The following is a 55,954-nucleotide window of genomic DNA, read 5'->3' as shown; positions in this document are numbered from 1 at the left end:
GGTGGCGCAGCGCACCAGGGCGTGCGCGTAGGCGACATCCGTGCCCGCGGTGATGTGCAGGGACTCGATGTCGAAGCGGGCTCCCTGAGCCTGCCACGCGAACAGGGGCGGCCAGGCCGCGCGGTAGGCGGCGAGGCCACGGATGCCGTGGTGCGGTGACGCCGCGTCGAACATCACGATGTCCTGGGCGTGGTCAGCGCTCACGCCGGCGAGATCGCCGCGGTGGACGGCCGCGGCCCACCGGGTGATGAGGGCGCGGATCCGCGCCTCGTCGGACATGTCCGAGTCGTGGAGCACGGCGTGCCCTCCTTTCTCCCCCTTCCCCATCCAGGGTGCCTGGCCGACCTGAAGTCCTCGAATGACAGACTCGGCGTGTGCCACTGACCTTCGACGACCTTGTGACCCGCGCCCGCTCCCTCGCCGTGCCCGGCAGACGGACCGTGCTCGGTGTCGCCGGCGCCCCTGGCGCGGGCAAGACGACCCTCGCCGAGCGGCTGGTGGGGACGCTGAACGGCTCGGGCGAACCCTGGGTGGCGCACGTCCCGATGGACGGCTTCCACCTGGCCGACGTGGAGCTGGACCGGCTCGGGCTGCGCGACCGCAAGGGGGCGCCGGAGACCTTCGATGCGGCCGGGTACGCGGCGCTGCTGCGGAGGCTGCGCGAGGAGACGGACGACGTCGTGTACGCGCCGGGCTTCGAGCGGGTCCTGGAGCAGCCGATCGCCGGAGCGATCCCGGTCCTGCCGTCCGCCCGTCTGGTCGTGACGGAGGGCAACTATCTGCTGGTGTGGCCCAGGGTCCGGCCGCAGTTGGACGAGGTGTGGTTCTGCGAGCTGGACGAGGACGAGCGGGTGCGCCGACTGGTCGCCCGGCACGAGGAGTTCGGCAAGTCCCACGACGAGGCGGTGGCCTGGGTGACGCGCTCGGACCAGCGCAACGCGGAGTTGGTGGCGGCGACCCGGGAGCGGGCCGACCTTCTGGTACCGGTGTCGGCGCTGCCGCGCGTGGACGCGTGACGCTCTTTGTCGTGCCTCAGCAGGCGGAGAGCGTCAGTTCCGGCTCTCCTTGTGCGTCACCCGCCGGGTCGCCGATCCGTGCCGTGAACGCCTCGGTGCGTACCGTCAGTCCGGCGCCGTCGCGGGCGAAGGCCGCCGTGAGCGGGGCGCTGCCGGGGCCGTAGCGCACGGCGAAGGCGTGCAGGTCGTCCGGGGCGTCCGGGGCGGGGTCCGCCTCCAGGGCCGTGGAGCTGACCAGGTGGCGCCAGCCCTCGTCGGGGTTGCCGTAGCCGCGGGGGTCGGCGGCGAGCGCGAAGGCGGCCTGTTCCTGGGTCATGGGCGAGCGGGCGTCGAAGTGGTCGGCACCCTCCGCCTCGGGGTGGGTCAGCCGCAGGGTGCCCACGGAGGTCACCTCGCCCTCGGCCGTCCGGCGCACCCGGTCGCCGTCGTCCTCGGCGTACGGCAGCCCGGCCAGGAGGTAGGGCGTGCCGGGCAGGCGTTCCACGCAGACCGTGGTCCACAGGCTCGTGCCGTCGGTGACGTACAGGGACTGGATGTGGCGCAGGACGTGGTCGCGGCCCACGACCGGTTTGGTGACCAGCTTGGCCGCGAGGCCGTCGGCGCGTGTGTCCCGCACCCGGACCTCGCCCATGGGGCGGCACAGCACGAAGCCGTCGACGACCGGTCCGAAGCCGTGCTGGCGGTTGACGGCCGCGGGCAGGTAGTAGGTGCCCGCCGCCTCGACGACCGCCGGGGTCATCCTGCTGTCGAAGGCCACGGAGACGGTGCCCGCCCGCAGTTGGTGGCGGGCGGTCGTCGTGGACGGTTCCCGGTGCCAGGGTGTGGTGTCCTGGATCTGCCAGACGAGCATCCAGGCGAAGTGGCCGTCCACTCCCCCGTCCTCCTTGACCGCGTGCCGGCCCCAGCGGGTGTCGCCCCGGTAGCGGCCGAGGTCCGCGCCGATGCGGGCACCGAAGTAGCGCAGGCCCAGGACCGACTCGAAGGCGGAGTGCTGCTCGCTGTAGCGCGGGCCGCCGTTGTCGAAGCCGCCGCCCGTCAGGCGGGCGTCGATGTAGCGGGCCAGGGTGTCGCCGTCCTCGGCGAAGATCTCCTCGCCGCTGATCCGGTGGGCCTGGGCGAGGAAGGACAGGGAGATCGGGCCGTAGTTGTTGTCGTAGGCGCCGCCGTGCTCGGGGGGCAGGGCCGCGCCGCGGTCCTCGACGCGGTGGGCGCGGATCTCGTCCCGGTACAGCTCAAGGGCCCGCCCGCGCACCGAATCGGCTTCCGGGTCCGGCAGATGGGCCGCCAGCATCAGGCCGCCGACGACGCAGCCGATCGCCTGGTTGCCGGCCTCCTGGGGGTTGAAGAAGGTCGCCTCGGTCAGCCAGCGCCAGTATCCGCGGGCCAGGTCGAGGAGTTCGGCGCGCTGTCCGTCCTCGACCAGGCCCTCCGCCGCGTCGAGGACGTTGACCGCCTGGAGCAGCGCCCACACCGTGCTCGGCCAGTCCCCGATGGGGTGAGCGCCCGCCGCGAGGGTGTAACGGGCGTACGGCAGACCGGAGTTGCGCAGCTTCAGGTTCGGGTAGCCCGGGTTGTCGTCGGTGTAGACCCGCTCGCGCAGATGGAAGGCGAGGCTGCGGCCGACGGCCTCCGGCAGCCTCGGGTCCTTGCTCCGCTGCCAGGCGAACGCGAGCAGGGAGGTGATGCCGAGGGAGGTGTCGCCGATGTCGTCGACGCAGTCGGGGTGTTCGAGGTTGCCCTCGGGCGTCAGCCGGGCGAGGGCCTGCTCGGTGACGTCGGCGAGGACGGCGTCGTAGGCCTGCGGGGTGTCCGGCAGGTCGTGCAGCGGGGCCAGCTGGCGGGGGAGGTACACGGGAATCAGTCCTTCGTGCCTGAGACGGACTTGGCGCGCAGTGCGACGGTCAGGGTGTGCGGGCCGTGCCCACCGAGGTAGACGCGGTTCCCGGTGGTCGCGTCGGTGCCGGCCGCCACGGTGTAGTCCTGCCCCGGGTCATAGCGCAGTACATCGCTCCGGTCCGGTCCGGCGAGCGGGGCGCCCGTCTCGACGGCGGCCTCGACCCGGATCTCGTCGTCGCCGACGCGGTAGGTCAACGGCTCGGTCGTCAGGCACCAGCTTCCGTCGGCGAGCGGTACGGCACCCTGCGGCTCGCCGCCCGGCCGGAAGGTCAGTTCGAGGGCCCAGGGCACCGCCGGGCCGCTGATGTCGATCCGCAGATCGGCCCCGTCCTCCCGCAGGTCGACCTCGACCCGGGTCGTGTGGGAGACCTCGTCCTGCGGGCGGTCGGGGAAGGCCATCGCCGCGGAGAAGCGGCCCTCGTCCACCAGGCGGTAGGCGCCGTCGTCGCGCCTCCGGTCCTTGGGGAGCGGCTGGTAGTAGGCGGTGGTGAGGGTTTGGGTGAGCCGGTAGCGGTGGCCGGCGAGCTGTTCCATGTCGGCGGCGCGGAACGGGCCCAGGTCGAAGAACCCGCGCGAGAGCCGGACGGCGTCGAGGACGGCGGCGCCGGCGAACAGGCGCAGGAAGGTGGGGTTGCAGGCGAGGCCCGAGCGGATGCGCCGGTGCTCGGGCACGTCGGAGCCGCCGTACACCACGGTGTGCGCGGTGGCCGAGGCGTGTGTGGCGAGGCGTGCGGTGGGGAGGTACCGGTCGCGCGGGAGCTGCTCCGCGTCCGGGTACGGCAGGGCGCGGGCCAGATCCGGGGTGAGGAGGGTCTGGGCGAGCAGGTCGGGGTCGTGGATGCCGCCGGCGGCCCCCAGGCGGGCCGCGCGGGCGAAGTCGCCCCGGCCGGTGCGGATCGCGAGCAGCCGGTAGTGCGGCAGGTAGGGCCACAGCGGGAACGACTGCTTCTGGTCCTGGCGGCGCGAGTGGACGGTCTCCACCGTGCCGTCCGGCCTGATCAGGTCCAGGGTCGCGGTGAGGTTGCGCTCGACGGCGTCCACCAGGTCGGCACGCCCGAGCACCTCGGCCAGCAACAGCAGCGACGGGTTGGTCACGTGGGACGCGTAGACGGCGCTGCGTTCCGAGTACAGGCCCTCGGCGTCGATGTCGACGCCCTCGGCGAGCCACTCCTCGGCGCGCTGGAGCAGCCGGTCGTCGGGGAAGGACCGGTGCAGCCGGGCCAGCGCCGCGCTCAGCTCCCAGCGGTGGTTCGGGGTGTGCACCCCACCGGTCAGGAGGCTTTCGGTGGCGGCGTCGGCGATCTCGGCGAGCGCCGCCGTGACGTCGGCCAGTTCGGGCCCCGCGCCCGCGGCGAGGACGTGCGCGTCGCACACGTCGTTGACGGTGAACGCGGAGTCCGGCGGCGACTGCACGTTGTCGCCGCCGGCGAAGAGGCCGGTGCCGGTCTGGACGGCCCGCAGGGCACGCAGGTGGGTCAGCGCGGCGGCGACGGCCCGTTCGCTGCCGTGCAGGGCCGAGTCCGGGGAACGGTACGCCGCGACCAGGGTCTTCACCCGCCGAGCCAGGGCGCGGTGCGGCTCGATGAATTCCGCCGACGGGTCGGCCGACCCGTCGGCGGCGAGCGCTGCCGCGCGGACGAACTCGTGGTCGATCGGAGCGGGCAAGGTCAGTCCTTCAGACCGGCGTTGATGTCGGCGCCCATCACGTAGCGCTGGAAGACCAGGAAGATGGCGATCAGCGGGATCATCGAGATGACCGAAGCGCCGAGCAGCACCGACCAGTTGATGTTCTGGGCGCCGACGATGCTCTGGATACCGATCTGCACGGTGAACTTGTTCGGGTCGTTCAGCATCAGCAGCGGCCAGATGTAGTCGTTCCACCGCCACTGGAAGGACAGGATGGCGAGGGTCAGCATGATGGGCCGGGAGAGCGGCACCATGATCCGCAGGAAGATCGACAGCTCGCGGGCCCCGTCGATGCGTGCGGCCTCGACCAGTTCGTCGGGAACCGTCAGGAAGAACTGGCGGAACATGAAGCATCCGGTCGCCGTGAGCACGGCCGGGAGGATGATGCCGGCGAACGAGTTGTAGAGGCCGAGGTTGCGGACCACCAGGAACTCCGGGGCCAGCATGACCTCGCTCGGCAGCATCGTGGTGGCCAGGATGCAGAGGAAGAACGCCTTGAGCCATTTGTTGTCGTACTTGGCCAGCGCGTACCCGGTGCAGCAGCTGACACCCACCGTGAGGATCGTCGTGATCACGCACACGATGGCCGTGTTGATGAAGTACTGGGAGAAGTTGGCGCTGTCCCACGCCGCCTTGAATCCCGACAGGGTGGGATTGTGCGGGATCAGCGTCAGCGGATAGGAGAACAGGTCACTGGCCGGCTTGAGGGAGCTGAGGATGAACCACAGCACCGGGAACCCGTACAGGCAGGCCATGATCCACAGCAGTGTCGTGGCGGACACCGCCTGCCGCAGACCGCCGGTGGCCGTCTTGCGGGGCCGCTTCCTGGAGACGCTCCGTCCGGAGCCGACGTCGGCCGGGCGCGGGATGTCAGTGGTTGTCATCGGTTCTCCACCCGCCGGTTGACGATCAGCTGGATGACCGCGACGGCCATCAGGATGAGCATGAGCACGAACGACGCTGCGCTCGCGTAGCCGATCTGGCCCCGTTTGAAGCCGGTCTCGTAGATGTACTGGACGAGGAGGTTGTTCGACGTGCCGGGTCCGCCGTTGTTGAGGGCGACGAACACCGGGTACTCCTTCATCGCGTTGATCGTGTTGAGCAGGATGACGATGAACGAGGTGGGCGCGATGCTCGGCAGGGTGATGCTGAAGAACTGGCGCCAGGGGCCGGCGCCGTCGAGCGAGGCGGCCTCGTAGTACGACACCGGTACGTTCTTGATCGCCGCGATGAACAGCAGCATAGTGAAGCCGGTCCAGGCCCAGGCGGCGGCCATCACCACCACGAGCAACGAGAGGTCCGCGTTCGACTGCCACGGAACGGCGTCTCCGCCGAACTTCTCTATGACGTAGTTGACCAGACCGAAGTTCTCACCGAACATCCACCGCCACAGGACACCCACGACGATGGGCGACAGCAGCCACGGGATGAAGAAGACGACGCGGGCGACCGAGCCGCCCTTGGCGTGCTTGCTCACCACCAGGTTGGCGGCGAGCAGCGAGACCACGAAGTTGAGCGGCACGAAGAGGACGGTGTACAGCAGCGTCCTGCTCAGCGCGTCGTAGAACGTGGAGTCCCCGAACAGGTTCTGGTAGTTGTCCAGCCCGACCCACTGGAACACCCCCACGCCCGTGTAGTTCGTGAAGGAGTAGACGAGCCCGATCACCGCCGGCCAGACGAAGAACAGCGCGAAGAGCACGACGTTGGCCGCGATGAGGACGAGCGGCGCGAGAGTGTACTTACTGCGTCTCCTGGGCGGACTCGGCGGGCTCACAGACACGTCCGAGGCGCGTTTTGTCATCTTCCTGACTCCGTGCTGGTGGAAGGGATTGCGGTGGGCTCGGGCCATGAGCCCGGCATCTCGTGGAGGGCCGGGGCCGGGCGGCGGGATCGGGACACCGCCGCCCGGGCGCTGGTGGCCTGCGATCAGCCGCCGACCTGCTGGTTGTAGCCGTCCACGATGTTCTGCAGGGCCTTGTCGGCCGACTGCTGGCCGTTGATGGCCTTGCCGAGCTCCGTCTTGGTCGGGTCCTCGGTGAGGCTCTTGCCCTTCAGCACCCAGTTGGTCTGCGCGCTGTTGAAGTAGCCGGAGATCGGGGCGTAGAGCGGGATCTCCTCGTTGTAGAGCTTGAACGCCGCCTGCGCCGCCTCGGACTTGAAGGGGTACGCCGGGTTCAGACCGCTCTCGACCGGCAGGAACCCGGACGTCTCGCACAGGGTCTTGTAGTGGGCCGGCTCGTACAGCCAGGACAGGAACTTCGTCGCGGCCTTGGACGCGTCGCCGTTGTTGTTGAAGCCGACCACCATGCCGCCGCTGTTGACGTCACTGGCCTGCACCGGCTGGGCCGGGGTCGGGACGCTCGCCCACTCGAACTTCTTGATGCTGTCCGCGAAGGAGGCGACCTGCCAGACGCCGGACCAGTACGCGACCACGTCACCGCTCTGGAACATGGCGGACGGGTCGGCGCCGCTGGTCCACACCGACTTCGGCATGGTCTTGTCGTCGTTCCAGCCGACGAAGGTGTTCACGGCCTTCTTGGTCGCCGCGTCCACCGAGAACTTGCCGGAGTCGTCGGCGTGGACGTACTTGCCGCCCATCTCGTACACCATGGCGCGCAGCCGGGAGGGCGACTGGTCGAAGGTCAGGGAGTACTTGGCGCCGGTCTTCTCGCGGACCTTGTTGGCCGCGGCGATGAAGTCGGTCCAGGTCCAGGTCTTCGACGGCTCGGTCGGGAAGGACACGCCGGCCTTCTCGAACAGCGACTTGTTGATGAACAGGCCGGACGCGGTGACGTCCGAGGGGATGGACAGCACCTTCCCGGACGAGTCCTTCGCCAGGAAGTTGGCGTTGATGTTGTTGCTCTTGTTGTTGGCGATGGAGCTGAGGTCGAGCAGCTTGCTCGACCAGATCGGGTCAAGGGCCGGCACGGCCGCCACGTCGGGCAGGGAGTTCGCCTGCGCGGCGTTGTGCAGCTTCGTGGTGTAGCCGTCGTAGGGGATGTTGACGAGCTTGAGGTTGACGCCGGTTTCCTTCTTGTACTGCGCCACCATCTTCTTCCAGCCCGCGTCCTGACCCGGGACCGTGGAGATCCAGAACGTCAGGGACTTGGAGGTTCCGCCGGAGCCGGAGTCCCCGCCACAGGCGGTGAGCGTCAGAGCACCTGCCGCGACAGCGGCAGCGAGGGGAACAAGGCGGCGCATGCCGCCGCGGCCGAGTCGGCGAGAGCGCCGCACACCCACAGTGGTCATCTTCGATCCCTTTTTTTCGTCGTAGGGGACGGAGCACGGCGCCGACCGAGGCGGCACAGGTGCAGTTTGCAGGAGGTTTGCTTTCCGAGGGCGCGGCCTCGCCCGGCCGCGTCATCCTGACGGGCGAGGGTCCCCGGCCGTCGTGGCCGTCGCCGCACAAGCTCGCCCTGGTGCGGTTGCCGTACGTCGAAGTACGGGCGGGACGCTCGCTCCAAGCCGACGTCCCGGCCGACTTAGAAAGCGCTTGTCCGGACATTGGCAGACCGAGTCCGAAACCGTCAATCCTTCTTCCGCGCCGCCTGGGTCACGGTTTGGACTCCTCTGGCGACCGCGAGGCGGGCGGCCCCCACGACGGTGCCGAGATCGCCGACCTGGCTGCTGACCACCTCGGTGGGCCAGCTCAGCCGTTGCAGTTCGGCCCTGACCCCGGGCAGGAGCTGCGGAAACGCACCCGTGCTGCCGCCCAGAACCAGCAGTCCCGGATCGAGTACGGCGGTCACGGCGGCGGCCAGCCGGCCCACGTCCACGGCGTGTCTGCCGACGATCGCGCGGGCCGCGGCACTGCCCTGTCCGGCGAGGGTGAAGAGCTGTTCGGCGGTGCGCGGGCAGGCGCCGTCCGATTCCGGCCAGGCCGCCGCGGCCCGGCGCAGCAGGGAGCGGGACCCGATGTACTCCTCCAGGGCCTCGTGGCGGGGCTCCAGATCGTCGTCCCAGGGGTAGGGCAGCCGGGCGAGCTCTCCGGCGGCGCCGTTGGCCCCCGCCAGCACATGGCCGCCTACGACGATGCCGAGACCGATACCGACGCCGATCCGCAGATAGCCGAAGGTGTCACGGCCGCGCGCGGCACCCTCGTGCAGTTCGGCGAGGGCGGCGCAGTTGACGTTGTTCTCCAGGTGGACGGGGACTCCGGACGGCAGCGCGACGGCCACCGCGTCGAAGACGGGGCCGGCCTTGGCCGTGGCGGGGCGCATCCGCTGCGGCGCGGTGACGTCACCGACGGCCACCACGATGGTGCGCAGCGGAGCGTCGGCGGGCAGCGCCGAGAGAGCGTCCCGCACGACGTCGGCCGCGTCCTCCCGGGGCCCGGTGGCCTCCGCGAGCAGGGTGCCGTCCAGGGCGCAGCCGCGGACCCTGGTCAGCGCCGGGCCCAGGTCCACGGCGAGGACGGCACCCGCGGCCGGACCCAGACGGTATACGGCGGCGCTGCGGCCCGTGGCGCCGGAGGAGGTGCCGGAGTGGGCGGCGAGATGGACGCCCTCCAGTTCGGCGACGGCGGAGGAGACCGTCGGCTTGGACAGGCGCGCGAGGCTCGCCAGCTGGGGCCGGGTCGCGGTGCCGGCCTGGGCCAGCACGGCGAAGACGGCGCTCGCGCTGTCGGTCAGACGGGGGGCTCTCACCACGTCACGTTCCACAGTTCCCCCAGGTCACAGGCCGCTCTGCCGGGCCGAGCGGCTCGGTGGGAGGCGGCGATGGGTTGCTCCGGCGTCGCGCGTGCCCGCCCCGGGCGCAAGGCCCGGGAAGTCGACGACGCGACGGCTATTGACACGCACTGTACTTCGTTAGTTAACTTCCTAACGAACGTCACGGTACTCGCCTGCCGTGGTCCGTCAGAGGCCCGTCCCGGGGCTTCCCTAGCCTTCCAACTGCCTTGCCCTCCGGCCCGGTTCGCCCACCGTCGCAGCACACAGCGCAACGACGAAAGAGGTTCCGTGCAGGACACCGCACCCCTGGTTGTCGGCATCGACGTGGGCGGCACCAAGACCCAGTTCCGCGCGTACGCGGGCGACGCCCTGGTGGCCGATTACGTCCGTTCCAGCAGCGGCTGGCGGCCGCACGACCCCGTGGCCGCCGCCGGCTGGCTGGCCGCGCTGGCCGCCGCCGCACTGCCCGCGGGCGTCCGCCCCTCCGCCCTCGCCGTCGGCGGCCACGCCTGCGAGACCCCGCGCCAGTGCAAGCAGATCCGCACCGCGCTCCAACTCCACTTCGACGCGCCCGCGCTGGTCGTGGGCGACGCCGAACTGCTCGTTCCCGCGGCGGGCCTGGACAAGGGGGTCGGCCTGGTGGCCGGCACCGGTTCCGTCGCCGTGGGCCGTTTCGCCGACGGCTCCGCGGTCCAGGTGGGCGGCTGGGGTGCCCTCCTCGGTGACGAGGGCGGGGCCGCCGGTCTGGTCCGCGAGGCCGTGCGTGCCGTATGGGCGGCGCACGACCGCGGCGAGGAGCCCGACGCGCTGGCCCTCGCGCTGCTCGCCGGGTTCGACGTCCCCGAAGTACCCACGCTCGGCGCCGCGTTGGAACACGCCACGTCCGCCTCCGCCGACTGGGGCCGGCACGCCCCGGCCGTCTTCGCCGCCGCCGAGGCCGGATCCCCGCTCGCCCGCACCGTGATCGCCGAGGCGGGCCGGGCCCTGGCCGCACTGGTCGAACGGCTCGCCGCCCGCGGGGTGGTGGTCGACGACGTCGTGGTCGCGGGCAGCACCGTCCTCGCCCAGCCCTCGCTGTACGACGCCTTCGCGGCGGCGCTGGCCGACAGCGTGCCGTCGGCCCGCCCGCGCCCGCTGCGGGCGCCGCCGGTGAACGGCGCGGTCGCGATGGCCCGTTCACTTCTGTGACATCCGCCGGACGCCGAGTCTCCTCCGGTCCGACATGACTCGCCCGTAGATCTTCGCTCGTACGTCTTCGGAAAGCGCATTCGGCGCACACGTCGTCCGGCGCATCATGAGTCGCATCCGCACCAGCCCCCGGCCGTACGGCCGCAGAACTCCAGAGAGGCCCACCCATGCCGTCATCCGCCGGGCAGCACTCCCCCGCGCCGCTCACCGAACGCGCCCTGAAGCGAAGGGGATTCCTCAAGACGTCCCTGGGCGCCTCGGCGGGTGTCCTGGCCGCGCCCACCTTCGCCTCCTGGCTGGGCGCCGCGGACGCCAAGGCGGCCACCGCTCCCGTCGCGTTCGTGGACGACTACAAGTCCAACGTCATGGCGAACCTGACGCCCGAGACGAACGCGGTGGTGCGGGCGCTCGGCGGCTTCGCCCGGGTGTGGAAGACCGGCGACGCCTGGAACACCGGCGCCCCGCTGCGGCCCGAGATACTGCGCGCCAACATGCGCTACTGCGCCCGGATCACCCAGGCGCGCACCGAGGCACAGGCCAAGGAGGCCTTCCTCTACGACCGCCAGCACCAGAGCTACGCCATGATCGGCGGCCTCGGCCCGCTCGCCGGCCTCTACCGCTCCGGCGCCAAGGCGGTCACCTCGATCACCAGCGCCCCCGACTCCACCCCGGCGACCACTATCAGCGACGCCGTCCCGGCCGACGCCCCGGCGGGCTCCGCGCTCGGCGCCGGCTCCTACGACTCCTCGCTCGGCCTGGTGGCCAAGCTGGTCGACACCGTGCGCGGCCCGTACGCCTCGGGCAACCCCGGCAAGTACGCCTTCCAGTACCCGCGCCCGTGGCGCATGAACGAGGACAGCCAGGTCGTCGACACCGGCGCCAAGGACGCGCTCGGCTACCCGGTCTACGACTCCGAGGTGATCGTCGCCCCTCAGCTGCTGCGTCAGCGCAGCACCTCGCCGGTGGACGACGGGGGCTTCCCGAGCGGCCACACCAACGCCTTCCACCTGGCGGGCCTGGCCTTCGCGTACGCCGTTCCGGAGCGCTTCCAGGAGCTGGTGACCCGCGCCTTCGAGCTGAGCCACACCCGGATCATGTCCGGCATGCACTCGACGGTCGACGTCATGGGCGGCCGCATCATGGCCACCGCGCTGGCCGCCGCCACGCTGGCCGACCCCGCGAACGCCGGCCTCAAGGCCGCGGCCCGGGCGCAGGCGCTCACGTACTTCACCGAGCGGACCGGCACCACGGCCGACACCCTCTTCGGCTACGCCCACTCGGACGCCACCGACGCCTACGCGGACCGGGACGCCAACGCCCGTTCCGTCAGCCCCCGACTGACCTACGTACTGCACCGTGACGGCGGCAACCAGCCCTTCACCGTGCCCAAGGGCGCGGAGGTGCTGCTGGAGACGCGGCTGCCGTACCTGGACGCGGCGCAGCGCCGTGAGGTGCTGCGGACCACCGGGCTGCCCTCGGGCTACGTCCTGCTGGACGGCTTCGAGCAGTGGGGCCGGCTCAACCTGTTCGCGGCGGCGGACGGCTACGGCTCCTTCGACACCGACGTCACCGTCACGCTGGACGCGGCCGCGGGCGGCTTCCACGCGGCGGACGCCTGGCGCAACGACATCGGCGGCTGTGGCGGTCTGACCAAGCGGGGCAGCGGCACCCTCACCCTGACGGGGCACAACCGGTACACCGGCGGGACCGTGCTCAAGGAGGGCGCCCTGGTCGCGGGTTCCGCGCACGCGCTCGGCCACGGCGACGTGCGGGTGCAGGGCGGGAAACTGACGGTGGGCGGCACGTCGCTCCAGGTGCACGGCACGTACAGCCAGGAGGCCGGCGCGCTGGAGCTCACCCTGCGCTCGGGCCAGGAGCCGGTCCTGGAGGTGACGCGGCGCGCGGTGCTCGGCGCCGGCAGCGTCCTCTCGCTCAAGCTGGACGCGAACAAGCCGCCGAAGGCCGGGCAGACGGTCCGTGTCCTCGGCTGCCACGGACTGCGCGGCCAGTTCGACCGTGTCGAGCTGAACTCCGGCACCCTGCGGGCCGTACCCGTCTACACGGCGGAAGGTCTGTCGGTACGACTCCTGAAGCGGTGACGCCCCCGGTGCGGGAGCTGATGCGAGAGTGGCCCTCATGAGGTGGCTCCGGATCGCTCCCGCCACCGCCCGGCCGGGCTCACCGCGGGGCGGATGATGGCGAGCGAGCAGCAGACGGTCCTGGACCCGGCCACCGGGTCCGGGTCACGCGACGACGAGGTACGGCACCCGCGGCCGGTCCGGCGGTGGCTGGTGCCGCTCCTCGTCGTCGTGCTGCTCGCGCAGATGGCCGCCGTGATGATCACGACCGCCGTGCAGCAGACCCCCACGATCGACGAGCCGGTCTATGTGGCCACCGCCGCCGAGTACCTGCACGGCCAGGGCATCCGCTACAACCCCGAGCACCCGCCGCTCGGCAAGCTCGTGGTCGCCGCCGGGGTGGCGATCGCCGACCCGCACGTCGACACGGCGTTCGACGGCCCCCAGATCGACCTGGGCCCCCATCTGCTGTACGAGTCGGGCAACGACCCCTGGCGGCTGATGTTCTGGGCCCGGCTCCCGGTGATCGTGCTGACGCTGCTGTTCGGGCTGGTCGTGTTCGCCTTCGCCCGGGAACTCGCCGGACGGACGGCGGGCCTCGCGGCACTGGCCCTGTACGCCTTCTCCCCGGATGTCGTCGCCCACGGTTCGCTGGCCACGCTCGACGTGCCGATGGCCGGGTTCCTGCTGACCTCGGTCTGGCTGCTGTGGCGGGCCCGCGCGCGGCCACGCCTGTACGTGCCGCTCGCCGGGCTCGCGCTCGGGGCGGCGCTGGCGACGAAGATGAGCGCGCTGCCGGCCGTGCCGGTCCTGCTGGGACTGGCCGCCCTCTCGGTATGGACCGCGTGTCGCGGTGACGAGACGCGCCGGCGTCTGGTGCAGGTCCTGGCGGGGACGGCCGTTCTGACGCTGGCGGCCGTCGCCGTCGTATGGGCCTCGTATCTGGTGGTCGATCCGCGGCTGCGGTGGACGTCCCAGGACCCGGTGCCGGTGGTGCACGGGCTGCGGGGGACCCTCGCCGACCTGCTGCCGTTCCCGCAGGCCTACGCGGACGGGATGCGCCTGCAGTTCCGCTTCGAGAACCACCCGTGGGAAGGCTTCCTCTTCGGGCGGCTGTACACCGGGCACCTCTGGTACTACCTGCCCGCCGCGCTCCTGGTGAAGACCCCGCTGGGGCTGCTCGCGCTGTGGGCCGCCGGTGCCGTCGCGCTCGTCGCGGTACGGCGGCTGCGGCCCGCCGCGCCCTATCTGCTCGTGCCCGCCGGGGTACTGCTGGCCTCGGCCATGACGGGCTCACGCGACTTCGGCACCCGGTACGCGCTCTTCCTGCCCATGTTCCTGACGGTGGCCGCGGGGTGTGTCCTCGCGGTACGCCGACGCTGGGCGACGGTCGCGACCGCGGTGCTGGTGCTGTTCGTCGCGGTCAGCTCGGTGCGGACCTATCCCTACTACCTGCCGTACTCCAACGAGGCGTTCGGCGGACCGGACCGCACCCATCTGCGGCTGCACGACTCCAACGTCGACTGGGGCCAGGACCTCGGCCGGCTCGCCGACCGGCTGCGCGAGCGCTACCCACACGAGCGGATCTGGCTCGTCTACAAGGGCAGCGGGGTGCCGTCCGCCTACGGCATCGAGGCGTCCGATCCGCGCGAGGTGCCGGCGGACGAGGTGCGCGGGCTGCTGGTGGTGTCGGACTCCTCGGTCGCCAAGGCGAAGGGACGGCTGGCCAAGTTGATCGACAGCAGCCGTCCCGTCGACGAGGTCGGTCACTCGATCACGATCTACCGCCGATGACCGGCGCACCGGGCGTGCGACGCGTCCGCTCAGCGGACCGCGTGCGGGAACCCCTCGGCGCTCACGTGCGGCATCGCCCTGCTCGCCACCCGGTAACGGCCGTTGGGCACCTGGCCCGACCTGGTGATGTGCACCGTGAGCGGACCCGCCCATTCATAGCCGTGCCGCTCGCCGTGCCGGGCCAGGGTGTCGGTGAGCTCCTGGCCCACGTCGCTGCCCCGGCGCACGAGTTCGTCGTAGGCGAAGTCCGCGAGTTCGACGTCGTACGCGTTCGGCACCACCACCCGGGTCTCACTGCACACGACGACGTTGCTGTCGCACTCGCGCCGCAGAGCGTCGAGGAGTTCGACGGGCTCCCGGTCGACGACCCGCGCCCACAGCGCTTCCCAGCCGTGCTCCATTGCCTGTTCCAGCGCGCTCAGCGCACCCATTCCCTCTCACCTGCCGAAAGCTCTGGTTTCGCGTGCGGGGTCATTCCTGGGCGAAGTCGTCGGGTTCCACCCGCGCTTCCTCGAAGGCCTCACGCAGGGTGCGTCCGCTGCCGCCGGGGGCGGAGGCCCCGTTCTCCTCGTGGTGGCGCAGGAGCTCGTCGGTGGTGTCGGTCTTGCGCCGGTTCTCCTCGGGGACCGTCATACGGGGCTGCTCCTCAGGTGTCGTCGAAGGTCTTGCCCAGCGGCGGGTTCCCGCTCGGGGGCGGCGTACCCGTCCCGATCGGCGGTCGCCGGAAGGATTCGCACAAAGGCTGGTCACCGGGGGGTGTGAGCTATGTTGACTCCCCGTGGCAGACAAAGGAGGCGTCCCGGTGTCATCGCCGCAGCAGGCACGCGCCCAGGCATCCGCGATCACCTCGGGCAAGACCGCACCGGAAGCCGAGGCGGCCCCGGCCTCCCAGCTCAGGACGCTCTTCGACCGGCCCCGGCTCTCCCCGGGGCAGCGGCGCATCGCGCAGTACCTGATCGAGCACATCACCGAAGCGGCGTTCCTCTCCATCACCGATCTCGCGGAGCGGGTGGGCGTGAGCCAGCCCTCGGTGACGCGGTTCGCCGCGGCCGTGGGCTTCAGCGGCTATCCCGCCCTGCGCGAGAAGCTCCAGTCCATCGCACTGGGCACGCTGGCCGGCGGCCCGGTCGCCGACGACGAGTCACGCGGCAACGAGCTCCAGGCCGCGGTCGACGCGGAGATCGAGAACCTGGAGAACCTGCGCCGCGACTTCGCCGACCCCGACCAGATGATCGAGCTCGGCCGCAAGCTCTCCGCATCGACCCCGCTGACCATTCTGGGGCTGCGCATCTCGGCGTCGCTGGCGGAGTACTTCGCCTACGCGGCACGCCGGATCCATCCCGACGTACGGCTGGTCACCCGCGGCGGCAGCGTCGCCTACGACGCCCTGCTGCAGTCGCGCGAGGCGGGCGGCACCTGGTTGCTGGCGTTCTCGATGCCGCGGCACGCCCAGGAGACGCTCACCGCCCTGCGGGTCGCCCGCAGCGCCGGACTGAAGGTCGCCCTGGTCACGGACCTGGCGCTCGGGCACGTGGCCGACGAGGCGGACGTGGTCTTCTCCACCGGCACGGGTTCCCGGCTGGTCTTCGACTCCTACGCGGCGCCCGGCGTGATCGCCGCCGCCCTGCTCCAGGCCATGACCGACGCCGATCCCGAGCGCACCCAGGCGCGGCTCGAGGAGTACGAGCAGATCTCCGACCAGCACCAGTTCTTCCTCAGGGACTGACCCTCGCGCACGCCCGGTCAAACGCCTTCGCAACGGGACCAGCCGTAATAAATCGAGCATGAATGTTTTCATACTGCTTGCCAAGCCGACGGCATATATAAATACTGCTCACGGATCACCCGGGACACCTCCGGGACACATCCGCACCCCCGTCCCCGTCCCCACCCCCACACCGCCCGAGAGGGCTCCTGTTACGGACATCCCGGGCCGTCGTCACCTACCCGCGTCGGCGCTCGGGGTGTTCGGTAGGGCCTCGCCTGCACGCGAGCCCATGGCGGTCCCGGTCATCCCCTAGGCCGGGGCCGCCCAACCCGTCGGACCACCCGCACGACGCCGCACACCCGGAAGCGAACACCATGGCCCTGATGACGACCCCGCGCACCACCACCCGTCCCGGCCCGGACTGGCCCTGCCAGGTCAAGACGCCCGGCAGCTACGACTGGGAGCGCTCCGCGGTCAAGTGGCTGCGTGAGCTGGTGCCGGCGCGGTACGCGAGCTATCCGGCCCTGATGCGGCACACCGTGCTCCTCGCCCGGCACGCGCAGATCCAGGTCCAGCACGAGATCCGGGTCGCCCGCACCGCGCTGCAGACCGCCCGGGCGGACCTGCCCTCGCTCGGTCTGCCGGAGTCGGTCATCGAGCACACCATCAAGCTGTACGCGGCCGAGGTGCTCCAGCTCCAGCACATCGCCCGCAGCATCCGCGCCGTCACCCAGGCCCTGGTCGAGCACCACCAAGGGCGCTGACCCTCCCGCAGGGCATGACCCGCGCCGGACGTGGGACCCGTGGTGAACATGAGCACCACCGAAGTACGACGCGGCGACCCGGTCACCACGGTCCTCACATGGGAGGTGCGCCCCGGCCGGGAGCAGGAGTTCGAGCACTGGACGCGCGGGATCACCCACTGCGCCAGACGCTTCCCCGGCAACGAGGGCGTCTCCTGGCTGCGCCCCGAGGACGGCCACCGCTTCCACGCGGTGCTGCGCTGGTCCGACTCCCACCGGCTCACCGCCTGGCTGCAGTCGGACGAGCGCGCGGCCTGGCACGCGCGGATCGACGACATCGCCACCGAGCTCGGCAGCGAACGGCAGTCGACCACCGGGCTCGAGACCTGGTTCAGTCTGCCCGGCACCACCGTGCGGCCCCCGGTCCGCTGGAAGATGGTGCTGACCACGTTCCTCGGCGCCTTCCCCTGCACCCTGCTCATCCAGTGGCTGGTGGCCCCCCACACCGCCGCCTGGCCCCTGCCGCTGCGGGCCGCGGTGTTCCCGGTGGTGCTGCTGCCGGTGCTCACCTACCTGGTGATGCCCCTGCTGAGCCGGCTGCTGCGAAGGTGGCTGTACCCGCCGCCCGCCGACTGACCCCGCCGGGAACCGGGGGCCCGGCCGGTTACGTCAACCGGCGGGGTCACCGGTGTGTGGGATGTGTTCACAAGACCGCGATCGACACGGGGCGCATGTGCGATGCTCAACGCGTGACGAGCGAGTCCGCCGGCCCTTCGCACGCCGGTACCACGCCCGACATCGCCGCGCTGGCCAAGGTCGTGGCCCGTCAACGTGCCGAAATGGACCGGCTGCGGGATCAGGCCGCCACCTCGGCGGTGCTGGAGCGGGCCAGGGGCGCGCTCATGGCGTTGACCGGCTGCACCCCGGACGCGGCCGGCGAGGAGCTGCTCCAGCGCGCCAAGGCCGGCAACCGCACCCTGCTCGAGCAGTGCTGGATCGCCCTCGGTTCCCTGCCCCCGCTCGGCGCCGCCACGGAGCCCGGCGTCGGTGACGTTCCCGGCGCACCCCTGTCCGCGGTTCCCGGGCCGCCCGGCCCGCTATCCGGGCGGCCGGTCCCCGCGGGGCCCGCCGGGCAGGACACCTGCGACCTGGACGACGGCTTCACCGCGCTCGGCCGCCTCGGAAAGGCCCTCGTCCATGTCGCCACGCCGGGGGACCTGGCCGCCTGTCTCCTGGAGGAGCTCGCGGCCGACGTCGACGCCGACGCGCTCCTGCTCTTCCGGTCGCTGCCGGCCGGCGGGCTCGAACTGATCGGCCATGCCGGTATCGACGCCACCCTGGCCGCCCAGTGGGCGCGGGTCCCCCCGCTGAGCGGCCTCGCGGCGCTCGACGCGCTCCGGACGCGCGAGCCGCGCTGGCTGGAGGACTTCGCGACCGACCGGGAGCGGCACCTGCTCATAGGGGACCCGCCCGAGCGCTGGCTGTCCCGCGCCTGGCTGCCGGTGCCGACCGGCGACGGGGCCGAGGTCTGCATCGGGATCCTGCGCACCCGCAGCGGCCCGTTCTCACCCGAGGCACGGCAGCTGCTGCGGGCCGTCGTCCGGCTGTGTGCCGGCTGGCTGCGCTCCTTCGGCGCCCGTCCCGAGCACAGCGCCGCCGCCTCGGCCGCGGCCGCCCAGCCCGTGTTCGACTCGCTGCCCGGCTCGGCGCTGCTGCTCACCCCGCTGCGCGGTCCCTCCGGAGAGGTCGAGGACTACCGCATCGACGCCGCCACCAGGGAGGCGGTCGACGTCATGGGCCGCACCGGCCGGCAGCTGCTCGGCCGGCGGGTCCTGGAGTGCTTCCCGAGCATGGCCGACGAGGCGGTGTGGCACGGCTGTCTGCGCACGCTGACCACGGGCGAACGCTTCGAGGGAGAGCCGTTCGCCCACCAGGAGGTCGTGGACGGCGCCGCCGAACTGTCCACGTACGCGGTGCACTCGGCCCGGCTCGGCGGCGCGCTGGTCGTCACCTGGGTCCGGCACGACTCGTCCGACCGGCAGGAACAGCGGCTGGCGGACGTGCAGCGGCTGGGGAACCTGGGCTGGGCGAACTGGAATCTGGTCACCGGGGAGGGCAGCTGGTCCTCCCAGACCTTCCTCGTCATGAACCGCGATCCGGTGCTCGGACCGGTCCCCCTCGCCGACCTGCCGCGGCTCGCGCTGCCCGAGGACGCGCCGGTGCTGGCCGGCGCGGTGCAGCACCTCGTGCGCTCGGGGCTCCAGTTCGACGTCCCGTTCCGGATCCGGGCCGGGGACGAGGTCCGCCATCTGCGGATGGTCGCCGAAGTGGTGAAGGACACCGACGACGAACCCGTGGAGGTGCACGGCTTCGTCCAGGACCTCACCGCCCAGCGCAGCGCCGAACTGGCCCTCGTCGAGAGCGAGCAGGCGATCGTGACGCAGCACGGCGTGCTGCACGCCGAGCGGACCCTGGCCGCGCGCCTCCAGCACGCACTGCTTCCCCTGCCCACCCGCCCGGTCAGCCTCGCGGGGCTGCGGGTCGAAGTGGCCTATCTGCCCGCCCAGTCGGGGATCCACGTCGGCGGCGACTGGTTCAGCGCCATCGAACTGCCCGACGGCGACGCCCTGTTCGTCGTCGGTGACGTCGCCGGGCACGGTATCGACGCGGTGGCCACGATGGCCCAACTGCGCTTCGCCGCCAAGGGCATGGTCATCACCGGCTCGTCGCTGACCGGGGCGCTCACCCGCCTCAACACCCTGCTGCTGCACTCCCGCGACTCCCACGGCACCGCGACCATGGTCCTGGCCCGCTACGACCCCGCCGAGCGCTGTCTGGTGTGGGCCCAGGCCGGCCATCCGCCGCCGCTGCTGGTGCGCGACGGGGAGGTGCGCTACCTCGACCGCCCGCTCGGCATGCTGCTGGGGGCGTGCTCCGACCCGGACTTCCAGGAGGCACGCTGTGTCCTGGAGCCGGGAGACCGTGTCCTCCTCTACACCGACGGCCTGGTCGAGAGGCCCTCGGAGGGCATCGACCAGGGGCTGGACCGGCTCGCCGCGGCGGTCGCGGCCCACCACACGGACGAGCCCGGCTCCCTGACCCCGCTGCTGGCCTCGTTGCTGGAGGGCGAGCGGCGCGACGACGTCTGCGCCGTGGACATCCGGGTGCCGTCCGGGCCCGAGTGAGCCGCCGGGACGCGCGCGGTACCCGCTGCCGGGCTCAGTCGGCCGGGTGGCCCGGCGAGATGGAGGTCGCGTCGGACAGCCGCAGCAGCTTGTCGCCCCCGGTGTCCTCGCGCTCACCCCACGCCTGCGGCTCCAGGACGAACCCGACGTGGTCACCCCCGTCGGCGCGCAGCACGACCGTGCCGACGAACCAGGCCGCCGCCTCCTCCAGTACGACCGCCCCGCCGGCCTCCTCCCGCCAGCGGATCCGGGCGAACTTGTCGGTCCGGTCGCCCGTCTCCCCGCCGAACAGCTCGGCGAGACCGTGCTGTTCGCGGGTGAGGAGATGGACGGCGAGGCGGTCCGCGGCGCGGGCCACCCGGTAGGTGCGGTTGGCCTTCGACAGCCACACCACGTACCGCACGGGCTCGATCGAGCACTGGGAGGCGAATCCGACGAGACAGCCGGCACGGTCGCCGTCCGCGGCGGCGGTCACGACGCACATGTCGGGGTCGAGCCGGTCGATGAACGTGTCCATGCCCGCCATCCTCTTCGATCAGCCGCCGCCCGTGCGGGACTCCAGGTCCCGCCGTGTGTCGTCGCCGTACACACCGTCCTCGTCCCCGCGGATGCCGTACCAGAGCTGGAAGCGGGCCACCGCGGCCGTCAGGGTGGTGTCGTAGGTGCCGTCGGTGGAGCCGTTGTCGTAGACGTCCGGGATGCGCCGCAGGCGTTCCTGCAGGTCGCTCACGTCGGGGCCGCTGTCTCCCTGGCGGAGGGTGCCGGGGCCGTCGGGGTCGGCGGCGCCGGAGGCCGTCGGAGTGGGGGGCGGGGTCGTGGAGGCGGTCGCGGTCGGCTGCGGGGCCGCCGCGGCGGTGCTCTCCCCGCGGCCGGCGAGCAGGAGCGCGCAGCCGAAGCCGATCACCGCGGCCGCGGTCACGGCCGCCGCGATCGCCGTGCGGCGCAGTCCGGGCACCCGCCCGCGCGGGATGTCACGGGACCGCCGGGCGCGGTCGCGGTCGTCCCTGACGGGCGGCAGTTGCTCGGTGGCCTCCTCGGCTCCCGACGGCGCGGCGGGCAGCGTGAAGGACTCGTATCCGACGGCCGCTCGGGGCGGCATGTCCCTCATCAGTTCCGCGAGCGCGTCGGTGCGGCGCGGGCGCAGCACCCGGATGGGTTCGACGGGTGTCCCGTCCGGCGGCGCCCCTCGGTCCGACGGTGTCGGCATCCTGGTCTCCTTCCGTCCCGCGCACACGGGTCTCGGCCGTCCCCCGGGGAGTGATACGGCGTCGGAGGCCCAGGAGTTCAGCTCTCCCCGCGCTGCCGCTCATCGGGGAGCGGAGGCGAGGAACCCGTGCAGGGACGCCTTCGTCGCCGCGACGAAGGCGTCCCTGCCGTCGTCGTCCAGGGCGTCAAGGGAGAGATACGGATTGAGGTCCTCCAGCTCGACCAGCAGGAGTGCGCCGCCCGGGGCCCGGCAGGCGTCCACGCGCTGGATGCCGTGGCCGAGGCCGTTCCAGTCGATGAAGCGCCGGGCGAACTCCAGGTCCGCGGGGGTGGGCCGGTACGGCTCCAGTGCCCAGCGCCGGTCGGCGTGCGGGGCGTACAGGGCGTACTGGAAGTCGTGGTCGACGAAGTAGAAGGACACCTCGTACGCGAAGTCGACGTGCGGCTGGACGAGAACATGCCCGTCGAGGTGGTCGCGCACCTCGTCGGCGGGCACGATCCTGAGGCCCATGGAGTCGGCGCCGAGCCTGGGCTTGACGACGTACCGCTCCGCCGAGGGCAGCCGGTCCAGGTCCTCGGCGCGGTCGGCGGTCGGGATGACGGGGTGTCCCGCGGCCGTGAGGTCGAGCAGGTACTGCTTGCCCGCCATGTCGGCCCTGCCGTGCAGCGGGTTGTAGACGCGTGTGCCCTCTCGCAGGGCCCGCTCGCGGAACGCCTCGTACGCCTCCTGGTACGCCAGGACCGGCCCGCTGTTGCGCACGACGACGGCGTCGAAGCCGTCCGCCAGGGCGGTGGCGTCCCGGGGATGGCACAGGGCGAGGTCGAAGTCCTCCCTCAGGCGCGAGGTGAGCAGGATGTCCTCGTCGCAGTAGCGGCGCCCGCGGGCCTGGTAGGCCAGGTCGGTGACGTACAGGAGGGCGGGGCGGCGGGGCATGCGGGACTCCTCGGCGGGCGGGCGCCGATCGTATGCCGACACCCACCGGACCATGCAAAGAAGTGCACTCAGTTCCCTCACAGGGCTGCACTTAGTGCCATGTGGGCGGTTCGGATGCTACGTTCGCGACCATGAGCTCCACCAAGCCCGCCATGCGGGACGCGCTGGTCGCGGCCGCCTTCCAGCTGTTCCTGGAACGGGGTTACGAGCAGACCACCGTCGACGACATCGTCGCGCTCGCCGGGGTCGGACGCCGTTCGTTCTTCCGGTACTTCCCGTCCAAGGAGGACGTGGTCTTCCCCGACCACGAGCGGTGCCTGGCCGACATGACGGCCTTCCTGGCGGCGAGCGAGCCCGGCTGCGACCCGCTGGAGCGGGTCTGCGAGGCGGTGCGGCTGGTGCTGCGCATGTACACCGAGAACCCGACCTTCTCCGTGCAGCGCTACCGCCTCACCAAGCAGGTGCCCGGCCTGCGCGCCTACGAGCTGTCCGTGGTGTGGCGCTACGAGCGCTCCTTCGCCGAGTATCTGCGCGGGCGTCTGAAGGGCCTGCACGACGGGACGCTGCGGGCCGACGTGATCGCCGCCGCCGTGGCCGCGGCGCACAACAACGCCCTGCGCTCCTGGCTGCGCTCGGACGGCCAGGGCGACGCCGAGCGGGAGGTGGAGCACGCGCTCGGCTATGTGCAGGCCGCCTTCGGGGCGCCGCGGGCCCCGTCCGCCGAGGAGCCGCCCGAGGACGTGGTGGTGATCGTCTCCCGTCGCGGGGCCCCGCTGTGGCGGGTGGTCCAGGAGATCGAGTCCACCCTGGAGCGGGACTGAGCCGGACGGCCGTACGGCGAGGCGCGCCGGCCGCCCGCCCAAAATGAGGGTACCGAGTACCTTTACGGCTGACACTCAGTGCCATACGCTGACGATGTGCACGGCGGCACAGGGAGCCGCGCACGTCCGTGCACGGTTACCCGGGCACGTGGGATTCCGGCCGAGTGCAGGGAGTTGACCAAGCGTGTACCACCACTCAGGCATTGCTCGTCAGGCAGCCGGCTCCGGGACGGGCGTACTCGAGCCCGCCGCCCCGGCCACGGACGCGATCCTCTTCCAGCGCTGCACCTGGTGCGGTACGGCGATGTACCACCGGCTGCTGTGTCCGGTCTGCCAGGGCGGCGACCTGCGCACCGAGCGCAGCGAGGGCGTGGGCACGGTCCGCCACTCCACGGTGGTCCACCGCAACACCCCCGCCGCCCGCAACGTGTCGTTGATCGAGCTGGCCGAGGGCTTCGTCGTCCGGGGCCGGGTCATGGGCCCGCCCGCCGCGATCCACAGCGGAGACCGGGTGCGGATGTCGACGGCCAAGGACCCGGTGCGCGGCGAGCCGGTCTTCCAACTGCTCGACGAGCCCTACCGCGCCTGGAGCTGACGCGCCTTCAACTCCCGTCGGTGTCACGGGCCTTCGAGCCCGTCCACAGTCCGGGGAGCAGATCGCGCACCCGCACCGGCCGGCCCGTCTCGAAGCACCGGTTGGCGGCGAGCCCCACGCCCAGCGCCAGGGCACCGTCCCGCTCGGTGGCCGTCGGATGCGTCGCGGGACCGGTGTCCTCGCGCACCCGCCCCGCACCCGGGTCCACGGGCCCGAAGAGCGCGTCGAGCATCCGCGGATCTCCCCCGCCGTGCGCCTCGTGGGCGGTGACGAGCGGCACGTCGGCCGGGGGCTGCCACAGGGGCCGCAGGGTCAGCCGGGCGCCGCCCGCGTGGTCGGCCGCGGTGTCCCCGTGCAGTGCGCCGCTCGCCGAGGTGATCCTGGTCCGGGGCGCCTGCCAGCGGCTCTCCTCGACCTCCAGTTCGAGACGGCCCGCGCTGCCGTTGAACATCACCCGGTACCCCTCCCACGGGGAGTAGGCGGTGAGGTGGTACGTCAGCGTCGCGCCCCGGGCGTGGCGGACCAGCAGCGCCATGTCGTCCTCGATGGTGACCGGCCCGTCGAAGACGTTGCGGTCGCGCAGGTACCCGTCGTCCTGCTCCGCGTCGAGGTACAGGGCGCGCAGGGTGGCGTCGGCCGCGAGGTCGAGGGCGAAGGGGTCGTCGGCGGCCGCCTCCGCCCCGTGGGCCCGGCTGTAGTCGTGGCGCAGGCCATGGCGTTCGCCCGCCTCACGGCCGTAGAAGCCGAGCCGCCCGTAGCCGAAGACCTCCTGCGGCTCGTCGGCGAGCCACCAGTTGACCAGGTCGAAGTGATGGCTCGCCTTGTGGACCATCAGGCCGCCGCTGTGCCGTTTCTCGCGGTGCCAGCGGCGGAAGTAGTCGGCGCCGTGCCGGGTGTCGAGCAGCCACTCGAAGTGGACGGAGAGAATCTCGCCGATCGCGCCGTCGGCGAGCAGGGCGCGGACCTTCTCGTGCACGGGGTTGAAGCGGTAGTTGAAGGCGACGGTGAGGGAGTTGCCGGTTTCCCTGACCGTGTCGAGGATGCGGGCGCAGCGGTCCGCGTCGACGGTCATCGGCTTCTCGGTGACCACCCGGCAGCCGGCCTGGAGCGCGGGGACGATGTAGCGGTCGTGCTCGGCGTCGACGGTGGTGACGACGACCTCGTCGATGCCCTCCTCGACGAGAGACTCGGCGAACCGGTCGGGTTCCCACTGGGCGGCGGCGGGTTCGCCGGCCTCGGCGAGCAGGCGGTTGTGGAAGGCCATGCGGGTCGGGCTGGGATCGCACAGGGCGGCGACCCGGTGGCCGGGGCGGGCGGCGAGGGCCCGGGTGAACAGCTGGGCGCGGTGGCCGGTACCGACGACGGCCGCGCGGAGAGGGGGAGTTCGGCTCATGGAAAGCGCTTCCCCCGTCCGGTGATCCGCTAGTCCCCGGTGGCATGGTGCATGGCGGTCGTCCTCCTCGGCTCGCTGGCTTGATCGTGTCGTTCGCCCGCGAACGGCCGCTCCGCACAGACAACCCACAGACACCCCTCCCCCGTCCTACGTGACGCGAGAGGCGCCCGGGACCGACGGGACGTCTGCGCACGGGGTTTTGAGGAGAGACCATTGAACCCTGCCCGGCGAATATGTGTGACCGCCGTGGCCGTACTGGCGGCCCTGGCGGGATCGCCCGGACTGGCACAGGCTCAACAGCCGTCCCACGCGGGGCCGTTGAGCGCGAGGAACGACAACGGACTTCCGCCGGGGTGGCGGATCGACGGGGAGCGCGGGGGGCGTGAGCTGGTCTGGCGCGCGCCGAAGGCCGTGCCCATGGGGGACGCACGGGTCGAGTTCCGCACCGGGAACCGGCTGCTCGGAGTGCCGAAGCCGGCGAAGGACGGGCGGACCTTCCGGCTCGCCCTCGACAAGGCCGCCTCCACCGAACTGACGAACCTTCAGGTGACCGCGGCCGGGCGCCGGCTGGACGCGGCGGCCGACGGGCCGCGCGAGTCCGGCGCGCGAGGGGCGCGGCTCCCCGCGCAGGCACCGGCGAACGGTGTCGACCCCGGCGAGCCCGGCTCGTACCGCACGGTCACCGGCGAGTACGACCTGGACCCCGTACGCCTGCCGGGGTTCGCCACCCCGGTCGAGATGCGTGCCCAGGTGGTGGCGCCGAAGGGTGCCACCGGCAGCCGGCCGCTCGCACTGTTCCTGCACGGCCGTCACGCGACCTGCTACAAGCCGGGCAGCGAGGACGACGTGACCATCGACTGGCCCTGCGCGGACGGCTACAAGCCGATCCCCAGCGACAAGGGCTACCTGCGCGACCAGAAACTCCTGGCCTCCCAGGGCTATGTGACGGTGTCGATCTCGGCCAACGGCATCAACGCCCAGGACTGGCAGCCCGAGGACGCCGGCGCGCAGGCGCGTTCCTCGCTGGTGCGGCAGCATCTCGCCCACTGGGCCGACTGGACCGCCCACCGCTCCACCGCCCCGGCCGTCGTACGCGAGGCGGCCAGGGCCGACCTGTCCCGGGTCCTGCTCGTCGGCCACTCGCGCGGCGGTGAGGGCGTCAACCGGGCCGCCATGGACAGCCTCTACCCGCCGCCCGCCGCCCAGGACGGCTACCGGGGACCGGTGCGCTGGAAGGTGCGCGGGACCGTGCTCATCGGACCGACGATCTTCGGCCAGAATCCGGTCGCCGACGTTCCGTCCGTGACCCTGCTGCCGGGCTGCGACGGCGATGTGTCGGACCTCCAGGGCGAGGACTTCGTCGACGGCACCCGCGGCGTCAGCAAGGGCACCGCGCTGCACAGCGCGGTCTACATGGTCGGCGCCAACCACAACTTCTTCAACAGCGAGTGGACGCCGGGCGAGGCCGAGGCGCCGGCCCAGGACGACTTCTGGTCCGACCCCGACCAGCAGCCCGACCCGGTCTGCTCGCCGGGTGCCGCGACCCGCCTGACCGCCGCACAGCAGCACAAGGCGGGCTCCACCTACATCGCCGCGGCGGCCCGGCTCTTCCTCGCCGATGACGACCGGGTGCTTCCGCTGCTCGACGGTTCCGGCAGGCGCGCCCCGTCCGCCGACCCGGCGCGGGTGCTGACCCACGCGGTCGGCGGTCGCCGGGGCGGCGGCTTCCTGCCGGACGCCGGGACCAAGGTGGCCGGTGCCGGTGCCCGGCTGTGCTCCGCGATCGACCCGAACCCGGCCGTGGCCTGTCTGGGCCCGGACACTCCGGGCTCGTCCCCGCACTTCGCGTGGTGGGAGACGGAGAAGGAGACCGGTCGCGGCGCGGTGGCCCTGAAGTGGTCCGCGCCGGGCACGGCCGCGCGCGTCACTCCGGCCAAGCCGCTCTCGCTGCGCGGTGCGCAGAAGCTCGCGCTGCGGGTCTTCGTACCGCCGAACACGACCGGCACGAAGTTCGACGTGTCCGTCACCGACTCCTCGAACCGCCGGGCGACGCTGGGCCGGGTCGAGATGGCGGGCCTGCCCGGCTCCGAGTACACCGCGTCCTACTGGGCGCAGGAACTACGCGTCCCGCTCACGGCGGCGACCCGGGCCGGACTCGATCTGCGGCACGTCAAGTCCCTTGAGCTGACACCCCGTTCACACTCCGGACGGGCCTGGCTGATGGACGCCTGGGGCTGGGCGCCGGGCACTCCCGCGGTCAGGGCGGCCGCACTCCCCCGCGTCGACGTGGGCCGCACGGTCGTCAAGGAGGGCGACTCCGGCACCCGTACCTACCGCGTCCCGGTGACGATCTCCGGGCATGGCAGCGGTCAGGTCCGCGTGTACGTCCTCGACCCCGGCAGCGGCCGGTCCACGAGCAGGCTGGTGACGGTACGGCCCGGCAGCAACGCCATCGACGTACCGGTCGAGGTGAAGGGTGACACCAATTACGGCGAGGACGTGGAGCACGACATCGCCGTCAAGGCCGTGCGCAACTCCGTCGTCGGCCAGCACCGGGGCGGGGTCACCGCCGAGAACGACGACCCCGAGCCGGTGCTCACCCTGTCGCCGGTCGCGGACAAGGTGACCGAGGGAGAGACGCTGACCTGGCGGCTGTCCATCGACGCGCCCACGACAGTGGACCTGTGGGAGCCGGTGCGGGTGCTTCCGGTCACCGAGGGCACCGAACTGTCCACCAAGGACGTGGACGCGCAGTGGCTCAAGGACTGGTCAGGTGACGTGCCCGACCCCGAGCGGCCGCTGTCCGACGCGAACCTGTGGGTCTGGATGAACATCCCCGCGGGGAGCACCAGCGTGGACTTCGTCGTGCCGACCGTCCAGGACCAGCTGGCCGAGCCGACCGAGTCGATGCGCCTCGCGCTGACCGACCGCAACGCCGAGCCGCTGCCTGACCGGCCGGCGCTGACGGGGACGGTGCTCGACCGGCCGTGAGCGTCCCGTGCGGGGTCCGGCCTGTCCGGGCCCCGCACTTCACAAGGTCACGCGGATGCCGACCGTCCCGTCCAGCCCCCTGCGCAGTCTGCTGCCGAGGAGGGTGAGCCGGCCGAGGACGCCGTACTTGCGGGCCAGGAGCTGCCGGTAGCGGGCGGTGGTCGCCGCGTCGCAGATCTCCGCCCTGGCCGGGATCTGGTCGCCGGTCGGGTTGCCCCGCAGGTCGCAGGGGCCGACGAGGACGTCCGCGCGGGCCCGGATCCGTTTCACCTTCCAGGCGTCGGCGGCCGACCACACACCGAGCGCGTCCTCGTCACGGACCACCCACACGGGGGTGGCGACCGGAGTGCCGTTCTTGCGGAAGCTGGTGAGCAGCAGGTACTTGCCCGCGCCGAGCCGCTCCAGCGGCGTGTCGTCCATGAGGGAAGTCTAGGCAGACGCGCTCGACGGGCGCGACGAGTCCGGCTCCGCCGGGTCCGACGGCTGGGCCGGCTGGGCCGGGACCCGGCCAACACCGGTCTGTGCGTGGCTGGTTGAGGCACCCCCGGAGGGAACTCCGGCACCGGATCACCGGCTGTCGTGAACGCGCCCGGCCCCGGCCGCGTATGCATGGAGGGCACTCAACGACCGGAGGGCCCTGCGGTGCAGACACCGCTTGTTCGGGTTCGGGAGCCATGCATGAGGCACGCACGACGACGGGTCGTCCGGCGAGTGACACGGCTGGCGGCAGTCGGCGGACTCCTCCTGGGAGGTGTGATGGTCACGCGGGCCGTCGCGAGCGAGACTCCCGCCACCACCGCCGTACCGCACACCTACGCCATGAAGGCCGGGCAGACCGGCGCGGATCTGGTGGCGCGGCTGGGCTCCTCCCGTACGGCCGGCACCTGGATCGGCGCCGACGGCCGGCCGGTCGTCGCGGTCACCGACGCGCAGGCGGCCGCCGAGGTACGGGAGGCGGGCGCCAAGGCCAAGATGGTCGGGCACAGCATGGACGAGCTCAAGTCGGCGGCGAAGACGCTGCGTTCCGCGCCCCGGGTCGCGGGGACCGCCTGGTCCATGGACTACCGGACCAACGAGGTGGTGGTGCAGGGCGACAGCACCGTCTCGGCGTCCGAGTGGGCCGCGATGACGAAGGTCGCCGACGGCATCGGCGGCTTCGTCCGCATGGAGCGCACCGAGGGCACCTTCACCCCCCGCCTCAACGGGGCGCGGCCGATCCTGTCGACCGGCGGACGCTGTTCGGCCGGCTTCAACGTGACCAACGGGCAGAGCGACTTCATCCTCACCGCCGGGCACTGCGGTCCCGCCGGTTCGGTCTGGTTCGCGGACACCGGGGGCACCAACCAGCTCGGCAGGACGGTCACGCAGAGCTTCCCGGGCAACGACTTCTCGCTGGTGCAGTACGCCGGAGGGAAGGCCGGTGACGGCGCCGGCGTCGTGTTCATCGGCAACGGCAAGGGCGTGCAGATCACCGGCGCGGGCGATCCGTCCATCGGGCAGCGGGTGTTCCGCAGCGGCTCCACGAGCGGGCTGCGCGACGGCCAGGTGACCGGGGTCAACTCGACGGTGAACTACCCGGAGGGCACGGTCACCGGGCTGATCGAGACGAACGTGTGCGCCGAGCCCGGGGACAGCGGCGGCCCGATGTTCTCCGAGGGGATCGCGCTCGGCATCACCTCGGGCGGCAGCGGTGACTGCACCCAGGGCGGTACGACGTTCTTCCAGCCGGTGACGAAGGCGCTGGCGGACCTCGGGATGCGGTTGATCGTGTCGAACCCGGCCCCCGCCGCGGGCGGGTCCTCCCCCGCGCCGTCGGCCACCTCCGCCCAGGGCTCGATCGCTCCCGGCGCCGCTTCCCCCGGTTCCTCGGCGGCGGTGGAGGGGGCGCAGGGCACGCCCCTGCTGAGCCGGCTCACGGACACCCGGAACGTCGGGCCCGGTCTGCTGGTCGTCGGCGGAAGCCTGATCGCGCTGGTGGCGACGCGGTACATCCGCTCGGAACAGGACCGCAAGGCGTACCAGCGGTACTACTCGGCCACCTGGGGCTGAGCTGAGACCCCGGGTCATCCCAGGCTGAGCAGGACCGTGGCCAGCCCCGCTCCCACGAGACCTGCCACCTGTCTCCGGCTGAGCCGTTCATGCAGCAGGGCGAGTCCGAGGATCACGGGGAGGGCCGGATAGAGGGAGGCCAGGACGACGGCGACGGCCAGCAACTGCCGCTGCGCGGCGAGCAGATAGAGGATGAGCCCGAGAGCGGCGCCCGCTCCGACGAGCACCGCCTGGAGAGCGCGCACCGGCGGCAGGCCCAGGCGCCGGGGGTGCCGCGCCGCCGCGGGCAGCAGCACGAGTACGGCGGCCACCCGTCCGGCGGCCACCGGCCACAGCCCGCTGGAGGCACCGGCCTGGGCGAGGGCGATGTACTGGAGCGCGACGCCGGCACTGGCCAGCAGCCCGGCGGGGACGCCCCCGCCGTCGTCCTCGCCGCCGCCGCAGACCATCCAGAGGGCGGGCGCCGCGAGCACGATGCCCAGCCAGGCCACGGCGGTCGGCCGGTCGCCGAGGATCACTCCGCACACCACGGACAGGGTGACCCCGGTCACTGCGCTGACGGGTACGACCACGCTCATCGCGCCGTGGCTGAGGCCGCGGTTGAGGAAGTGCATGGCGGCGCCGCTGCCGACGCCCGACAGGGCGCCCCACAGGAGGTCGACGGACCGTACGGAGTCGGCGGGAAGCAGGAGCGCGGCGGTGGTCGCGAGGAGCAGGCCGCCGATCTGGCCGAGGAGGGTGACGGCGGCGAAGTGGGCGCGGCGGGAGAGCAGGCCGCCGGAGAAGTCGACGATGCCATAGCAGACCGCTGAGGCCAGTGCGAGGAGAGGACCCATCCCGTCAGGGGTGCCCTGGGACGGGGCGGTGATGCCCCTCGGGGGTCCTCGGGGTCAGGCCGCCCGGACCGGCTGCGGAGCGGCGGCGGCCCACTCCAGGACAAGGCGCTGGTACTCCTCGCGCTGCTCGCCGCTCAGTGTCCCGCCCGCCCGGCGCCACAGGGCCCGGATCTCCTCGTTGACCTCGTCGGCCGATCGATCGGTCACGGGTTCAACAGTGGTGGACATGGTGTGAAGCATACGGCCACGGAGGTGAAGGCGCCGTGAGTAATCACACCAGAAAAGGGCATATCGGACCGTGTTACTGATCACGTCCATCTGTCAAGGGGTGTGGCCCCGTTCACACTTCGGCCACACCGAGGACCAGCACCTGGATCGCCAGGACGGCCGCTCCGCGGGCCCAGTCATGGAAGTCGGACACCCTGGTCTCCAGGTCGATCGGGGCGGCCAGGGGGTGGCGGTGGGAGCGGATGGTGTCCTCGACCGTCCCGCCCGCCACGTCCATCAGTCCGACGCCCTCCCCGGCGAGCATGATCTTCTGCGGCATCGCGAAGTTGGCGATCTGGGCGACCAGGATGCCGAGGGCGCGCCCGGCCTCCTCGATGACGCGGGCGGGCACGGGGTCGCCGGCCGCGGCGAGGGCGAGGATCTCCTCGTAGCCGTGGTCGCGTCCGGTGGCGGCCTGCACCTGGTAGCGGATGTTGGGGATGGCGAGCAGGGAGACGGCGCTGCCGCGGTTGCCGTCGGGTGTGAGGGGCCCGGTGGGGTCGATGATCCAGTGCCGTCCGAAACCCCGGTCCTCCTCGGCGTAGGGGACGCGCCGGCCACCCAGGACCAGGCCGTAGCCGATGCCGGCGCCGATGGTGAGGACGACGAAGCGGTCGAGGCCGCGTCCGGCGCCGAACCAGGTCTCGGCCTCGACGAGCGCGGCCACGTCGTTCTCGACGACCACGGGCAGCCCCGTGCGTTCCTCCACGAGTTCACCGAGGGGGACGTCCCGCCAGTTCAGGAACGGGGACTCGCCGACGACGGCACGTTCCTGGACGAAGCCGCCGACCCCGATGCCGATGCCGGCGAGCCGCGGATACCCGCGGCCCAGCTCGTTCGTCATCTCCGCGAGCAGGTCGGCGACTTCGGCGGGGTCATGGCTGGTGAGAGGCCGGTCGTGGCGGGCGACGATCTCGCTCCTGAGGGTGGTGACGACGCCGTAGACCATGTCCTCTGTGATCTTGAAGCCGATGAAGGAGCGGGACTCGGCGACCACGTCCAGGGGTTGCGAGGGGCGCCCCTGTCGCACTTCGGACGGTGCGCCCGCCTCGGGGACCTCGACCAGCAGGCCGGACTCGATGAGCGGTTTGGTCAGCCGGGTGAGGCTGCCCGCGGAGAGGTCGAGGCGGCGGGCGAGTTCGGTGCGCGACAGCGGTCCGTGGACGAGCACCTCGATCGCCACCGAGCGCTCACCGGCGCTCAGGGGGAGCCAGCTGGCGGCAACTGCGGTCATGGAGGTCAGACTCCCACATGATTTCTTTCGCCATAAAACCAACACGCCCAGACTAGGGCCGCCATGGCCCCCTGAAAAGATGTTCGCAGGCCTCTTGACGCCTGGATTCTTTCGCGACAAAAGTAACTGGTCGAGGACGAGCCACCGCAGACGAGGGAGTCTCCCGATGACCATCGCCTCCAGCAGCCCTCCGTCGCGTCTGCCGCTCGGCGGCGCGGAAAAGGAACGGGTGAAACCGGGCACGGACCGGGGTCCGGGCGCGGTGAACGGGGGCGACGGGCGCCTGGCCGCGGTGTTCATCGCCCCGGCCCTGGTGGGCTTCGTGGTCTTCCTGCTCTGGCCGACGCTGCGGGGCATCTATCTGAGCTTCACCCGCTTCAATCTGCTGACCCCGGCGGAGTGGGTGGGCCTCGCCAACTACGACCGGATGGTCCATGACCCCATCTTCTGGGAGTCGCTGAAGGTCACCGTCGAGTACGTGGTCATCAACATCGGCGTCCAGACGGTCTCCGCCCTCGCCATCGCCGTCCTGCTGCAGCGGCTGACGCAGTCCGCGGTGCTGCGCGGGATCGTGCTCACGCCCTATCTGATGTCGAACGTCGTCGCGGGCCTGGTCTGGCTGTGGATCCTCGACAACCAGCTCGGCATCGGCAACGAGATCATCGCCGGGCTCGGCTTCGACCGCATTCCCTTCCTCGCCAACGAGACCTGGGCGATCCCGACGATCGCCCTGATCAACGTGTGGCGGCACGTCGGCTACACCGCGCTGCTGCTGTTCGCGGGCCTCATGGCCATCCCGAACGACATGTACGAGGCGGCGAAGGTGGACGGCGCGAGCGAGTGGCGGATGTTCTGGCGGATCACCATGCCGCTGCTGCGGCCGGTCCTGGCAGTCGTACTGATCATGACGGTGATCGGTTCGTTCCAGGTCTTCGACACGGTCGCGGTGACGACGGCGGGCGGCCCTGCGAACGCCACGAACGTGCTCCAGTTCTACATCTACCAATCGGCCTTCGGCCGCTTCCAGTTCGGCTACGCGTCCGCGATGTCCGTGGCCCTGCTGGTCGTGCTGAGCGCGATCACCGTCCTGCAGTACCGGCTCACCCGGGCCGGCCAGACCGATCTCGGCTGACCCGGAAGGAGTCGACATGGCTGCCGTGACCACCACCACGACGACACGCGTACGGCCCACCGGGCGCCGTCCCCTCTCCCCCGGCCGCGTCCTGGCCTGGACGGCGATGGCCGCGATCGTGCTCGTGACCCTGCTGCCGTTCTACTGGATCCTGCGCACCGCGCTGTCCACCAACTCCGGACTCGCCGCCCACGCCTCCGACCCGCTGCCGGTGGACCCGACCGGCACCGGGTTCGCCCGCGCGCTGGGGCTCGAGTCCACGAAGGACGCGATCGCACAGGGCGGCGCGGGCGGCGGGCTGAAGTTCTGGCGTTATCTGCTCAACTCGGTGATCGTCTCGACGCTGGTGACCGTCTGTCAGATCTTCTTCTCCGCGATGGCCGCGTATGCCTTCGCCCGGCTGCGCTGGCGGGGCCGCGACAAGGTGTTCGCGCTGTTCCTGGCCGGGCTGATGGTGCCGACCATCTTCACCCTGCTGCCGAACTTCGTGCTCATCAAGGAACTCGGCCTGATCGACAACCTGTTGGGCATCGCGCTGCCGACGATGTTCATGACGCCGTTCGCGGTGTTCTTCCTGAGGCAGTTCTTCATGAACGTGCCCCGCGAGGTCGAGGAGGCGGCCCTGCTCGACGGCGCCGGGAAGGTGCGGATCTTCTTCCGGGTGCTGCTGCCGATGGCGTCCACACCGGTGCTCACCCTGGCCGTGCTGACGTACATCACCTCCTGGAACGACTACTTCTGGCCGCTGATGGTGTCCTACAGCGACAGTTCACGCGTCCTGACCGTCGCGCTGGCCATCTTCCGGGCCCAGACCCCGCAGACCGGTGTCGACTGGTCGGGCCTCATGGCGGCGACCCTCATCGCCGCGCTGCCGATGCTGGCGCTGTTCGGGTTCTTCGCCCGCCGCATCGTGTCCACCATCAGCTTCACCGGGATCAAGTGAGGGACTCCTGATGCGACTTCGTACGCTGACCGCGGTGGCCGGCGCCCTGGCCCTCTGCCTGACCGGGTGTGCCCGGAGCGGCTCCGCCGGGTCCTCCTCGCACACGGTGACGTACTGGCTGTGGGACTCCAACCAGCAGCCCGCCTACCAGGCCTGCGCCAAGGACTTCGAGAAGCAGAACCCCGGACTGCGCGTGAAGATCACCCAGTTGGGCTGGGACGACTACTGGACCAAGCTCACCGCGAGTTTCATCGCGGGCACCGAGCCGGACGTGTTCACCGACCACATCCAGAAGTTCGGGCAGTTCGCCGATCTGAAGGTCCTCGAACCCCTCGACGACCTGGGCATCGACGCCTCCGCCTACCAGCCCGGTCTCGCGGCCAACTGGATGGGCCAGGACGGCCACCGCTACGGCGCCCCGAAGGACTGGGACACCGTCGCCCTCTTCTACAACAAGAAGATGACCGACGCGGCCGGGCTCACCGCGGACCAGCTGAACGACCTGGCGTGGAACCCGAAGGACGGTGGCAGCTTCGAGAAGGCCATCGCCCACCTCACCGTCGACAGGAACGGCAAGCGGGGCGACGAGCCGGGCTTCGACAAGCACCACGTCAAGGTGTACGGCCTCGCCACCAACGGCGGCGGCGACGGGGACGGCCAGACGCAGTGGAGCACCTTCACCGCCTCCGCCGGCTGGAGCTACACCGACAAGAAGCGGTGGGGCACCAAGTACCGGTACGACAGCCCCGCCTTCCAGTCGGCCGTCAAGTGGTACTTCGGACTGGCGAAGAAGGGCTACATGGCGCCCTTCACCGACTACAACTCCCAGTCCAACCAGGCCAACACCCAGGTCGCGGCGGGCAAGGCGGCGACCGCCTTCGACGGGGCCTGGATGATCTCGACGTACGCCGGGTTCAAGGGCCTCGACATGCGCACCGCCGTCACCCCCGAGGGTCCCACCGGCAAGCGGGCGACCATGATGAACGGCCTCGCCGACTCCATCACCAAGAACGCCCGCAACAAGGAGGGTGCCCGCAAGTGGGTGAAGTACCTGTCCTCGGACGAGTGCCAGAGGACGGTGGGAAGTTACGGCATCGTCTTCCCCGCCACCCCTGACGGCACGGCTGCCGCCGTGGCGGCCTACAGGAAGAAGGGCATCGACGTCACGGCCTTCACGAAGCCGGTCGCCGACAAGAAGGACTTCACGACCTTCTCCTACCCCATCACCAACTACGCGGCGGACGTGTTCGCGCTGATGCATCCCGCCATGCAGGACATCTTCGGCAACGGCAAGTCCGTGCACAGCCTCGACGAGACCAACGACCAGATCAACCTGATCCTCTCGCAGTGATCCCGCGACGAGTCATCCCGCGACCAGTGAAGGGCACGCACTTCATGACGTTCTCCCTCGGCATCGTCGGCGCCGGCCAGTTCTCCGGCCAGTTCGCCACGCTGTTCCAGGCCCACCCCGGCGTCGGCGACGTGTACGTCACCGATCTGCTGCCCGAACGGGCCGAGCAGCTCGCCTCGGCGCAGGGGCTGGCCGGCACCTTCCCCACCTACGAGGCCATGCTGGAGTCGAAGGAGGTCGACGCGGTCGCGATCTTCACCCAGCGCTGGACGCACGGCCCCCTGGTGCTCCAGGGGCTCAACGCCGGCAAGCACGTGTACTCCGCTGTGCCCATGGCCATCACCACGGAGGAGATCTCGGCGATCATCGACGCGGTCCGGGCGACCGGGCTGACGTACATGATGGGCGAGACCAGCCAGTACAACCCGGCGACCGTGCACGCCCGCAACCAGATCGCCGAGGGTGCCTTCGGGCGGCTCTTCTACGCCGAGGGCGACTACGTCCACGACATGGACCTCGGGTTCTACGAGGCGTACCAGTACAGCGGCGGCGAGAAGTGGAAGGAGACCGCCAGCTATCCCCCGCTGCTCTACCCCACGCACTCGGTGGGCGGGGTGCTGGGGGCCTGGCAGACGCACGCGGTGAGCGTCTCGGCGATCGGTGTGGTCGACGACCGCGGGGACGGTGTGTTCGACAGGGAGGTCAGCCAGTTCGGCAACGACTTCTCCAACGCAACCGCGCTGTTCGAGGTGGCGGGCGGCGGGTCGTTCCGCACGAACGAGTTCCGGCGGGTGGGCTACCCCTCGCACATCCGGGAGTCGCGTTTCCGGTTCTTCGGGACCGAGGCGAGCATGGAGCAGCTGGCCACGGTCGCCCTCTGGCAGGACAAGAAGGGCGTGAAGGACATCAGCGAGCTCCTTGAGCCCAAGCCCACCCTGTCCCCTGACGACCCGTCACTCCAGCACATCGCGCCGGACCTGCGGGCCGCCTTCACCTCGGGCTCGGCTCCGGTGCACGACCGGGCGCGGCTGCCGCGCGAGTTCGACCACCTGCACAACGGCCACGAGGGCAGCCACCACTTCCTGGTGGACGACTTCGTGACCGCGGTCAACTCCCGCACCCTGCCGTCGGTGAACGCCTGGGTGGCCGCCCGCTACACCCTGCCGGGCATCGTCGCGCACGACTCCGCGCGACAGGGTGGGGCGAGGCTGGAGATCCCGGACTTCGGGGACGCGCCCGAGGCGTGACCGGGCCGTCGCGCCGGGCGCCTGGTGTCTCAGGTGCCCGGCTTGCGGCCGTACACGAAGACGTCGTCGCCCTTCTTCAGGAGCGACCAGTACTTCTTGGCGTCCTTGGGGGTCATGTTGGTGCAGCCGTGGGAGCCGGGCGGGTTCCACATGCTGAGATTCACCGAGTGGAAGGCCTGGCCGCCGTCGAAGAACTGGCTGTAGGGCATCGGCACGTTGTAGATCGACGACACGTGGTCGATGTCACGCCAGTAGATCTTCTTCAGACCGGTGCGGGTCTCGTAGCCGTCGCGGCCGGTGCGGACCGGGACGGGGCCGTAGACGAGCCTGCTGCCGTCCTGGATCCAGCTCAGCTGGAGGGTGAGGTTCACGCAGGCGATGCGGCCCTTGTTCGTCGGGCACTTGCCGTCCCTGTTGGGGTTGTTGCCGACGGCCTTCTGCTTGTTCATCAGGTCCATCACGCCCCAGGTGACGGAGCCCGCGTAGCCGGCGTTCGGCGTGATGCCGTGCTTGGTCTGGAAGGCCTGGATCGCCTTGCAGTCGGCGGTGGACTGCCTGCCGTCGACCGGACGGCCGAGGAACTTCTCCACCTGCTTCTGGTACGGCCCTGCCTGCGTGGTGCAGCTCGCCGCCTGCGCGGGCGCGGCGCCCAGCGCGATCGTCAGCGGTGCGACGAGTCCGGTGATCCCGAGTGCGACCGCACCCCGTCTGCGTATGTCCCCCATGGCCCCTGTCCCCTTCATAGGTCCTGCGATCTCAACTCTCTAGACGGGGCCGCTCGCCACTTCGTTGTACCGCCGGCCCCCCTGGGACGAAACGGTGACAATGCTCAGGTCGCGGCCCCGCGGTCCGGATGGACCGCGGCGTGGAAGCCGGTGTTGACCGCGGTGGGACCTCCGTCGACGACCAGGGTCGTGCCGGTGATCCACGCGGCGTCGCGGGAGGCGAGGAAGGCGACGGCGGCGGCGACGTCCTCGGGTTCTCCCACCCGGCCGAGAGGATACAGCCGCCGCATTTCGGCGAGCTCGCTCTCGCGCCCTTCCCGGGCGGAGGTACGGACCGTACCCGGCACGACCAGGTTGACGCGACCCCCGCGGGCGGCCGCGTGCCCGGCCGGGGTGCGGGTCAGCGAGCCGAGGCCGACCAGCGCCCACTCGTCGCCACGGCGTGCGCGACGGCCGCCTCGACGGCCGGGAGGTCCGCCACGTCGCGCTCCACCGCCTGCGCGGTCAGACCCTGCTCCCGCAGGCGCGCGGCCGCGCCGATGCCGCGGGCGGCGCCGGTGACCAGTGCCGCGTATCCCTCGAAGCGCTCGGTGTGGGTCATGGGCCGAGGACAGACCCTCGGTGATCAACGGGGCAGATGCCGTGCGGTCCTGCTCGCGGTGTGCCGGATCACCGGTAGCCGGACACGTCCGCCGGCTTCCCCGCGTCCTGCACCTCGACCAGGTAGCGCCAGGCGTCGGGGCGGCTGCCGTCGAGGTCGGTGAAGCCGTAGGTCCGGGCGAGCGAGCCGCTGTCGAGGGACTGGCCGTTCCGGCGGGACACGTCGGGATCGGCGGCCAGAGCGGCGACGGCGCGGCCCACGTAGCGCGGGGTCTCCGAGATGGCGAAGTGCGGGACACGGTCGAGGGCGTCGCGCCAGTTGTCCTCCCGCACGCCGAAGTGGTCGAGCATCATCTCCGAGCGCAGCCAGCCCGGGGTGAGCGCTACGGCGGTGGCGCCGCGCGGGCCGAGTTCGTGGCCGAGGGCGAAGGCCATGCGGATGACCGAGGTCTTGGCGAGGTCGTAGAAGAAGGAGACGCGGTAGTTCTCGCGGTTGTAGGCGTCGGTTCCGTCGGTCATCTCGACGACCAGGCCGCCGGGGCGGCGCAGCAGCAGGGGCAGGGCGTGGTGGCTGGTGATGGCGTGCGTGTCGATCGCGAGCCTGAGCAGCCTGAGGCCGTTGTCGAGGTCGTGCTCCCAGACGGGGCTGTCCCATGCGAAGAGGTGTTCGCCGCCCCAGATGTCGTTGACGAGGACGTCGAGGCGGCCCTGCTCGTCGGCGATGCGGTCGACGAGCGCGCGGACCTGCGCGGGGTCCAGGTGGTCGGTGGGGACGGCGACGCCGTGGCCGCCGGCCGCCGTGACGAGGTCGGCGGTGTCCTCGACGGTCTCCGGACGGTCGTACTCGGAGCGGCGGGCGCGGGTGCTGCGTCCGGTGACGTAGACGGTCGCGCCCGCCGCACCCAGTTCGACGGCGATCCCGCGCCCGGCCCCTCGTGTGGCCCCGGCGACCAGTGCGACCTTGCCTTCCAGCGGCTGTGACATGTCCGACCTCCCGTGGTGCCCGATGACTCTTCGAGCATGGCCGGGAAGCCGGACAACCTCTGTCGTGATTTACGGGCGGGTCACCCGGTCGCGCGCAGTTTCTCGTCCAGGGTGTCCAGATCCGGCAGGAACCAGATGTGGCCGCCCTGATTCGTCTCGTGGACGAAGTCCCTGAGGGCCGTGCTGTCGTCGAGGTGGCGGGTGACGTCGCCGACGACCGCCAGACGGACCCGGTAGGTCACGAACTTCTGCATCACCGCGCCCGCGACACCCGACCGCAGCCGGAAGAATTCCTCGGCGACCCGGGCCACGGGTACGGCGACCACCTGGGCGTCGCGTCCCATCGCGTCCCCGATCAGGTCGAGGGCCGCCCGCTCACCGTCCAGCGGCGGTCCGTCGGGGGCGCAGTGCAGGACGTTCACGCCGCCGCGGTGCACCACGTCGTCAGTGGCCACGGGCGATCCACTCCTGGAGGTGCGGGGCCTCCGCGCCGATGGTGGTGGGGTCGCCGTGACCGGTGAGGACCTCCGTCTCGGGGGGCAGGGCCAGCAGGCGGTCGCGGATCGAGTCGATGATCGTCGGGAAGTGCGACCAGGAGCGGCCGGTGGCGCCGGGTCCGCCCTGGAAGAGGGTGTCGCCGGTGAAGACGGTGCCGAGACCGGGGTCGTAGAGGCAGACCGCGCCCGGGGCGTGGCCGGGGGTGTGCAGCACCTGGAGGTCGATGCCCGCGGCCTCGATGACCTGGCCGTCGCGCAGATGGGCGTCGGGGTCGCGGTCGGGATGGGTCTGCTTCCACAGCGGCAGGTCGTCGGGGTGCAGCCAGATCGTGGCGCCGGTGCGGTCGGCGAGGGCCGGCGCGGCGTCGATGTGGTCGTTGTGCGCGTGGGTGCAGACGATCGCCGTCAGCCTGCGGTCACCGATGGCCTCGACGATGGCGTCGGCGTCGTGGGCGGCGTCGATGACGATCACCTCGTGGTCGTCGCCGACGATCCACACGTTGTTGTCGACGTCCCAGGTGCCGCCGTCGAGGCTGAACTGCCCTGAGGTGACGAGGCGTTCGATGCGGGCGGCCATCAGAGCACCACCACCGAGCGCAGGACGTCGCCGTGGTGCATGCGCTCGAACGCCTTCTCCACCTCGTCGAGTTGGATGGTCTCGGTCACGAACGCCTCCAGGTCCAGGCGGCCTTGCAGATGCAGGTCGATCAGCATGGGGAAATCGCGGGAGGGCAGGCAGTCGCCGTACCACGACGACTTGAGCGAGCCACCGCGCCCGAAGACGTCGAGGAGCGGCAGCTCCAGCTTCATCTCGGGGGTGGGCACCCCGACCAGGACGACGGTGCCGGCGAGGTCGCGGGCGTAGAAGGCCTGCCGGTAGGTCTCCGGGCGGCCGACCGCCTCGATGACGACGTCGGCGCCGAAGCCGCCGGTCAGCTCGCGGATCGCCTCCACGGGGTCGTTCTCGCGCGAGTTGACCGTGTGGGTCGCGCCCATCGTGCGGGCCTTCTCCAGCTTGCGGTCGTCGATGTCGACGGCGATGATCCTCGCCGCGCCCGCGAGGTTCGATCCGGCGATCGCCGCGTCACCCACGCCCCCGCAGCCGATGACGGCGACGGTGTCGCCCCGGCCGACCTGCCCCGTGTTGATGGCGGCGCCGATGCCGGCCATGACACCGCAGCCCAGCAGCCCCGCGACCGCCGCCGAGACGGCAGGGTCGACCTTGGTGCACTGTCCGGCGGCGACCAGCGTCTTCTCGGCGAAGGCGCCGATGCCGAGGGCGGGCGAGAGCTCGGTGCCGTCGGTCAGGGTCATCTTCTGTTTCGCGTTGTGGGTGTCGAAGCAGTACCAGGGCCGGCCGCGCAGACAGGCCCGGCAATTGCCGCACACGGCACGCCAGTTGAGGATCACGAAGTCGCCGGGCGCGACATCGGTCACCCCCTCGCCGACCGACTCCACCACACCGGCCGCCTCATGGCCGAGCAGGAACGGGAACTCGTCGTTGATCCCGCCCTGCTTGTAGTGCAGGTCGGTGTGGCAGACCCCGCAGGCCTGCACCTGTACGACGGCCTCGCCCGGTCCCGGGTCCGGTACCACGATCGTCTCCACCCGCACCGGCTCGTCCTTGCCGGGTGCGATCACCCCGCGTACCTCCTGCGCCATGGCCTGACCCCTTCTGTCGCCCGGTGTACGTCCCTTCGACCCTACGCGTGACTGATCAGTAACGGCACCGGACCCAGGACGGGGCATACCCCAGGGGGTACCCGTGGCCGCCGGCGCCCGGCGCCGACGTAGCCTGAAGGCTCCGCACGCCGTCGGGCCCCAAGGAGCAGCGTGAGCACCACCGAGACGGAGACCGGCCCGCCGACCTGGCGGCTGCTCCTCGGATACGTACGGCCGCACCGGTGGACCCTGCTGGCCGGTGCCGTGCTCTCGCTGCTGACCGGGGCCACCGGTCTGCTGCTGCCGCTGGTGGCCCGGGAGCTGATCGACGACCTGTCCCACGACCGCACGATCACCGGCGCGTTGTTCGTCATGTCGGGGCTGGTGATCGCCAACGCCGCTCTGGGCGGCCTGGGTTCGTACGTGCTGCGCCGTACAGCGGAGTCGGTGGTGCTGGGCGCGCGGCGGGCCCTGTCGTCGTATCTGCTGCGGCTGCGCATCACCGCCGTGGACCGCACCGAACCCGGCGACCTGATGGCCCGGATCACCTCGGACACCACGCTGCTGCGCGAGGTCACCACCGACTCGCTCGTGGGCCTCGGGACCGGCGGTCTCACCCTGGTCGCGACCGTGGTGATGATGGGCCTGGTCGATCCGGTGCTGCTGGGCGTCACGCTGGCCGTGATCCTGGTCGCGGGCACGGTGCTGGGTGTGATCGTGCCCCGCATCAACCGGGCGAGCCGCCAGGCCCAGGACGCCGTCGGGGTGATGGGCGCCTCACTGGAACGCATCCTCGGCGCGCTGCGCACGGTCAAGGCCTCCGGCGCCGAGCACCGCGAGGAGCGGACGCTGCACGCGGCGGCCGAGGAGTCGTGGCGGCAGAGCGTGCGCGCCGCGAAGTGGTCGGCGGCCGCGGGCAACACGGCGGGCCTTGCGATGCAGATCGCGTTCATCACGGTCCTCGCGGTGGGCGGGGCGCGGGTCGCCACCGGCGCCATCGACGTCGGCACGCTGGTCGCGTTCCTGCTGTACGTCTTCTATCTGATGTCCCCGATCCAGCAGGTCGTCGGGGCGATCACGCAGTACCAGACGGGGGCCGCGGCCCTCGCCCGTATCCAGGAGGCGCTGCTGCTGCCCGCCGAGCCGGCCGCCCTGCCGGCCCCGCTGCCCGCCGACGGGGCCGCGCCGGCGTCCGTCGCCTTCACGGACGTCCGCTTCCGGTACGCCGACGATCTGCCGTACGTCCATCACGGGGTGACGTTCGAGGTACCCGCGCGGGGCATGACGGCGTTCGTCGGGCCGTCGGGGGCCGGCAAGACGACGGTGTTCTCGTTGATCGAGCGGTTCTACGATCCCGAGTCAGGGGTCGTGACGCTGGACGGGCGGGACCTCGCGGAGTGGGATCTGCCGCACCTGCGCTCCGCGATCGGGTATGTGGAGCAGGACGCGCCCGTGCTGTCGGGGTCGCTGCGGGAGAATCTGCTGCTCGGGAATCCGGAGGCGGACGAGGACGCGGTGGCGCGCGTCCTGAAGACGACCCGGCTCGACGCTCTCGTGGCCAAGCTGCCGGGTGGGCTGGAGACGCTGGTCGGGCATCGCGGGACCAAGCTGTCGGGCGGGGAGCGGCAGCGGGTGGCGATCGCCCGCGCGTTGCTGCGGCGGCCCCGGCTGTTGCTGCTGGACGAGGCCACGTCGCAGCTGGACGCGGTGAACGAGGCGGCCCTGCGGGACACGGTGGCGGACGTGGCGCGTACGACCACGGTGCTGGTCGTGGCGCACCGGCTGTCCACGGTGACGATGGCCGACCGGATCGTGGTCATGGACGCCGGGCGGGTGCGGGCGGTGGGGACGCATCGGGAGCTGGTCGCCGGGGATCCCCTGTACGCGGAGCTCGCGGCGACGCAGTTCCTCGCCACGCAGGGGTGAGTTCGAGGGGTCCGAAAGGGCCCCTCGATGGGGCTCTGAAAGGGCGCTCTCAGCCGGCCAGTCTCCGAAGGCGCTCCGTGTCTCCTGTGCGCGGGCACGTCACGCATGCCTCCGCCGGGCGGATCGCGTAGAACAGACAGCAGCCTGTGCGTGTGCGGGTGGTGTGGTGGTCGCCGTTCCCGTCCGCCAGCCGGCGGAAGTCCGCTCCGGCCGGGTAGGGGGGTACGGCGACCGGCAGCACCTCGGTGGCCGCCCCGACCGCCGCCGCCTCCTCATCGAGCATCCGGCCCAGGTACCAGATGCCGGACACCAGATCGTCGCCGACCATGCCCCACAGGGCGCGTGAGCGGCGACGGGCGACAGGGGCGATCGCGGCGAGCAGCGGACGCATGTGCTCGGCGACCGAGCTGCGCAACCGGGCCCGCAGACCGGCTTCCTGAGGGAGTGTCAGCGCGCCCGGGAGCTGGGCCAGCCGGTCGCCGGTCAGACAGGCGAGTTCGGAGCCCGGGGTGATGGCGTAGGTCCCCGCGGCGAGGTCGACCCGCAGGTCCTCGGGGCGGATCCGGGGGACCCTCCGCTCGAGGTACCAGGCTCCGCCCATCAGGACGCCGACCGTCCAGGCGTAGTCGTGCAGGGCCCGTGAGGCGGCGACGTCCGGGCGTACCCGCACTCCGTAGCGATCGTGAATTCTCGCGGACTCCGCGGCGACGTAGGCGTGAAGCGCGTCCGTGTCGGCCGCCAGCTCCGCTGCCGTCACCCCCGCACCCGGCACCTCCTCGACCCGGACCGCCAGGGCCTCGCAGATGCCGGTCAGCCGTCGGTAGACATCACCGAGCGCACTCGCGACCGCGTCGGCCGGAGGTGACTTCAGGCCCAGGGACATCGGCACTCCCACAGAGATTTCACAGAAAACAACACAGGTAAGGCTCACCTTACCCATATGATCAACGAGGCCTGATCGAGGTATGCCCACGTCACGCCTTCGCACAGACGGTTGAAATGTAAAGCAAGGCTAACCTAAGCTCACGGTTCGTGACTGCGACCCAACGGGGCGTACCTGCCACAGGTGTGCCCCTCCGTGCCTTCAGGCACATACCCCTGTTCCTCGCCGGCTGCGGCGCCCTGGCGCTCTGCGCCGCCCTGAGCCTCGCGCTCGGCGCCCGATCGGTGCCGTTGCCGACGGTGGCCGACGCGCTCTTCGGCGACGCGCACGGAAGAGACGCGCTCGTGGTGACCGGTCTGCGGCTGCCGCGGACGGTCCTCGGACTCGCGGTCGGCGCGGCACTGGGCGTGGCCGGGGCCGTTGCGCAGGCAATCACCCGCAACCCGCTCGCCTCGCCGACCACGCTCGGCATCAACGCGGGCGCCGGTTTCGCCGTGGTCGTCGCGATCTTCGCGCTGAAGCTCGACAGCCCCGGCGAGTACGTGTGGTTCGCGTTCGCCGGAGCGGCCGCCGCCGCCCTCTTCGCCCAGGCGCTGGCCCGCAGAGCCGGGGACATCGATCCCGTACGCCTCGCGCTCGGCGGAACCGTGCTCCAACTCGTCCTGCTCTCCTGGACGTCCGCCGTGATGCTGCTCAATCAGCGCACCCTCGACGAGGCCCGGTTCTGGCTCGCCGGGTCGCTGGCCGGCCGGGACCTCGACGTCCTGTGGCCGGTCCTGCCGACGCTCGTGCTCGGCCTGCTCACCTCCCTGGCCCTCTCCCCCGCCCTCAACGCCCTTGCCCTGGGCGACGATGCGGCGCAGTCGCTCGGCGTTCCGGTGGCCCGGATCCGGCTGACGGGCGGTATCGCGGTCGTGCTGCTCGCCGGGTCCGCGGTGGCCGTGGCCGGGCCGGTCGCCTTCATCGGACTCGCCGCGCCCCATCTGGTACGGCCGTTGCTCGGCGGCGACCATCGGCTGCTGATCCCCGGCTGTCTGATCGCCGGTCCGCTGCTGCTGCTCTCGGCCGATGTGATCGGCAGGCTGGTGATCCGCCCCTCGGAACTGGAGGCGGGCCTCGTCACCGCCTTCCTGGGCGCGCCCCTGCTGGCACTCCTGGCCCGCAGGGTGGCCCGATGAGCAACAGGTCCGCGCTGTACGCGGGGGTCGGTCTAGTGGCCCTGTTCGCGCTGCTCACCCTCTCCCTGACCACCGGTCAGATGAGCATGCCCGCGCCCACCGCGCTGCGCGCCCTGGTCGGGCTCGGGGACGCGGGAGACGTCCTGGTGGTGCAGCAGTTCCGGGCGCCCCGCTGTGTGGCGGCGATCATCGCCGGGGCGGGGCTGGGAGCGGCCGGCTCCGTGCTCCAGCGGCTCTTCCGCAATCCGCTGGCGTCCCCCGACGTCATGGGCGTGACGGGCGGCGCCTCGCTGGGCGCGGTCTCGCTGATCGCCGCCGGAGCCTCGCAGGCCCTCATCCCCGTCGGCGCGCTCGGCGGCGGCCTGCTCTCCGCACTGCTGCTGGGCGTGTTCGCCTGGCGCTCCGGGCTCGCCGTCACCCGGCTGGTGCTGACCGGGCTGGCCGTGCAGGCGGGACTCGCGGCCGCCGTGAACCTGATGATCGTGCGCTTCCCCGCCGAACTCGCCGGCTCCGCGCTCCAGTGGACCACCGGCTCGGTCTACGGCCGCACCTGGACGCAGGTGTGGGGCGCGGGCGGCGCCATGGTGCTCGCGCTCGCCGTCGCCCTCGTCCTGCACCGCAGGCTCGCCGTGCTCGACCTCGGGGACGACTCGGCGGGTGCCCTCGGTCTGAACACCTCGGCGGCCAGGCTCCACCTCCTGCTGATCGCGGTCACGTTGGCGTCGCTGGCCGCCGCGCTCGCCGGTCCGGTGACCTTCGTGGCGCTCGCCGTCCCGCACATCGTGCGGTTCGTCACCGGGCCGCCGACCGCCGTGTCCCTGGCGCTCGCCTCGCTCACCGGGGCGGTGCTGCTGCTCGCCTCCGATCTGGTGGTGCAGCACCTGCTGCCGGTCGAAGGGCTGCCGGTGGGCGCGGTCACCGCCACCCTCGGCGCGCCCTGGCTGCTGGTGCTGATGTTCCGCCAGAGCTCGCCCGTCCGCAGGAGTCACGCATGACCACGACACAGAAACCGGAGCCGAGGGTGTCCTCCAACCAGCTGTCCACCCGGTCCCTCGACCTGCGCTACGGCGACCGGCTCGTCGTCGGCGGCCTCGACCTGACCCTGCCCGGCGGCGCGGTCACCGCGATCGTCGGCCCCAACGCCTGCGGAAAGTCGACCCTGTTGCGCGGGCTGAGCCGGCTGCTCGCCCCGGCCGCCGGCAGTGTCACGCTCGACGGCGCCGACATCCACCGGATGTCCGCCCGCGCGCTGGCCCTGCGGATGGGGCTGCTGCCGCAGCAGCCGGTCACCCCCGAGGCGATCACCGTCGAGGCACTCGTACGGCTGGGCCGGTATCCGCACCAGCGGTTGCTGAGTCCCTGGTCGGCGGCCGACCAGAAAGCCGTCGACGAGGCGCTGGAACGGACCGGCACCACCGCGCTGCGCGGCCAGCCGGTCGACCGGCTCTCCGGCGGTCAGCGCCAACGCGCCTGGATCGCGCTGGCGTTGGCGCAGGACACCGAGCTGCTCCTGCTCGACGAGCCCACCACCTTCCTCGACCTGCGGCACCAGCTCGACGTACTCGACCTGGTGGCCTCGCTGCACGCCGAGGCCGGCCGCACCGTGGTGATGGTGCTGCACGACCTCGGACAGGCCGCCCGGTACGCGGACCACATGGTGGTCCTCAAGGACGGCCGGCTGGCCGCCGCCGGTACCCCGTCCGACGTCCTGGACGCCGACCTCGTCAGGTCCGTGTTCGACGTGGAGTGCCGGGTGATTCCCGACCCGGAGACCGGCACCCCGCTGGTCGTCCCGAGAAGCAGTGCGGCACGGCGCCCGGCTGCCTCCGCCTGACCCGACCCCAGATCCCGAATCCCTGATCCCGACCAGAAGGACCCACCCCCCATGCCCAAGCGCTCTCCCCTGCCCGGAACCGGCGGCATCCGCCGTCTGGTGGCCGTGCTGCTCTCCGTCCTCCTCGGCACCGCCGTGCTGGCCGCCTGCGGCAGCGAGGACTCCTCCGACACCGCCACCTCGGCGAAGGCCGCCGCCGGCTCGTCCGGCTTCCCGCGCACGCTCAAGACCGTGATGGGCGAGGTGAAGATCCCGTCCCAGCCGAAGCGGGTCGTCGTGCTCGACACCGGTGAACTGGACGACGTCACCCTGCTCGGCATCGACCCGGTGGGCGCGGTCGCCCCGCACTTCAAGACCGAGGGCGGGTTCCCCACGTACCTGAAGGGTGAACTCGGCGGCACCGCGGACGTCGGCCCGCTGCTCGAGCCCAACCTGGAGAAGATCGCCTCGCTCAAGCCCGACCTGATCCTGTCGTCCAAGGTGCGCCACGAGGCGGTCTACGACAAGCTCAGCGCGATCGCCCCGACCGTCTTCACCGCGACCACCGGCGGGGTCTGGAAGCAGAACCTGAAGATCCACGCCGAGGCCCTCGGTCTGGAGAGGGAGGCCGCGGCGAAGCTCAAGGAGTACGAGACACAGGCCAAGGCGCTGGGCGAGGCCATCAGGAAGAAGGACGGCGGCACCATGCCGACCGCGTCCGTGGTCCGCTTCATCGCCGGTCCGACCCGTCTGTACCAGACGAACTCCTACAGCGGTGTCGTCCTCGGCGACATCGGCTTCGAGCGGCCGAAGTCCCAGGTCTCCGACGACCCCGAGGTCACGATGAAGGACGTCAGCCCCGAGCAGATCGACCAGGCCGACGCCGACCTGATCTTCGTCACCACCGCCGACACCCCGGACAAGACCCAGCAGAAGCAGGTCACCTCCAACCCGGTGTGGAAGTCCCTGAGGGCCGTCAAGGACGGCAAGGTCTTCGAGGTCCCGGACGAGACCTGGATGTCCGGCATCGGGGTCCAGGCCGCCGAGCAGATGCTCGCGGACGTGGCGAAGGCCACCGGTGTGGCCCTGCCGAAGGAGTAACTCCCGCTGACCGGGGCGGGCCTCGACCACGCGTGCGGCCCGCCCCGACCCCCCACCCACTAGCGGAAGTCGTCTCTCGACCATGCGTCTCTACCTGCTCGCCCTGAATCCGACCGACTCCGTCACCGAGGGCTTCCGGCCCGCGGCCGCCCGCCTGGGCCTGGACGTGACCGTCCTGACCGACCGGCCCGAAGCCCACCGCCGTACGTATCCGGAGGCCGAGGTCCTGGAGTGCGACGTCCGGGACTTCCGGGCCGTGATCACCCGGATCTCCACCCACCACCGCCCCGACGCCGTCTTCACCAACAGCGACCACCTCCAGACCCAGGCAGCCCTCGCCGCCGCCTACTTCGGACTGCCCGGAAAGGACTGGCGGGCCACCCTGCGCGCCAAGGACAAGGCGGAGATGCGCAGACATCTGGCCGCCGCGGGCGTGGACACCGTGTGGTCCACCGAGATCACCCGGCCGGTGGCGCTCGACGCCCCCTACCCCTGCGTCCTCAAGCCCCGCGAGGGCGTGGCCAGCGAGGACGTCGTGCTCGTCGACGGCCCGGAGGACCTCGTCACCCGCTCCAAGGAGATCCTCGACCGGCGCCCCGGCACCGTCCTCGTCGTCGAGGAGTACCTCCCCGGCGAGCTCCACACCCTGGAGACGCTCGGCGACGGCCAGGTCCGCCACGTCCTGGGCGGCTTCCACACCGAGCTGTCGCCGCCGCCGTACTTCATCGAGGAAAGCCTCGTCTTCGTCCCCGCCCACCCCGAGCCCGTCCAGGCACAGGTCCTCGCCCAACTCGACGCGCTTGGCGTGGGGTTCGGCGCCTGTCACACCGAGTTCGTGGTGCACGCGGGGCGGGCGCGGATCATCGAGGTCAACTACCGTGCCATCGGCGACCAGTGCGACCTGCTGCTGGCCCGGCTGCTGGACGTCCCGCTCTTCGAGCACATCCTGCGCACCCACCTCGGCGAGCCGCTCCCGGCCGACCTGGGCGTCCGCCGCGACGGCGCCGCCCGTCTGGAGTACCCGTGCGCCGACCGCGCCGGAACCCTCACCGAGGCGCCCGCCGCCACCGAACTCACCGTCGACGGCGTGCATCTGACGTACCGTCCGCTGCGGTCGACCGGCGAACGGCACGGCCTGTACCGCACCAACCGCGACTACCTCGGCGTCCTGCGGGCCACCGGCACCGACCAGCCCACGGTGGACCGGGTCTCGGCCCAGTTCCTGGCGGCACGGCGCTGGGAGATCCAGCCGTGACCGCGCCGACGAGACCGGACACCGGTACGGGCGAGGCGCCGGCCCCGGTACGGACGCACACCGGCGAGCGGGAGACGCCCACGCCGGACACCTGTGAGGCCGAACTCCTCACCCGCGTCCTCAGCGCCCTCCTGCGCGAGGACGTGGCCGGCCTGCGCACCCGCAGCGTCCTCACCCACCGTGCGGACGGCACCTGGCTGCGGCTCGCGGGCCCCGAGGGCAGGGCCCTGCTGCTGCCCGTCGCCGAGGACGGCTTCCAGTGCGAGTACGCCGCCCGGCTGCCGCTCCTCGTGCGCGAGCCGGAGGGCACCCGGCTGAGCTCCTGCGAGAGCGTGCTCGCCGCGCTGCGCGCACTCGCCGAGCCCGAGGACCGGGGCGGTTTCGACGCGTTCGCCGAGGAGTGCCGGCAGACGCTGGTGACGATGCGGCTGCACGCCGGGACACGGACGGAGATCGCCGGGCGACTCACCGCACGGTACGGCTCCGACCCCGCACGCTGGACGGGCCTCTCCGGCTCTCTCGCGTACGACACCCTCGCCGCCCGTACCGACCACCCCGTCTACCCGACGGCACGCGGCCGCTCCGGGCTCACCACGGAGCAACTGCGCTCCTACGCACCGGAGTTCCACCCTCGTTTCGCCCTGCGCTGGCTCGCCGTGCCACGCGAGGCGGTCACCCTGACGGGCCCGCTCCCGGAGTTCTGGCCGACCCCGGCAGAACTCGGGCTGCCCGAGACGCAGGGCACCCATGTCGCCCTCCCCGTCCACCCGCTGACCGTCGGCGCCCCGCTCGAAGAGGCTCTGCGGGCCACCGGCCTCACCGACAGCGCGCGGCTCGCCGAGCGGTCGTACCTGGACGTCGTGCCGACGCTGTCGATGCGTACGGTGGCCACCCTCGCGGACCCTGCCGTGCATCTCAAACTGCCCTTGGCCACCGCCACGTTGGGCCTGCGCAACAAGCGCACCATCAAGCCCGGCACCCTGGCCGACGGCGCGGCGGGACAGCGGCTCCTTGAGACGGCGGCGGCCCGTGAGCACCGGTTCCGGGCCGTGATCCTGCACGCCGACGAGACGACCTGGGCCCACGCGGGCCACGAACTCCTCGCCGTCCTGTGCCGCCGCTACCCGGCCGGTCTCGACGGGGCGGTCGTCGTGCCGCCGGCCGCACTGCTCGCCCCGGCACCGGACGGTCGGCTGATCGTCGACCACCTGGCCGACCGGTTCTTCGACGGCGATCCGCTCGCCCTGCTGGACGCCTTCCTCACGCTGCTCTTCGACTGGCAGACCACCCTGTTCGGGCTGGGCATCGCGCTGGAGTCGCACCAGCAGAACATCTCGCTGGTCCTGCGCCCCCGGAGCCTGAGGCTGCTGTTCAAGGACAACGACGGGCCGCGCATCAACACCGAGCGCCTCGCGGCCGCACTGCCCGGCCCCTGGGGCTTCGACGACGCGCGCACCTTCACCGCGCAGGACGGCCCGGTCGCCGACCTGTTCACCACCATCACCGTCCATCTGTGCGCGGGAGCCTTCGCGTTCGGGCTCACGCCGCACCGCGAAAGGCTGCTCTCCCTCGTCCGCGACCGGCTGACGCAGGCCGTGGACCGGCTCGGCGGGGACGCGGGCGAGGTCCTGCGGGCCCGGGTCCTCAAGGCTCCGCGGCTGCCGGTGAAGGCGATGGTCTCGGCCGGGACGCTGCTGTCCAAGGAGCGCACGGGCGCCGCCGACATCAACAAGCACTACACGACCGGCCCCAACTACCTGCTGCGGCAAAGGAGTACGGCATGAGCGGCGCCGCACTGCGCATCCCCCGCCCGGTGTTCGGCCGCGGCCAGGTGCACGCCGTGGCGGGCTGCTACTTCGTCGCGTCCTTCGCCGCACTCGGGCTGCCGCCGTATCTCACCGAGATCCTCCCGGAGCTGGGCGACCGGCACGCCCGCTGGGCGGGTGTGCTGTATGTCGTCCCGACGGTGTTCGGCGCGCTGTTCGCCCCGCTGTGGGGGCGGCTCGCCGACCGCTTCGGCCGCAAACGGCTGCTGCTGCGGGCCCAGTTGGGGCTGACCCTGTCCTTCCTGCTCGCCGGCTGGGCGAACTCGCTGGTCACCTTCACGCTGGCGCTGATCCTCCAGGGCATCCTGGGCGGCACCTTCGCCGCGTCCAACGGCTATCTCGGCGCCGCCCTCGAAGGGCCCGCCCTGTCCAGGGCGCTCACCCTCATGCAGGGCAGCGCCCGGGCCGCGCTGGTGTGCGCGCCGATCGTGGTGGGCTCACTGTCCGGCTGGCTGTCGCCGCACCGCCAGTACGCCCTGCTCGCCGTACTCCCGCTCACGGCCGCCCTGTTGCTGGCGGCCCTGCCCGAACCGGCGCCCTCCCGGGCGCCGGCGAGCAGACCCGAGCCGGTGACCGGGACTCGGCCCTCGGTGTCCCTGAAGACGCTGTACACCCTGGAGTTCGCGTTCGTGTTCTCCACCGTCGTCTCCTTCCCCTACCTCATCGCCTTCGTGGACGAACGGCTGCCCGGCACCTCCCCGCTGCTGTCCGGCACCCTGTTCGCCCTGCCCCACCTGGTCTATCTGGTGTCGGCACTCGCCGTGCACTCCGCCTTCCGGGACCGGCCGCGCACCGGGATCACCCTCGGCTTCGCCTGTATCGCGCTCGGTCTCGCCGGTCACGGGCCGGCCGGTTCGCCGGCCGCCCTGATCGGCTTGCGGCTGCTGCTCGGCGCGGGCCTCACGCTCGGGCTGGTGTGTCTGCAGGTGCTGGCCGCCGAGTGCGTGCAGGGCCGTGCACCGGGCGGGCTGTTCGGTTCGCTGGAGTTCTTCTCCAAGGCCGGCGCGGTCGCCGCCGGCGTGGCCGCGGCCGCGGGCAGCGCCCGCTTCGGCCCGGCCGCCCCCGTGCTGACGGGCAGCGCCGCCGCCACCGTCACCGCCCTCGCGACCCTGCTTCCCCCACTGAACCGCCGTATCCGCTGGAGCCGTCGATGCCCTCGCTGACCCGCCCGGAGACTCCGTCCGCGGGCACTCCCCGCCCGCTTCGCCCACCCGCGACCACCCTGCCCACTCCCGACGACGCGGTCGCCCACACCCTCCTCAACTGCCTGCTGCGCGAGGTGTCAGGACCCGAACACCAGACCGTGGTCGCCGACGGCCATCTGCTGGTGCGGCTCCCCCGCCGTGGAGTCCTGCTGCGCGTCGCCCTGCGCCGCACCTCACTCCTCGGCTCCCACCGCTTCACCGGCCCGGTGAGCGAACAGCGGGACTCCGGCTGGTCGGAGCTCGGCTGGCGGCGGCTCGCCGAGTACACGCACGACGAACTGTCCCTGCGCACGGGGGTGCGCAACGAGGAGTTCCTGGAGCAGATCGCCTCCAGCCACCAGGCGATCTCCACCTCCCTGGCCACCAGGGGCGAGGCCGCCCGGGACGCCTACCTCGCCTCGGAGCAGTCCCTGCTCCTCGGCCACCGATTCCACCCCACGCCCAAGGCCCGCACCGGTGATCCGCGGTCCTGGGCGGCGTACGCCCCGGAGGCCGGCGCGTCCTTCCCACTGCGGCATCTCGCGGTCCGCGCCCACCTGATCGCCGAGGAATCGGCGGCCCCCTGGGCCACGGCCGTACTGGACGGACAGCGCGCGGACGTACCCGAGGGCTACCGGCTGCTGCCCGTCCACCCCTGGCAGTACGAGTCGCTCCGCACGCACCCGGCACTGTGTGCGGCGCTCGACCGCCGTGACGTGATCGACCTCGGTCCGGGCGGGCGGCCCTTCGCCGCCACCGCGTCGGTGCGCACCCTGTACGACGGCGAGACCTTCCTGAAGTTCAGCCTGAATGTGCGGATCACCAACTGCCTGCGCAAGAACAGCAGTTACGAGCTCTCCGGCGCGGTCGCCCTCACCCGGGCCCTGGCCCCCGCGCTCACCGGTCTCGCCGAGAACTTCCCCGGCAGCGCGGTCCTGCGTGAGCCCGCCTACCGCACCCTCGCCCTGCCGGGACCGGACGGCAGCCCGGACCGCGCCCTGTTCGAGGGCTTCGGCGTCATCGTGCGCGAAGGCCTGCCCCGGCGGCTCGCACCGGCGACCACCGCCCTGCTGGCGGCCGCGGTCGCCGACGAGTACCCGACCGGCCCCGCCCACATCTCCCACCTCCTCGGCGGCACGGACCCCCTCACCTGGTGGTCGGCCTACCTCGGCCTGCTCGTGCCGCCCGTCCTGGCCGCCTTCTTCGACCACGGACTCGTCCTCGAACCGCATCTCCAGAACGTCCTCGTCGGCCTGGACGCCGACGGCATGCCCGCCCAGGTGCTCTTCCGCGACCTGGAGGGCTCCAAGCTGCTCCCCGAACATCACGAGGACACCCTCGCCGCACTGCCGCCCGAGGTCGCGGGCCCGCTGACGTACGACGCCGAGCGCGGCTGGGACCGGGTCGTGTACTGCCTGCTGGTCAACCATGTCGCCGAACTGCTCGCCGCTCTCGCCGATCTGCACCCGCACAAGGAGGCCGAGCTGTGGGCCCGGGTGCGGGACACCCTTCAGGCGTACGCCGACCGGCACGGCTGCCCGCCCCGGCTGGCCGCCCTGCTCGCCGGTGTGCCGCTGCCCGCCAAGGCCAACCTGCTCACCCGCTGGGAGCGCAAGGCCGACCGTGAGGCCGGTTATGTCAGGCTGCCGTCCCCGCTGGCCGAGGACATCCTGCGCGACCGGACGGGGAGCGACCGATGACCGACCTCACCGACCACGTCCGCTCCCTCGACTCCACCGGCCTCCCGTCCTACGTGTACGACCTGGCGGCCCTTCGGACGCACGCGGCCGCCGTACGGCAGGCGCTGCCGGAACGGGTCGAGATGTACTACGCCGCCAAAGCCAACCCGGAGCCGGAGATCCTCGCCGCCCTCGCGCCGTACGTCGAGGGGTACGAGGTCTCCTCGGGCGGTGAACTCGCCCATGTGGCCAAGGCGGTGCCGGGCCGGCCGCTCGCCTTCGGCGGCCCGGGCAAGACGCCGGACGAGATCACGATAGCCCTGGAACGCGGCGTCGAGCGGTTCCACGTCGAGAGCGCCCACGAGCTGCGGATGCTGGCCGAGTTGGCGCGGCGCGTGGCACCGGGGCGCCGGGTGGGCGTGCTGCCACGCGTCAATCTCCCGGTTCCCGACGGGTCGTTGGAGGGGGGTTCGCTGGCGATGGGCGGCCGCCCGACGCCCTTCGGACTGGACCCCGCCCGGGCGCGCGAGGTCGTGGTGGCCCTCACGGACGGCACCTACCCGCACCTCGAACTGCGGGGCGTGCACGCGCACTTGGCCAGTGGCCTGGAGGCGGCTGAACAGTTGGGGGTGGCCCGGGCCGTCGTCTCCTGGGCCACCGGACTGGGCGTGCCGCTCACCGAGGTGAACGTCGGCGGCGGCATGGGCGTCGACTACGCCGACCCGGAGCGCCGCTTCGACTGGGCGGCGTACGGCGACGGGCTGGCCCGGCTGACCGAGGCGCACCCGGGGCTGACGTTGCGGATCGAGCCGGGGCGGGCGCTGACGGCGTACTGCGGCTGGTACGTGACCGAGGTGCTGGACGTGAAGCGGAGTCACGGTGAGGAGTTCGCCGTCGTCCGCGGCGGCACCCACCATCTGCGGACCCCGGCCGCCAAGGGCCACGACCAGCCCTTCTCGGTGCTGGCGGTGGACGACTGGCCGCATCCCTGGCCGCGGCCCGCCACCACCGGCGAGCCCGGCGGGACGGGGGCAGCCCCCCACGGGACAGGGGCCGCCCCGGTCCAGGCCGGGGGAAGCGTCACCCTGGCCGGACAGCTGTGCACGCCGAAGGACGTGCTGGCCCGCCGGGTGCCCGCGCCCGGGCTGCGGGCGGGTGACCGGGTGCTGTTCGCGCTGGCGGGAGCCTACGCGTGGAACATCTCGCACCATGACTTCCTGATGCATCCGCGGCCCGGCTTCCACTTCCTGAACGCCTGAGCGGACACACGTCGAGGGCCGCCCGGTGATCCGGGCGGCCCTCGGTGTCCGTGCGGGGGGTCTCAGCCGCCGATGCCCGGCAGCAGGCCGGTGACGGGGGCGACGAGGCCGGTGACCTGGTCCAGCTTGTTCAGGTCGTTGAGCTGGTTGAGGCCCGCCAGCTGCCGGGAGACCGGCGGGATCTCGTCCTTGTGCTCCGCGGGGATGTCGCTCACCGCGAGCGAGTCGATCACGGCGATCGGGTTGAGCTGCCCGGCGTCCGGGGCGGCCGCGTCGGCCGCGTTCGCGAGGGGTGCGGTGAGACCGGTGACGCCGACGGCGAGACCGACGGCGGCGACGATACGTCGAGTTGAGATCATGTTTCCAGCAACGCGGTCGGGGCCCTCGCGGACACGGCCGCCCCGTGCCCCTCACTCGTC

General features: G+C 71.8%; 50 protein-coding genes and 1 pseudogene (1 of these 51 running past the window's edge). 26 read left to right on the top strand and 25 right to left on the bottom strand.

The genetic code is table 11. The annotated features are described in order from the left end of the window. On the bottom strand, positions 1–279 hold the 5' portion of the coding sequence (locus ACFYZ8_RS16655) for a nuclear transport factor 2 family protein (protein ID WP_388533786.1). It extends 114 nt beyond the left edge of the window; 279 of the gene's 393 nt are visible here — the first part of the coding sequence; it begins with the start codon at positions 277–279; the stop codon falls past the left edge of the window. Between the two features lie 95 nt (positions 280–374). On the opposite strand from ACFYZ8_RS16655, the gene ACFYZ8_RS16650 reads away from it, so the two are divergent. Further along, positions 375–1,016 carry a nucleoside/nucleotide kinase family protein gene (locus ACFYZ8_RS16650; protein WP_359029190.1) on the top strand — a complete coding sequence of 214 codons (642 nt, stop codon included), beginning with the start codon at positions 375–377 and terminating at the stop codon, positions 1,014–1,016. Positions 1,017–1,032: 16 nt separating this feature from the next. Here ACFYZ8_RS16650 and ACFYZ8_RS16645 read toward each other — a convergent pair whose 3' ends face one another. The 6 genes from ACFYZ8_RS16645 to ACFYZ8_RS16620 form a co-directional block, all read right to left on the bottom strand. Further along, complete coding sequence (locus tag ACFYZ8_RS16645; protein ID WP_388533226.1) at positions 1,033–2,868, bottom strand: hypothetical protein; 1,836 nt, start codon at positions 2,866–2,868, stop codon at positions 1,033–1,035. A 5-nt stretch (positions 2,869–2,873) separates the two neighbouring features. Next, positions 2,874–4,577, bottom strand: coding sequence for a hypothetical protein (locus ACFYZ8_RS16640; RefSeq protein WP_388533223.1), 1,704 nt, complete (start codon positions 4,575–4,577; stop codon positions 2,874–2,876). 2 nt (positions 4,578–4,579) lie between these two features. Further along, complete coding sequence (locus ACFYZ8_RS16635; RefSeq protein WP_359029193.1) at positions 4,580–5,482, bottom strand: carbohydrate ABC transporter permease; 903 nt, start codon at positions 5,480–5,482, stop codon at positions 4,580–4,582. Further along, positions 5,479–6,399: a sugar ABC transporter permease gene (locus tag ACFYZ8_RS16630; RefSeq protein WP_359029194.1), complete on the bottom strand. Its 921-nt coding sequence runs from the start codon at positions 6,397–6,399 to the stop codon at positions 5,479–5,481. Before ACFYZ8_RS16630 ends, ACFYZ8_RS16635 begins: the two co-directional genes overlap by 4 nt. 125 nt (positions 6,400–6,524) lie before the next feature. Beyond that, complete coding sequence (locus ACFYZ8_RS16625) at positions 6,525–7,847, bottom strand: extracellular solute-binding protein (RefSeq protein ID WP_359029195.1); 1,323 nt, start codon at positions 7,845–7,847, stop codon at positions 6,525–6,527. 278 nt (positions 7,848–8,125) lie between these two features. Next, positions 8,126–9,247, bottom strand: coding sequence for an ROK family protein (locus ACFYZ8_RS16620; protein ID WP_388533219.1), 1,122 nt, complete (start codon positions 9,245–9,247; stop codon positions 8,126–8,128). A 309-nt stretch (positions 9,248–9,556) separates the two neighbouring features. Between ACFYZ8_RS16620 and ACFYZ8_RS16615 the strand changes: the two genes are divergently transcribed. The 3 genes from ACFYZ8_RS16615 to ACFYZ8_RS16605 all read left to right on the top strand — a co-directional run bounded on the left by ACFYZ8_RS16615 (position 9,557) and on the right by ACFYZ8_RS16605 (position 14,328). After that, a complete protein-coding gene (locus tag ACFYZ8_RS16615; RefSeq protein ID WP_388533217.1) occupies positions 9,557–10,456 on the top strand; it encodes an N-acetylglucosamine kinase in 900 nt (299 codons plus the stop codon). A 167-nt stretch (positions 10,457–10,623) separates the two neighbouring features. Beyond that, on the top strand, positions 10,624–12,555 hold the full coding sequence (locus tag ACFYZ8_RS16610) for a phosphatase PAP2 family protein (RefSeq protein ID WP_388533216.1): 1,932 nt from the start codon (positions 10,624–10,626) through the stop codon (positions 12,553–12,555). 93 nt (positions 12,556–12,648) lie between these two features. Further along, on the top strand, positions 12,649–14,328 hold the full coding sequence (locus ACFYZ8_RS16605) for an ArnT family glycosyltransferase (RefSeq protein WP_388533784.1): 1,680 nt from the start codon (positions 12,649–12,651) through the stop codon (positions 14,326–14,328). A 29-nt stretch (positions 14,329–14,357) separates the two neighbouring features. Here the strand turns inward: ACFYZ8_RS16605 and ACFYZ8_RS16600 are convergent, their stop codons facing one another. Together ACFYZ8_RS16600 and ACFYZ8_RS16595 are read right to left on the bottom strand one after the other, a co-directional pair. Beyond that, entirely contained in the window at positions 14,358–14,759 is a 402-nt protein-coding gene (locus ACFYZ8_RS16600) for a DUF3662 domain-containing protein (RefSeq protein ID WP_388533213.1), read from the bottom strand. 40 nt (positions 14,760–14,799) lie between these two features. Further along, on the bottom strand, positions 14,800–14,961 hold the full coding sequence (locus ACFYZ8_RS16595) for a hypothetical protein (RefSeq protein ID WP_359029200.1): 162 nt from the start codon (positions 14,959–14,961) through the stop codon (positions 14,800–14,802). A 169-nt stretch (positions 14,962–15,130) separates the two neighbouring features. Between ACFYZ8_RS16595 and ACFYZ8_RS16590 the strand changes: the two genes are divergently transcribed. The 4 genes from ACFYZ8_RS16590 to ACFYZ8_RS16575 all read left to right on the top strand — a co-directional run bounded on the left by ACFYZ8_RS16590 (position 15,131) and on the right by ACFYZ8_RS16575 (position 19,964). After that, on the top strand, positions 15,131–16,054 hold the full coding sequence (locus tag ACFYZ8_RS16590; RefSeq protein WP_359029201.1) for a MurR/RpiR family transcriptional regulator: 924 nt from the start codon (positions 15,131–15,133) through the stop codon (positions 16,052–16,054). Between the two features lie 365 nt (positions 16,055–16,419). Continuing rightward, positions 16,420–16,800, top strand: coding sequence for a hypothetical protein (locus ACFYZ8_RS16585; RefSeq protein WP_359029202.1), 381 nt, complete (start codon positions 16,420–16,422; stop codon positions 16,798–16,800). Between the two features lie 48 nt (positions 16,801–16,848). Beyond that, positions 16,849–17,415, top strand: coding sequence for an antibiotic biosynthesis monooxygenase (locus ACFYZ8_RS16580; RefSeq protein ID WP_359029203.1), 567 nt, complete (start codon positions 16,849–16,851; stop codon positions 17,413–17,415). A 203-nt stretch (positions 17,416–17,618) separates the two neighbouring features. After that, positions 17,619–19,964: a SpoIIE family protein phosphatase gene (locus ACFYZ8_RS16575; RefSeq protein ID WP_388533782.1), complete on the top strand. Its 2,346-nt coding sequence runs from the start codon at positions 17,619–17,621 to the stop codon at positions 19,962–19,964. A 34-nt stretch (positions 19,965–19,998) separates the two neighbouring features. Here ACFYZ8_RS16575 and ACFYZ8_RS16570 read toward each other — a convergent pair whose 3' ends face one another. The 3 genes from ACFYZ8_RS16570 to ACFYZ8_RS16560 form a co-directional block, all read right to left on the bottom strand. Further along, positions 19,999–20,490, bottom strand: a complete 492-nt coding sequence (locus ACFYZ8_RS16570; RefSeq protein WP_388533209.1) for a flavin reductase family protein — start codon at positions 20,488–20,490, stop codon at positions 19,999–20,001. Positions 20,491–20,499: 9 nt separating this feature from the next. Continuing rightward, positions 20,500–21,171 (bottom strand): peptidoglycan-binding domain-containing protein, encoded by a 672-nt coding sequence (locus ACFYZ8_RS16565; RefSeq protein ID WP_359029205.1) that lies wholly within the window; start codon positions 21,169–21,171, stop codon positions 20,500–20,502. A 99-nt stretch (positions 21,172–21,270) separates the two neighbouring features. Beyond that, positions 21,271–22,104, bottom strand: a complete 834-nt coding sequence (locus ACFYZ8_RS16560; protein WP_388533207.1) for a hypothetical protein — start codon at positions 22,102–22,104, stop codon at positions 21,271–21,273. Positions 22,105–22,235: 131 nt separating this feature from the next. On the opposite strand from ACFYZ8_RS16560, the gene ACFYZ8_RS16555 reads away from it, so the two are divergent. Together ACFYZ8_RS16555 and ACFYZ8_RS16550 are read left to right on the top strand one after the other, a co-directional pair. Next, the gene (locus tag ACFYZ8_RS16555) at positions 22,236–22,925 is read left to right on the top strand and encodes a TetR family transcriptional regulator (RefSeq protein ID WP_359029207.1); all 690 of its coding nucleotides are present in this window, start codon (positions 22,236–22,238) and stop codon (positions 22,923–22,925) included. A gap of 184 nt (positions 22,926–23,109) precedes the next feature. Next, a complete protein-coding gene (locus ACFYZ8_RS16550; protein WP_359029208.1) occupies positions 23,110–23,520 on the top strand; it encodes an OB-fold domain-containing protein in 411 nt (136 codons plus the stop codon). A 7-nt stretch (positions 23,521–23,527) separates the two neighbouring features. Here the strand turns inward: ACFYZ8_RS16550 and ACFYZ8_RS16545 are convergent, their stop codons facing one another. Then, positions 23,528–24,913: a Gfo/Idh/MocA family protein gene (locus ACFYZ8_RS16545; RefSeq protein ID WP_388533204.1), complete on the bottom strand. Its 1,386-nt coding sequence runs from the start codon at positions 24,911–24,913 to the stop codon at positions 23,528–23,530. Positions 24,914–25,150: 237 nt separating this feature from the next. Here ACFYZ8_RS16545 and ACFYZ8_RS16540 point away from each other — a divergent pair, with 237 nt between their 5' ends. Continuing rightward, a complete protein-coding gene (locus tag ACFYZ8_RS16540) occupies positions 25,151–27,904 on the top strand; it encodes a hypothetical protein (RefSeq protein WP_388533201.1) in 2,754 nt (917 codons plus the stop codon). 39 nt (positions 27,905–27,943) lie between these two features. Here ACFYZ8_RS16540 and ACFYZ8_RS16535 read toward each other — a convergent pair whose 3' ends face one another. Beyond that, the gene (locus tag ACFYZ8_RS16535) at positions 27,944–28,324 is read right to left on the bottom strand and encodes a PPOX class F420-dependent oxidoreductase (protein ID WP_388533199.1); all 381 of its coding nucleotides are present in this window, start codon (positions 28,322–28,324) and stop codon (positions 27,944–27,946) included. A gap of 258 nt (positions 28,325–28,582) precedes the next feature. On the opposite strand from ACFYZ8_RS16535, the gene ACFYZ8_RS16530 reads away from it, so the two are divergent. After that, positions 28,583–29,953 carry a S1 family peptidase gene (locus ACFYZ8_RS16530; RefSeq protein ID WP_388533197.1) on the top strand — a complete coding sequence of 457 codons (1,371 nt, stop codon included), beginning with the start codon at positions 28,583–28,585 and terminating at the stop codon, positions 29,951–29,953. Positions 29,954–29,967: 14 nt separating this feature from the next. Here ACFYZ8_RS16530 and ACFYZ8_RS16525 read toward each other — a convergent pair whose 3' ends face one another. From ACFYZ8_RS16525 to ACFYZ8_RS16515, 3 genes are all read right to left on the bottom strand, one after another. Continuing rightward, entirely contained in the window at positions 29,968–30,789 is an 822-nt protein-coding gene (locus ACFYZ8_RS16525) for an EamA family transporter (RefSeq protein WP_388533194.1), read from the bottom strand. A 54-nt stretch (positions 30,790–30,843) separates the two neighbouring features. Next, positions 30,844–31,029 (bottom strand): hypothetical protein, encoded by a 186-nt coding sequence (locus ACFYZ8_RS16520; protein ID WP_007386663.1) that lies wholly within the window; start codon positions 31,027–31,029, stop codon positions 30,844–30,846. A 100-nt stretch (positions 31,030–31,129) separates the two neighbouring features. Further along, positions 31,130–32,290 (bottom strand): ROK family transcriptional regulator, encoded by a 1,161-nt coding sequence (locus tag ACFYZ8_RS16515; protein ID WP_359029214.1) that lies wholly within the window; start codon positions 32,288–32,290, stop codon positions 31,130–31,132. Positions 32,291–32,456: 166 nt separating this feature from the next. Here ACFYZ8_RS16515 and ACFYZ8_RS16510 point away from each other — a divergent pair, with 166 nt between their 5' ends. Genes ACFYZ8_RS16510 through ACFYZ8_RS16495 form a run of 4 tightly spaced genes read left to right on the top strand, consistent with a single transcriptional unit; the run spans position 32,457 to position 36,963 of the window. After that, positions 32,457–33,422 (top strand): carbohydrate ABC transporter permease, encoded by a 966-nt coding sequence (locus tag ACFYZ8_RS16510; protein ID WP_388533190.1) that lies wholly within the window; start codon positions 32,457–32,459, stop codon positions 33,420–33,422. Between the two features lie 16 nt (positions 33,423–33,438). After that, on the top strand, positions 33,439–34,365 hold the full coding sequence (locus ACFYZ8_RS16505; RefSeq protein WP_359029216.1) for a carbohydrate ABC transporter permease: 927 nt from the start codon (positions 33,439–33,441) through the stop codon (positions 34,363–34,365). A 10-nt stretch (positions 34,366–34,375) separates the two neighbouring features. Then, positions 34,376–35,716 carry an ABC transporter substrate-binding protein gene (locus ACFYZ8_RS16500; protein WP_388533188.1) on the top strand — a complete coding sequence of 447 codons (1,341 nt, stop codon included), beginning with the start codon at positions 34,376–34,378 and terminating at the stop codon, positions 35,714–35,716. 44 nt (positions 35,717–35,760) lie between these two features. Further along, positions 35,761–36,963, top strand: coding sequence for a Gfo/Idh/MocA family protein (locus ACFYZ8_RS16495; protein ID WP_388533185.1), 1,203 nt, complete (start codon positions 35,761–35,763; stop codon positions 36,961–36,963). A gap of 29 nt (positions 36,964–36,992) precedes the next feature. Here ACFYZ8_RS16495 and ACFYZ8_RS16490 read toward each other — a convergent pair whose 3' ends face one another. The 6 genes and pseudogenes from ACFYZ8_RS16490 to ACFYZ8_RS16465 form a co-directional block, all read right to left on the bottom strand. Beyond that, a complete protein-coding gene (locus ACFYZ8_RS16490) occupies positions 36,993–37,688 on the bottom strand; it encodes a L,D-transpeptidase (protein WP_359029219.1) in 696 nt (231 codons plus the stop codon). A gap of 104 nt (positions 37,689–37,792) precedes the next feature. Next, a pseudogene (locus ACFYZ8_RS16485) lies at positions 37,793–38,289 on the bottom strand (SDR family oxidoreductase). A 68-nt stretch (positions 38,290–38,357) separates the two neighbouring features. Continuing rightward, positions 38,358–39,272, bottom strand: a complete 915-nt coding sequence (locus tag ACFYZ8_RS16480) for an SDR family oxidoreductase (RefSeq protein ID WP_359029220.1) — start codon at positions 39,270–39,272, stop codon at positions 38,358–38,360. Between the two features lie 80 nt (positions 39,273–39,352). Continuing rightward, positions 39,353–39,727: a DUF4180 domain-containing protein gene (locus tag ACFYZ8_RS16475; RefSeq protein ID WP_388533182.1), complete on the bottom strand. Its 375-nt coding sequence runs from the start codon at positions 39,725–39,727 to the stop codon at positions 39,353–39,355. Beyond that, entirely contained in the window at positions 39,717–40,346 is a 630-nt protein-coding gene (locus ACFYZ8_RS16470) for an MBL fold metallo-hydrolase (protein WP_388533179.1), read from the bottom strand. Before ACFYZ8_RS16470 ends, ACFYZ8_RS16475 begins: the two co-directional genes overlap by 11 nt. After that, a complete protein-coding gene (locus ACFYZ8_RS16465) occupies positions 40,346–41,431 on the bottom strand; it encodes an S-(hydroxymethyl)mycothiol dehydrogenase (RefSeq protein ID WP_359029223.1) in 1,086 nt (361 codons plus the stop codon). Before ACFYZ8_RS16465 ends, ACFYZ8_RS16470 begins: the two co-directional genes overlap by 1 nt. Positions 41,432–41,602: 171 nt before the next feature. Here ACFYZ8_RS16465 and ACFYZ8_RS16460 point away from each other — a divergent pair, with 171 nt between their 5' ends. Beyond that, positions 41,603–43,357, top strand: coding sequence for an ABC transporter ATP-binding protein (locus ACFYZ8_RS16460; protein ID WP_388533176.1), 1,755 nt, complete (start codon positions 41,603–41,605; stop codon positions 43,355–43,357). A 49-nt stretch (positions 43,358–43,406) separates the two neighbouring features. Here the strand turns inward: ACFYZ8_RS16460 and ACFYZ8_RS16455 are convergent, their stop codons facing one another. Beyond that, positions 43,407–44,240 (bottom strand): (2Fe-2S)-binding protein, encoded by an 834-nt coding sequence (locus ACFYZ8_RS16455; RefSeq protein ID WP_388533173.1) that lies wholly within the window; start codon positions 44,238–44,240, stop codon positions 43,407–43,409. A 185-nt stretch (positions 44,241–44,425) separates the two neighbouring features. Between ACFYZ8_RS16455 and ACFYZ8_RS16450 the strand changes: the two genes are divergently transcribed. The 9 genes from ACFYZ8_RS16450 (at position 44,426) to ACFYZ8_RS16410 (ending at position 55,535) form a co-directional block, all read left to right on the top strand. Further along, positions 44,426–45,418, top strand: coding sequence for a FecCD family ABC transporter permease (locus ACFYZ8_RS16450; protein ID WP_388533779.1), 993 nt, complete (start codon positions 44,426–44,428; stop codon positions 45,416–45,418). Beyond that, entirely contained in the window at positions 45,415–46,413 is a 999-nt protein-coding gene (locus ACFYZ8_RS16445) for a FecCD family ABC transporter permease (protein WP_388533170.1), read from the top strand. The genes ACFYZ8_RS16450 and ACFYZ8_RS16445 overlap by 4 nt, the downstream gene beginning before the upstream one ends. Beyond that, entirely contained in the window at positions 46,410–47,252 is an 843-nt protein-coding gene (locus tag ACFYZ8_RS16440) for an ABC transporter ATP-binding protein (protein ID WP_388533167.1), read from the top strand. Before ACFYZ8_RS16445 ends, ACFYZ8_RS16440 begins: the two co-directional genes overlap by 4 nt. A 51-nt stretch (positions 47,253–47,303) precedes the next feature. Beyond that, positions 47,304–48,332, top strand: coding sequence for an ABC transporter substrate-binding protein (locus ACFYZ8_RS16435; protein WP_388533165.1), 1,029 nt, complete (start codon positions 47,304–47,306; stop codon positions 48,330–48,332). Between the two features lie 82 nt (positions 48,333–48,414). Further along, positions 48,415–49,587, top strand: a complete 1,173-nt coding sequence (locus tag ACFYZ8_RS16430; protein WP_388533162.1) for an acetyl-CoA carboxylase biotin carboxylase subunit family protein — start codon at positions 48,415–48,417, stop codon at positions 49,585–49,587. Then, positions 49,584–51,371 (top strand): IucA/IucC family protein, encoded by a 1,788-nt coding sequence (locus ACFYZ8_RS16425; RefSeq protein WP_388533160.1) that lies wholly within the window; start codon positions 49,584–49,586, stop codon positions 51,369–51,371. The genes ACFYZ8_RS16430 and ACFYZ8_RS16425 overlap by 4 nt, the downstream gene beginning before the upstream one ends. After that, on the top strand, positions 51,368–52,576 hold the full coding sequence (locus ACFYZ8_RS16420; protein WP_388533158.1) for an MFS transporter: 1,209 nt from the start codon (positions 51,368–51,370) through the stop codon (positions 52,574–52,576). Before ACFYZ8_RS16425 ends, ACFYZ8_RS16420 begins: the two co-directional genes overlap by 4 nt. Further along, positions 52,564–54,297, top strand: coding sequence for an IucA/IucC family protein (locus ACFYZ8_RS16415; RefSeq protein ID WP_388533155.1), 1,734 nt, complete (start codon positions 52,564–52,566; stop codon positions 54,295–54,297). Before ACFYZ8_RS16420 ends, ACFYZ8_RS16415 begins: the two co-directional genes overlap by 13 nt. After that, positions 54,294–55,535, top strand: coding sequence for a type III PLP-dependent enzyme (locus ACFYZ8_RS16410; RefSeq protein WP_388533152.1), 1,242 nt, complete (start codon positions 54,294–54,296; stop codon positions 55,533–55,535). Before ACFYZ8_RS16415 ends, ACFYZ8_RS16410 begins: the two co-directional genes overlap by 4 nt. Before the next feature lie 62 nt (positions 55,536–55,597). Here ACFYZ8_RS16410 and ACFYZ8_RS16405 read toward each other — a convergent pair whose 3' ends face one another. Next, a complete protein-coding gene (locus tag ACFYZ8_RS16405) occupies positions 55,598–55,894 on the bottom strand; it encodes a hypothetical protein (RefSeq protein ID WP_388533149.1) in 297 nt (98 codons plus the stop codon). Between the last annotated feature and the right edge of the window lie 60 nt (positions 55,895–55,954).

This window comes from Streptomyces sp. NPDC001668 (assembly GCF_042893155.1).
Classification (GTDB): Bacteria; Actinomycetota; Actinomycetes; order Streptomycetales; family Streptomycetaceae; genus Streptomyces.
This window is presented reverse-complemented; position numbering and strand designations above follow the sequence as displayed.

Excerpts from the sequence above, each read along its gene's own strand:
- ACFYZ8_RS16435 (WP_388533165.1), top strand. The coding sequence starts at position 47,304 with ATGCCCAAGCGCTCTCCCCTGCCCGGAACCGGCGGCATCCGCCGTCTG.
- ACFYZ8_RS16520 (WP_007386663.1), bottom strand. The coding sequence starts at position 31,029 with ATGCTTCACACCATGTCCACCACTGTTGAACCCGTGACCGATCGATCG.
- ACFYZ8_RS16430 (WP_388533162.1), top strand. The coding sequence starts at position 48,415 with ATGCGTCTCTACCTGCTCGCCCTGAATCCGACCGACTCCGTCACCGAG.
- ACFYZ8_RS16600 (WP_388533213.1), bottom strand. The coding sequence starts at position 14,759 with ATGGGTGCGCTGAGCGCGCTGGAACAGGCAATGGAGCACGGCTGGGAA.
- ACFYZ8_RS16505 (WP_359029216.1), top strand. The coding sequence starts at position 33,439 with ATGGCTGCCGTGACCACCACCACGACGACACGCGTACGGCCCACCGGG.
- ACFYZ8_RS16500 (WP_388533188.1), top strand. The coding sequence starts at position 34,376 with ATGCGACTTCGTACGCTGACCGCGGTGGCCGGCGCCCTGGCCCTCTGC.
- ACFYZ8_RS16510 (WP_388533190.1), top strand. The coding sequence starts at position 32,457 with ATGACCATCGCCTCCAGCAGCCCTCCGTCGCGTCTGCCGCTCGGCGGC.
- ACFYZ8_RS16580 (WP_359029203.1), top strand. The coding sequence starts at position 16,849 with ATGAGCACCACCGAAGTACGACGCGGCGACCCGGTCACCACGGTCCTC.
- ACFYZ8_RS16555 (WP_359029207.1), top strand. The coding sequence starts at position 22,236 with ATGAGCTCCACCAAGCCCGCCATGCGGGACGCGCTGGTCGCGGCCGCC.
- ACFYZ8_RS16575 (WP_388533782.1), top strand. The coding sequence starts at position 17,619 with ATGGACCGGCTGCGGGATCAGGCCGCCACCTCGGCGGTGCTGGAGCGG.
- ACFYZ8_RS16410 (WP_388533152.1), top strand. The coding sequence starts at position 54,294 with ATGACCGACCTCACCGACCACGTCCGCTCCCTCGACTCCACCGGCCTC.
- ACFYZ8_RS16445 (WP_388533170.1), top strand. The coding sequence starts at position 45,415 with ATGAGCAACAGGTCCGCGCTGTACGCGGGGGTCGGTCTAGTGGCCCTG.
- ACFYZ8_RS16570 (WP_388533209.1), bottom strand. The coding sequence starts at position 20,490 with ATGGCGGGCATGGACACGTTCATCGACCGGCTCGACCCCGACATGTGC.
- ACFYZ8_RS16455 (WP_388533173.1), bottom strand. The coding sequence starts at position 44,240 with ATGTCCCTGGGCCTGAAGTCACCTCCGGCCGACGCGGTCGCGAGTGCG.
- ACFYZ8_RS16495 (WP_388533185.1), top strand. The coding sequence starts at position 35,761 with ATGACGTTCTCCCTCGGCATCGTCGGCGCCGGCCAGTTCTCCGGCCAG.
- ACFYZ8_RS16440 (WP_388533167.1), top strand. The coding sequence starts at position 46,410 with ATGACCACGACACAGAAACCGGAGCCGAGGGTGTCCTCCAACCAGCTG.
- ACFYZ8_RS16405 (WP_388533149.1), bottom strand. The coding sequence starts at position 55,894 with ATGATCTCAACTCGACGTATCGTCGCCGCCGTCGGTCTCGCCGTCGGC.
- ACFYZ8_RS16560 (WP_388533207.1), bottom strand. The coding sequence starts at position 22,104 with ATGCCCCGCCGCCCCGCCCTCCTGTACGTCACCGACCTGGCCTACCAG.
- ACFYZ8_RS16545 (WP_388533204.1), bottom strand. The coding sequence starts at position 24,913 with ATGAGCCGAACTCCCCCTCTCCGCGCGGCCGTCGTCGGTACCGGCCAC.
- ACFYZ8_RS16635 (WP_359029193.1), bottom strand. The coding sequence starts at position 5,482 with ATGACAACCACTGACATCCCGCGCCCGGCCGACGTCGGCTCCGGACGG.
- ACFYZ8_RS16595 (WP_359029200.1), bottom strand. The coding sequence starts at position 14,961 with ATGACGGTCCCCGAGGAGAACCGGCGCAAGACCGACACCACCGACGAG.
- ACFYZ8_RS16585 (WP_359029202.1), top strand. The coding sequence starts at position 16,420 with ATGACGACCCCGCGCACCACCACCCGTCCCGGCCCGGACTGGCCCTGC.
- ACFYZ8_RS16470 (WP_388533179.1), bottom strand. The coding sequence starts at position 40,346 with ATGGCCGCCCGCATCGAACGCCTCGTCACCTCAGGGCAGTTCAGCCTC.
- ACFYZ8_RS16535 (WP_388533199.1), bottom strand. The coding sequence starts at position 28,324 with ATGGACGACACGCCGCTGGAGCGGCTCGGCGCGGGCAAGTACCTGCTG.
- ACFYZ8_RS16625 (WP_359029195.1), bottom strand. The coding sequence starts at position 7,847 with ATGACCACTGTGGGTGTGCGGCGCTCTCGCCGACTCGGCCGCGGCGGC.
- ACFYZ8_RS16515 (WP_359029214.1), bottom strand. The coding sequence starts at position 32,290 with ATGACCGCAGTTGCCGCCAGCTGGCTCCCCCTGAGCGCCGGTGAGCGC.
- ACFYZ8_RS16605 (WP_388533784.1), top strand. The coding sequence starts at position 12,649 with ATGATGGCGAGCGAGCAGCAGACGGTCCTGGACCCGGCCACCGGGTCC.
- ACFYZ8_RS16525 (WP_388533194.1), bottom strand. The coding sequence starts at position 30,789 with ATGGGTCCTCTCCTCGCACTGGCCTCAGCGGTCTGCTATGGCATCGTC.
- ACFYZ8_RS16420 (WP_388533158.1), top strand. The coding sequence starts at position 51,368 with ATGAGCGGCGCCGCACTGCGCATCCCCCGCCCGGTGTTCGGCCGCGGC.
- ACFYZ8_RS16565 (WP_359029205.1), bottom strand. The coding sequence starts at position 21,171 with ATGCCGACACCGTCGGACCGAGGGGCGCCGCCGGACGGGACACCCGTC.
- ACFYZ8_RS16480 (WP_359029220.1), bottom strand. The coding sequence starts at position 39,272 with ATGTCACAGCCGCTGGAAGGCAAGGTCGCACTGGTCGCCGGGGCCACA.
- ACFYZ8_RS16530 (WP_388533197.1), top strand. The coding sequence starts at position 28,583 with ATGAGGCACGCACGACGACGGGTCGTCCGGCGAGTGACACGGCTGGCG.
- ACFYZ8_RS16490 (WP_359029219.1), bottom strand. The coding sequence starts at position 37,688 with ATGGGGGACATACGCAGACGGGGTGCGGTCGCACTCGGGATCACCGGA.
- ACFYZ8_RS16415 (WP_388533155.1), top strand. The coding sequence starts at position 52,564 with ATGCCCTCGCTGACCCGCCCGGAGACTCCGTCCGCGGGCACTCCCCGC.
- ACFYZ8_RS16610 (WP_388533216.1), top strand. The coding sequence starts at position 10,624 with ATGCCGTCATCCGCCGGGCAGCACTCCCCCGCGCCGCTCACCGAACGC.
- ACFYZ8_RS16630 (WP_359029194.1), bottom strand. The coding sequence starts at position 6,399 with ATGACAAAACGCGCCTCGGACGTGTCTGTGAGCCCGCCGAGTCCGCCC.
- ACFYZ8_RS16465 (WP_359029223.1), bottom strand. The coding sequence starts at position 41,431 with ATGGCGCAGGAGGTACGCGGGGTGATCGCACCCGGCAAGGACGAGCCG.